Origin of the sequence: Nonomuraea phyllanthi, assembly GCF_006334985.2 — a bacterium.
GTDB lineage: Bacteria > Actinomycetota > Actinomycetes > Streptosporangiales > Streptosporangiaceae > Nonomuraea > Nonomuraea phyllanthi.
Genome location: NZ_VDLX02000002.1, coordinates 391,896 through 449,566 on the forward strand (window position 1 = coordinate 391,896; position 57,671 = coordinate 449,566).

Sequence of the window (57,671 nt, forward strand, 5' to 3'; positions counted from 1 at the left end):
GCGGGCGGTCGACCAGGTCCGCGGTGCCGGTGGCGTCGAGGGCCCGGCTGACGGCGTCGTCGTCGCGGTCGGTCCAGCGGCGGAACCAGCCCTGGTGCGGGTAGCGGCCGCGGGCCACCAGGTCGGCGACCGTGATGCCGTCGGGGGCGGTCGGGGTCTGCGGCAGCAGCCCGAGCGCCCTGGCCACGTCGTGGGTGCTCATCCCGTTCAGTGCCTTGCCGTCGAGGTAGACGGCGCCGTGGCTGGGCTTGAGCAGCCGGGCCAGGCCGCGCAGCAGCGTGGACTTGCCGCACGCGTTGGCGCCGACGATCGCCGTGACCCGGCCGTCCGGGATCTCGACGTCGAGGTTGGTCACGATGGCCTGGTCGTCGTAGCCGAGGGTCACGCCCTCGGCGCGTAGCCGGGTCATCCGCCCGCTCCTTGCCGGTTGGTGGTGGCCAGCAGCCACAGCAGGTAGGGTGCGCCGACCGCGCCGGTCACCACGCCGGTGGGCAGCGGCGTCGGCAGCAGGTGGACGGCGATGAGGTCGGCGGTCAGCAGCAGCGCGGCCCCGGCCAGCGCCGCCGGGACGATCCCGCCGGTGGCGGGGCCGAGCAGCCGGTTGGCGATCGGCCCCGCGACGAGCGCGACGAAGACGATGGGTCCCGCCACGGCGACGGCCAGGGCCGTCAGCGCCACCGCCGTGGCGAGGAGGCCGGCCCGTCCGAGCTCGGTACGGATGCCGAGCGCCCGCGCGGTGTCGTCGCCGAGTTCGAGCGCCCGCAACTGCCGCTGCAGGAGGACCGCGGTGGGCAGGAGGAGCAGCACGGCGCCGAGGAGCAGCCGCAGCTCGCCGTCACCGGCCTGCCCGACGGAGCCGGTCAGCCAGTGCATCGCCTGCCGGGCGTCGGACAGCTGGGCCCGGGTCAGCATGTAGCCGGTCAGGCCGTCGAAGAAGAGCGTGGTGCCGATGCCGATGAGGATGAACCGGTAGCCGGCCACGCCGTCGCGCCAGGCGAGCACGTACATGAGCAGGGCGGCGACGGCGGCCCCGGCCAGGGCGAGCCCGCTCACGACCAGCCCGCCGGCCTGCAGGAGGACGATCCCGGTGATGGCGGCGAGCCCGGCGCCGGAGTTGATGCCGACGAAGTCGGGGGAGGCGAGCGGGTTGCGCAGCAGCTGCTGGAAGATCGTGCCGGCGGCGCCGAGGGCGAGGCCGACCGCCAGCGCGGACGCCGCGGTGGGCAACCGCAGCCCCCGGACGACGAAGTCGACGCTGGGATCGTCGCGCAGGTGGAGCACCGAGGCCACGACCTCGTCCGCGCCGAGCCGGAAGCTGCCCACCATCATGGTGAGGACGAACAGCGCGACGACGGCGACGGCCAGCGAGACCGTCACCACCAGCGAGCGGGCGGCCCGGCGGCGCCGGGTGGCGCGGAACGCGCCGGCCGAGGGAGCGGTCGAGGTGGCTGCCATGGTCACGCCTCCGACAGCCGGCCGTAGCGGACGATGCCGACGAACGCCGGCGCCCCGAGCACCCCGAGGACCACGCCGACCTGCAGCTCGTCCGGCGCGGCCACCACCCGGCCGAGCACGTCGGCCAGCAGCAGCACGATGGGGGCCAGCAGCATGGAGTACGGCAGGATCCACCGGTAGTCGGGCCCGCAGATGAACCGGGCGAGATGCGGCACGACCAGCCCGACGAAGACGATCGGCCCGCAGGCGGCGGTGGCGGCGCCCGCGAGCACCGCGACCACGGCGAACGCGGCCGTCCTGGTCCGGGTGACCCGCTGGCCGAGGCCCCGGGCCATGTCGTCGCCGAGCGCGAGACCGTTGAGCGCGCGCCCGAAGCCCAGCGAGGCGATCAGGGCGATGACGAGGAACGGCGCGACCCCGGCCAGGATCGGGGCGTACCGTCCTGCCAGCGACCCCACCTGCCAGAACCGCAGCTCGTTGAGCGCGTCCACGTCGGTCATCACGATCCCGCTGGTCACCGAGACCAGTCCCGCGGTGACGGCCGCGCCGGCCAGGGCCAGCTTGACCGGGGTGGCCCCCTCCCGGCCGAGGGAGGCGATCGCGTACACCAGCACGAGGGCCGCGATCGCCCCGGCGAAGGCGAACCAGACGTAGACCTCCGCGCCGCGCACGCCGAGCACCGTGATGGCGATGACCACGAAGACGGCCGCGCCGGAGTTGACTCCCATGATCCCCGCGTCCGCCAGGGGGTTGCGGGTGACGCCCTGCAGGATGGCGCCGGCCACGCCGAGCGCGGCGCCCACCAGGACGCCGAGCAGCGTCCTGGGCACGCGCAGCTCCAGCGTCACCGTGCTGGTGATCGACCCGTCCTGGTCGAGGCCGCCCAGGGCGCGCAGCACCTCCGGCAGGCCGATCGAGCGGGAGCCCAGGGTGACGCTGAGGAAGGCGACCAGGGCCAGCAACACGCAGAGCGCGGCGAGCCCCGGCCCGAGGGCCGATGCTCTGCGCGCGACGGGCGCCGAACTGCTCATGAGCGGTGATCAGTCCCCGATGGCCGGGTCCGCGGCCTTGACCGCCGCCGTCAGCTTGTCCAGCTCGGTGGCGAAGTCGCCGTACGTGTGCAGCCAGTACGCCGGCCACGCCACGACCGCCCCCGCCTTGGCCGCCCTGACCTTGAACCAGGTCGGCTGCTTCCGGCCCCACTCGGCGTTGGAGGTGGGCTTGAAGCTGCGGCCGTCCCACAGGACCAGGTCGGGCTGGTACTTGTCGGCGCTCTCCCAGCTCAGGTTCTCCCAGTACGGGAAGCCGGGGTCGGGGGTGTCCGGATTGATGACCCTCATGCCCCAGCGCTGGAAGTCCAGCAGCTCCGGGGCGTACTCGGGGTTGGCCACGTACAGCTTGTCGTCGGCGGGCGACATCGCCGCCACCGTGAGATCCGGCTTGGCCTTCGTCGCCTCCTTGAACGCGGCGACCGCCTGCTCGAAGCGCTCCCTGTTGGCGGCGATCCCCGGCGAGTCGACCTCGGCGCCCAGGCTCCTGGCCAGGTCCTCGTACCCCTTGGCCAGGTCGACGATCGACTTGCCCTGGGAGACGCCCACCACCGGGGCGAGCTCGGCGAGCTTCTTGCTCTTCTCGTCGACCCCTTCCTCCAGGCCGCTGTGCGCCTTCTCCGCCGGCCACCAGTCGCCGACGATCAGGTCAGGCCGCAGGGCAGCCGCCTTCTCGACGTCGATCTTGCCCCACTCCTGGCCCAGGATCTCGATACCGGTCAGGTCGAGATCCTTCAGGTTCGCGTCGGTCTTGACCGACTCGTCGGCGTAGATGCCGACCGGCTTGATGCCGAAGGACATCAGCGCGGCCGCCTCGCCCGCGTGCGCGATGATCCGTGTCGGGGTCCTGTCCGCCGTGATGACCTTGCCGGACCCGTCGGTGAACGACCAGGGGCCGGCGGAGGGCGCGGTGGAGGCTGTGGTGGTCGTACCGGAGGTGCCGGAGCCGCAGGCCGCGAGCACGACGCTCAGGGCGGCGAGCACAAGGGCCGGACGCCATGCGCGCATGGTGGTGGTCCCGTTCTCGTGGTGGGTGGGAGACCCCCGGAAGGATCAAAGGTTAGGTAAGGCTAACCATAGTTCTGGCGTTTTGACCAGCCACCCGTGATCAGGATCACCCTCCGGTCCGTGAGATGACGCGCATGTGTCACATATCGCCCGGCCATCCGGTCGATGGCTGTGACAATGCAACCGAGCCGGGTGCGGGGTGACGATGAAGGTCGGCTCACTGGCCAGGGCGCTCGACGATCGCGTCGGCGGCGCCGGTTTCCTGAACAGGGCGATGCGCAAGGCGTTCGCCACCCACTGGTCGTTCCTGCTGGGGGAGATCGCCCTGTACGCCTTCGTGGTCGTCCTGATCACGGGCGTCTTCCTGACGTTCTTCTTCAAGCCGAGCATGGAGGAGGTCGTCTACAACGGCGCCTACGTGCCGCTGAAGGGCGTCACGATGAGCGAGGCGTACGCGTCCTCCCTGGAGATCACCTTCGAGGTGCGCGGCGGCCTGCTGATCCGGCAGATGCACCACTGGGGCACGCTGATCTTCCTCGGCGGGATGGTGGCGCACCTGCTGCGCAACTTCTTCACCGGCGCCTTCCGCAAGCCGCGCGAGCTGAACTGGCTGATCGGCGTGGCCCTGTTCGGGCTGGTCATGCTCAACGGGCTGTTCGGCTACTCGCTCCCCGACGACCTGCTGTCCGGCGCCGGGCTGCGCATCCTGCACGGGGTGACGGTGTCGATCCCGCTGGTGGGCACGTACCTGGCGGTGTTCCTGTTCGGCGGGGAGTTCCCCGGCGGCGACATCGTCCCCCGTCTCTACAGCCTGCACGTGCTGCTCGTTCCGGGCCTGCTGCTGGTGCTGGTGCCGCTGCACGCGGTGGTGCTGACGTGGCGGCAGACGCACACGCAGTTCAGGAAGCACGGGCTGAAGGAGCGCATGATCAGCGGCGACCCGTTCTTCCCCGTGTTCCTGGGCAAGACGACGGCGTGGCTGCTGTGGGTGGCCGGGACGATCGCGCTGCTGGCCACGGTGTTCCAGATCAACCCGGTCTGGCTGTACGGGCCGTACCTGCCCAGCCGGGTCAGCGCGGGCTCCCAGCCCGACTGGTACATGGGGTTCCTGGAGGGCGCGCTGCGGCTCATGCCGCCGTGGGAGTTCACCGCGTTCGGCTACACCGTGACGCTCAGCGTGCTGATCCCCGCGCTGGCGGCTCCCGGGCTGCTGTTCCTCGGGCTGGCGGTGTATCCGTTCGTGGAGCGGTGGATCACCGGTGACCGGGCCGTGCACCACCTGCTCGACCGGCCCCGCGACGTGCCGACGCGGACGGGGATCGGGATCGCGGGCATCGTGTACTACGGGGTGCTGTGGACGTCCGGTGGCAACGACGTGATCGCCACCAACTTCCACATCTCCCTGAACGCGACGACGTGGATCTTCCGGGTGGCGATCGTGGTGGGGCCGGTGCTGGCGTACGTGGTCACCCGGTGGATCTGCCTGGGGCTGCAGGCGCGCGATCGGCGGCTGGTCGAGCGCGGCGTGGAGACCGGCAGGATCGTCCGCGGCCCCGAGGGCGGCTTCACCGAGATCGAGCGGCCGGCGACCGAGGAGGAGAAGTCGAGCGTCACGCCGCCCGCCCCGCACCCCCGGCCCGCGTTGCCGCAGGTGAGCAACGGAGACGTCCCGCCGCCGGCCAAGCACCGGATCAGGGAGGCGCTCCACCGCGCCTGGGACATGCGCTGACCGGCGGGCCCGGCGGTGGCGCGACGATCCGCCCAGAAGCTGACGCCCGTCGGGAGCCCGCACGTCACAGCGGCGCCGTCCACCATTCCGACGCGATGGAGAGCCCGGCCGAGCGGAGCGCCGCGCGTTTCACCTCGTCGGCGTGGCCGCACACCACCACGACCTGGACCGCGCCCCGCTGACGTGCCTCGTCCGTGACCGCGCGAAGGAGATCGACGCCGACCGTGGCCCAGTCGCCGTCGTCCGCGACCGCGTAGTCGTCGAGCGTGCACGTCGGCCCGCCGGGGTCGTACACCGGGGGCGAGGGCACGAGCGAGCCGATGGCGAACCCGGCGAACCGGCCCTCTCGCTCGGCCACCCGGCAGATGGCCTTGGGGTTGTCCACGAGAGTGGCGAGGAAGGAGGCGTGGCGGGCCTGCGCGTCGGCCGCGGCCCGCCAGAAGACGGGCTGGTGCTGTTCGTAGGTCGCACGGCGACGGGCCATCAGCGCGGCGATCGCCGCCACGTCTTCGGATGTGGCATTCCGGATAGCAACCATGATCTCATGCTAAACGAGGCGAAATCTCCCGCACCGCTGGGCCTGGCGTCCGGCGTGATCCCCCGGGAGACGAAGGGCTGGAGCAGGCGGCACCTGGCCGTGCGGAGCCGTCCGGGCCGATGAGAAAGATCGGGTCCGGTGGTAATCGAGGGGCGGCCGGCGGGACTACTGGACGTGGACGATCCCCAAGAGCGATTCACCATGCTGTACGACCGGTACTACCGGAACGTGCTGGGCTACGTGCTGCTGCGCGTCGAGCTGGGCGTGGCCGAGGACGTGTGCAGCGAGACATTCCTCGTGGCCTGGCGGCGGCTCGACGAGCTGCCCGAGCAGGTGCTGCCGTGGCTGCTGGGTGTTGCCCGCAACAAGCTCGCCAAGCAGCGTGAGGTGCGGTATCGGCGCGAGAGCCTGGTCGAGCGGATCGCCGTCCTGACCAGCGAGCAGGAGCACGTCGCCTGGGATGTCGCCGAGCACGTGGTGGACCGGGAGCAGGCCATCTCCGCCCTGCGCGCCCTTCCTGAGAAGGACGTGGAGGCGATGATCCTGGCCACGTGGTACGGCCTGACGCCCGACCAGGCCGCGACGGTCATGGGCTGCTCGGCGCGAGCGTTCAACGTCCGGCTGCACCGGGCGCGCAAGCGGCTCAGCGGCAGGCTGCGCCACGAGGCGGGAGCCGCGCGGCAACCGGCGCGGCCGACCCGCAGCCGGTTCGCCGAGGAGAGCTGACGTCCGCAGGATCCACCCGTAGGGGGAAGACATGACCGATCGACTGTTCGCTCGGCTCAGGCCCGATGAGCTGGACGAACTCGCTGACGCGAGCTACCGGCGACGCCGCCGCGAGGACCTCGCCCGAACATTTCGCAGTCCCCGGCACCCGACACCCCGTTGGAGAGCTTTCATGGCTCGCCGTCCCGTATTCCTCCTGGCCACCGGCGCGGTCGCCGCCGTCGCCGCCGGAGCGGTCGTCGTCTCCGCAGGCATGCTGTCCGGCGCGCCCGCCGGAAAGACCCCGCCGGTCGCGGCGGGCTCTTCGAGTGCTCCGCAAACTACGGCCGGCGGCACCGGGGAGTCGCCGGCCACGCGGATCGACGCCCGATCCTTCCTGCTCGCCGCCGCGGACACCGCGCTGCGCGAGACCACCACGTCCGGCGACTACTGGTACGTCCGCCGGCGGACGACCCACCCCACCTTCGCCTGGCCCGAGAAGTTCTGGACCGGGGTGCGGAAACTCCAGAAGCAGGAGCAGGCGGAGATAGACAGGACCGGCGCGGAGGACGACGAGCTGGTGGCGATCAACGAGAAGTACAACGAGAAGCTGAAGCAGCTGCGGGAGAGCATCTACCCGGACGGGCCACCGTACAAGGCGTACATCGTCGAGTCCGAGGAGCGGTGGCGGCCGAAGCGGACGGGCGGCACCCACCGTGTGAAGCGCGAGGACCGCAAGGTCGTCTTCCCCTCGCCGCAGGACGAGGCAAGGTGGAAGGAGCTGGGCTCGCCGAAGCTGGTGGAGGACGAGCCCAAGAGCGTCGACGACAACCTTCCGCGGCCGCTGTCGATCCCCAACATGAACATCACCATGCGGAACGTCGGCGCATTGCCCACGTCGAAGAAGGCGCTGGCCGACCGCCTGCGCGCCCAGTTCGCGAAGCTGCCGGACCAGGACAAGGAGTTCGACCTCTATCTGTGGCAGACCACCGTCGACCTGATGACCGCCCCGACCACTCCCGGCACCAGGGCGGCCGTCTTCCGGATCCTCGCCGACCAGCCCGGCATCGTCTCCGACGGCGAGGTGGAGGACGCCACCGGGCGCAGGGGCGTCAGCCTGGTGGTCAAGAGCGACGACGGGTACGCGTTCCAGCTGATCGTCAACCGGGACACGGCCGAACTGCTGGAGTACTCGGTGGCGGAGAAGGGCGAGGACACGGCGCGTGTGACCTTCGAGGAGTTCGGCTGGACCGACAAGCTGGGCCGGCGCCCGTCACGTTAGCCGGCTCCGCCGGGGCGTTACGAAACGGCGCGCGTCCTCGCGGCGCTTGTCCCCCGTGCGAGCGACCGCCGAATGTCCACTGTGCGGTGACGCCTCCCGGGGCCTCGATTCCCTAGCGTTTCTGCATGCCGGAAAGCGGTTCGACCGCTTCCCCGCCGGACCACCGCGTGAATCACGCTCGGCGTCGATTCCCCAACTGGAGGACACCATGCTCCGCAAGATGAAGGCATCCGTCCTGGCCGCACTGTGCTGCACCGTCGTCGGTACGGGAATCGCCGCCGCCCAGCCCGCCTCGGCGGCGGACTGGGACCCCTTCGCCTCCAGCAACGCTTCGAAATGGGACCCCTTCGCCTCCGCCACGCGGCACGCTCCCGCCCACCCGATCTTCGGCACCAAGAAGATCAAGGTCGCGGGCCGGTCGGTGAACGTGTCCTGCTCAGGTCGCCCGGCCAAGGGCAGGCCGGTCGTCATCCTGCTGCACGGAGGCGGCGATTCACTGGAGAAGACGGCCGCCCTGCAGAAGACGCTGAGCAGGAAGAACCGGGTCTGCTCCTACGACCGGCTGGGCGCCGGCGCGAGCGACAAGCCCGAAGGCCCGCAGAGCTTCTCCAGCACCGGGAAGATCCTGTCCGGGGTGCTCGACCGTGTCGCGGGTGATGGTCCGGTGGTGCTGGCGGGGCATTCGCTGGGTGGGCTGATCGCGGCCAGGTACGCCCCCGACCACCGGGACAGGGTCAAGGGTCTGGTGCTGATGGATGCCACGCCGCCCACGATGTCCGGTGACATCTCCAAGACGATCCCCGAGTCGGCCAAGGGTCCGGCGGCGGACGTGCGCGCGCAGAACCTGGCGATCTTCCAGGGGCAGAATCCGGAGCAGCTCGTCATCAACGACGGGAAGGTGCGTTCCGCGGGGGACATCCCGGTGGAGGTGATCCGGCACGGGCAGCCGTACCTGGCGGCCATCCCGACGTACGGGCCGGAGCTGGAGAAGGCGTGGGCCGCCGGGCAGCGCAAGTGGCTGGCGCTGTCCAGCCGCAGCAGGCTGACCACCGCCGCGAAGAGCGGCCACTACATCTACGTCGACCAGCCCGAGATCGCCGTCCAGGCCATCGAGCGCGTCACCTCCCAGGCCGCCCGCCACGCGCACGGTGCATGACCGTCCGATCCGCCGAACCGGTGGCGTCGCCGGCTGGATTCCGCCGCTGCTGAATGCGTCCGTGCCCCCACTCTGCGGGTGGCATGAACCTGACTTTTTCGTCAGTGATGCGGGCGTGATGATGACATCGTGCGCGATATGGGCAAGCAGGGGAAATTATGGCTCCTCAGCACCATCGCCTTCCTGGTGGCGTTCGTAGTCCTGGGCAGCTCAGCGGGCTGGTGGCCGATTCTGGCCGATAAGTCCAACGTCGCCTGGGCGGAATCCGTGGGCTGGCTGGCCGGCATCGTGAGCGCCATCGTCAGCATCGTCGGCCTTTACATCAGCATCTACACCCTGGTGATCGACAGGAGGGAGCGGGCGCGCGGGACGTCCGCCGAGCGGGAACAGCAGCCGCCGCAGACCGACCAGCCCCCCGCGACCGGTGCCCCGCCCCTGGAGACAGCCGCCCGGATCACCGGCATCGTCGATCGGGAGGACGAGCTTCCCCTGCTCCGGACGCGGCTGACCAAGGGCCCATGGGGCATCGTCATCGTCACGGGAGCCCTGGGGGTCGGCAAGACGAGGCTCGTGAACCAGGTGCTGGACGAGCTCGGGAACGCGCCGGGCGGGCCGCGGATCTTCCGTCACGAGGCCGTCCCCGGCCTGGGCATCGATGTCCATGTGCTGGTCGCCGACATCGAGACGCTGCTGGACGACGAAGCGGTGAGATGGCCGGACGTCATCGACGGCGCGCCTGCCGAACGCCTGCGAGCGAGTCTGGACGAGCTGCCCGACACCCCGGCGGTGATCGTCATCGACCGCGCGGAGCACCTGCTGGATCCCGCCACCCACGAGCTCAACGACCCCGAACTCGGCGAGGTGTTCGAGGTGCTGGCGACCGAACAGCACCACATCGCCGTGGTGCTCGTGACGCGGGACATGCCGAAGTCCGCCGCGCGCGGCACCTGGGCGCAGGGACAGCCCGCGATCAGGGTCGGCGAGCTCACGCGTACGTTCTTCCGCGCCTTCGTCAAGAGCCTGACCACCCAGCCAGGCGTGGTCAGGAAACTCGTCCGGCATCACGCACTGTTCCGCGGCAACCTCCGCCTCGTTGAGCTGGCCTGCGTCCTGGCGCGGTCACCGCAGTTCGGCCTCCACAAGCTGTCCGACGGCTTGGAGCGTCTGAAGGGGCCACAGGAACTGCCCAGATTTCTCGTCGAGAACCTGACGGCGGGGCTGGACACCTGGGAGCGCTCGGCTCTCGCAGCACTCGACGCCTACGGCACGGCCGTCGACGCGGCCGCGGTGCGCGAGCTCCTTCCCGAGCCGGAGCCAGGGAAGAAGCCACGGCTCGACGAGGTGCGGGACATCCTGGCAGGGCTGGCGGACAAGCGCGTGGCCGACGAAACGCGCGACGGGCAGTACCGCATCGCCCTGTCCGAGGAGGAGCGCGCCTGGGCCGGCCTGCCGGGCGAGGACGGGCCCGTCGACGAGCAGACGAAGGACCTGCTGATCCGCGCCGCCAAAGAGCTGGCCCGCCGGCGGGTGACGCCACCGCGTACCGCCGGGGATCTGAGCCTCCACTTCGCCGGGCTGCGCGCGTTGACCCGCGCCGGGCGACCGCAGCTCGCCTACAACCGGATCGAGGACATCGACGGCGAGCTCCGCAAGCGGCACTGCGCGTTCCTGCTGCGCGAACCGCGCGAGAAGCTGAGGGGCAAGCTGGAGAAACACGACCCCGAACGCGAGATGGACAACGACAACGCGCTCGGCGAGATCTACGCCTCCAGCGGCGACTTCGCCAGGGCCGGCGCCGCGTACGGCAGGGCCCTCCATCTCGCGAACACCCGGCGCGACGTGCCGCGCCGCACGCTGATCCGCGCCAACTTCGCGGCGGCGTACTGGTGGAACAGGGACGCGCGGCATGCGTACGACTACTACGGGCTGGCCCGGGACGACCACGGCGAGCTGGCCGGGACCGACCGGCAGGCGTATCTCAGGCTGCTGCCGCTCCGGATGGGCACGCTGGAGGGGCTCGCGGACTGCCACCGGCACTGGGGCGAATACGACGAGGCCCTCCAGTGCGCCCGCGACGCCCTCGCCGTGCCCGCGTCGGACGATTACCCCGGCACTCCCGAGGCTCGCGAGTTCGCCCTGTCGAGGAGCGTCGTCATCGGGATGAAAACGGCCGGCTGGTACGCCGAGCTGGGTGATCGGGAGGCCGCCGAGCAAGCCGTCCAGGCCACGAAGGAGAGGCTGAACGGGCACGACGAGGACTGGTTGCGGAGCCGCTACGAGAACGGGCTCGCCTCCGTGCAGCTCGACCGGGACGTCGAGGAGGCCATGAGGTCGGCGCAGAAGGCGGTGGAGCTCGCGCGGAAATACACCGACCCGGTCATCCTGCTGCAGGCGCGCACCACCCTCTGCCAGGCCTACCTGGCGAAGGGCGACCTCGAGAACGCCGCGCGGCAGATCGAGAGCGCGGCCCGGTACCGTCACGTCGGCCGTCCGCTTCTCACGCCGGCGCTGCAGGCGCTGGTCTCGATGGCCGGCGCGGGGCGGGGCGGCGACGACGGCGGCAAGGCGGTCGCGCTGTTCCACTGGCTGTTCCACGAGACGACGAAACGGATACGGCGCGACGAACACGACGTCACCGCATGGGACTTCAAAGGGTTCGCCATCTGCGGCCTCCGCCTGAACGGCCAGGGCAGCCTCGACGAGGCCGTCACCGCGTTCCAGACGGCGCGCGCCACCACGCGAAGGCCCACGACGACGCGGAGGGCCACCCCGGGGCTGGTCGACCGCCTGCTGTTCCTGCTCGACCGGCTGGGCGCCTGCGCTCAGACGCCGGAACGGCTGCTGCCGGTCGTCGATGCCCTCTCCACCGCCAGGGCACGCGCCCATGAAGCGTGAGCCGCGCCCGCCGATGTAGCCCGCCCAGGCCTCACGGCCTCCGACGTCACGCCCGCCCGAGCCCCCGTCCCTCACGGCCTCCCGGAGTCCGTCCCTCACGATCTGCGGGGGTCCGTCCCTCACGATCTCCCGGAGTCCGTGCCGACCCCGAACCACCCCTGTTCCTGCGCCCGGACGATCGCCTGGATGCGGGTGGAGACGCCCATCTCCTGGTAGAGGCCCTGCAGGAGCCGGAACATCGCGCGCTCTGAATAGCCGGTACGCCGGGCCAGCTGCGCCACGGTCGCGCCCTCCGCGAGTTGCCGCAGCCATGACACCTGCCGCGGATCCGGCGGCTTCGCGTTCGCGCCGAGCGCGTGCGCCCCGGCGGCGAGCGCCGTGGCCACGACCGCCGGCAGCACCGCCTGCCCGTCGAAGGTCGCCTCCACCGTGCGCCTGAGCATGCCCGCCGCCACCCCCCGCGGCAGCACCGACTGGGCACCCGATCGCACCGCCCGCGCGCCCAGCACGACCGGATCCTCCTCGATCAGCGCGACCACGGCGTGCGTCGCGGCCATGTCGCGCAACCGCCCGAGCAGTTCCCAGTCCTGCTCGCGCTCCAAGGTCAGCAGCACCACGCCCCGCGGGACCTGCCGCGCCCACGCCAGCACCTCAGCCGGAGTCTCCACGCGATGACCTGCCGCGGACAGAACGGAAGCAACCCCCTCCCGGTACATGGGCAGGGGGTCCACAACCGCGACATGGAGGGTCACCGGTGGCAGGAATTCCCTTCTCGCCAGCGACCGCGCCCGCCGGCGGACGGCGGACGCGGGACAGCCGCGCACAAATGGGCTTCAGCCTGAATATCAGGCCTGTCAATGGCCCAGGATCAGCAGGCCGATCCGGCAGGTTCCCGCGGCCCGTCGTCAGGTTCGCGCCGGTAACCGTTCGTGGACCTGCGCCCCGGCCGTTCCTAGCGTCGGCGCCAGGCGAGGCTAGGAGGCCTTCATGAACGACGCCGGTGCGCCACCGTTCCATGTCATCCTGACCCACAGCCCGACCGCTCACCGTACGGTGCGCGTGACCTACACCAAGGGCCGGCTCCCGGCGCTTCCCAGGGGCGCTCTGCCGTCGATCCGGGAGATCGCGGAGGACCACCCGGACTGGGGCCCCGAACGCATCGCCAAAGAGCTCGGGGAGCTCGAGCGCGGAATGGTCCTCGCCATCGGCGCCAAGGTGCTGGTGCACATGATCGCGCTGGTGACCGGCCGGCCAGCCCGCGATGACTGATCCATCATCCTGACCGATCGGCTGAATCGTCGTAACGCGCAGGCACAATGGCGACCATGGACCTCCGGCCAGAGCTGCTGTTTCCGCCCGTCCCTCATGAACGCGTCGAACGGCTCGGTGCGGAGATCGACCGGATCGCGCGTCTTATAGAGGACGGCAGGGTGCCGGAAGCGCGCCTGTCTCTGGCCGCGTTCAACGAGCGGACCGGCCACGGCTACGAACTGTCGGATTTCGCCGCGTACTGGGAGTCGGAAAGTCTGCAAGACATCGCCAGGAACGCAGCCCGCCCGTACCCGCCGAGGGTGCCGGACATCACGCGGGAGGAACTGGCCGAGATCGTCCGCCGGATCATGGAAGCCGACCAGGAGACCGATTACTACCTGAAGCTGCTCGACGTGAACGTGCCGCATCCGCGGGTGAGCGACCTGATCTTCTGGCCACCGGAAGAGCTGCGTGACGCCACACCCGAGCAGATCGTCGACATCGCGCTCAGTTACCGACCGATATCTCCGTCCGAATCCCCCGATCGCCTGCGGGCCGGCATGGTCGCGAGGTTGAAGGAACAGGGCTGGATCCGCTCTCCCGAGGTCGCGGCGGCGTTCGCGAAGGCGCCACGGGAGAGGTTCGCCCCCGAAGCGCCGTCCCTGGCCGCCGCCTACTCCGCGGCGCTCATCGCCGAGCTCGTCGGCCCGGAAGGGCTGGTGGTGACCGTGGACATCGATCCGTTCGTCACCGAGCGAGCCACGCGCTTCCTGGCCGATACCGGTTACCCCCAGGTGAAGGTCGTCCTCGGAGACGCCGAGCACGTCGGCGACGAGGACGGTCCCTACGACGCCATCCTGGTGACGGCCGGGGCCTGGGACTGCCCGTGGGGGCGCCTGCTCGCCCCCGGCGGCCGGCTGGTCGTGCCGTTGCGGTTCTGCGGGATCACCCGGTCGATCACGTTCGTCCGGTACGGTGACCGGCTCGCGGGCCTGGATCCGGAGGTGTGCGGGTTCGTGCCGATGCAGGGCACCGGAGCGCACGAGGAGCAGGTGGCCGCCCTGGCCGGCGGGGCGGTGACGCTGACGCTGGACGGCGGCCCCGCCCTCGACACCGCGGCACTCGACCGGGCACTGACCGGCGACCCGGCCGAACTGTGGACCGGCGTCGTCGTCCGGCCCGACGAGCCCTTCGACACGGCCGCCCTGTGGCTCGCCACCCACGAGGACACCTTCGGGGTGATCTGGCAGAGCCCTGACCACGATCTCGTCAGACCCGTGCTGCGGTGGTTCTGCCCCGCCCTCATCACCCCTGACAGCTTCGCCTACCTCACCTACCGAGAGGACGAGACCGGTGAGCGCCGCATCGAGTTCGGCGTCCACGGTCATGGCCCTCTGGGTCCCGAACTAGCCCGGCGGCTCGCCGCTCACCTCCGGACATGGGACCGCGACTGGCGGCACCACCCGGGCCCGCGCTTCACCCTCCACCCGGCGGACGCGATGCCGCCCGCGCCCGCCACGGGTCGGATCTTCCCCAAGCGGCACACCCACCTGGTGATCGACTGGGCCTGATGTCTCGGGGATCCGTAGCAGACGTACAACATATTCTAGGACGCCCGTCTAAAGCATGCCGCTCATCATGATGGGTGGCAGCCTTACGGCGATCGTCCCCACCACCCTCGCCGGAGAGCGATGACCTTGAAGCGCCGTTCATCCTGAACGTCTCCGCCGCTTCAGAGGGCATCGCCCCAATCACAGCAGCCGCTCGGATGCTCCCGGCCACGTCACCCATGCGGTCCAGCTGGTAATCAGGGGATTGACATTGATGACATAAAGCTGAACGATCGCCTACGTTGGCGACGGACATATGCCTCACATCAGCTGCCAGACACCCGCCTGCCATTCACGGACCTCGCCGGGCTCCGAGCCAACCCCTGCCCGTCCATCAACCGTGGAGGAAACGCAACATGCTTGCCCGCTCCATGACCGCGCGGACCCTGCTGGTGGCGACCGTGGGGGCGCTCGTCCTCGCCGTCTCCGGCGCCGCCGCGGCGGCGCCCGCCCAGAATCCGCCACCGCCGAAGCCCGGCACGCCGACCGTGCTGCCCACGGTCCGGGAGGCCGCCGACGGGTTGCCCGGGTACACCGTCTACCGCCCGGCCGATCTCAAGGCACTGCGGAAGGGCAGCCTGCCCGTGATCGTGCACGGCAACGGCGCCTGCGCGACGAGCAACCTCGAAGGGATCACGTTCCTCACCGGACTGGCCTCCCAGGGGTACATCGTCGTGGCCAACGGCGGGGTGGACGAGTTCCCCGTCCCGAGCACCCCGGACAAGACGACGGCGCACCCCGAGGCGCTCCTCCTGGCCGCCCACTGGGCCACCGAGTCGAGGCAGGCCCGCAAGCAGTTCGACGGGCGGGTGGACACGACGCGGGTCGGCGTGCTCGGCCACAGCTGCGGCGGCATCGAGGCCCTCGCCGCCGGGACCGACCCCATGATCGACGCGGTCGCCGGATTCAACACCGGATACTTCGCGGAGCCGAGCTTCGGCGGCTACGGGCGCGACCGTCTCGCCGACCTGCACACTCCGACGCTCCTGGTCAACGGCGGTCCGGACGACGTCGCGTACCAGAACAGCATCGAGAACTACGCCCTGCTCGACGTCCCCGCCGTCCTGGCCGGTGACGCGGCGGCCGGGCACGTCGGCCTGATCGCGGGTCTCGAGGCGACCGAGGGCTGGCAGGTGGCCGCCGACTGGTTCGACTACGTATTGCGCGGGGACCGTACCGCCGGGGCGCGCTTCATCGGCCCCGACTGCGGGCTGTGCACCGCGGACGGCTGGACGGTCGAGTCGAAGGGACTGCCGCTGTGACCCGCCGCGGAGCGACCGCGTGCCTCGCCGTCGCGCTGGCCGTCGCGTCCGCGACCGCCCTCGGGAGCGGAACCGCCGCCGCCTCCGTCGGCCCCTCCTCCGGCGGCACACCGTGTCTGCCGGACTCTCCCGCCCACCCCAGCTGCGTCAGCGGCACCCTCGCTGACGGCACGCCGTACGAGTTCGTCGTCCCGGCCCGCTGGAACGGCACCGTGGTGGTCGCCCTCGACTTCGCCGGTACGGGCCGGAACGAGCCCCTGACCGCGCGGTTGCTGGCCGACGGCGTGGCCCGCGGCGGGACGAGCCGGGCGATCACCGGCTGGGACATCCGGTCCGCCATCGACAACCAGGCCGAAGCGCTTGCCCGCTTCGAGCAGGCCTACGGCCGGGCCCGCAAGGCGATCGCCTCGGGTACCTCGATGGGGGGCTTCGTCGCCGCCGGCGTCGCCCAGGTCCACCCCCACGCCTTCGACGCGGCCGTCCCGATGTGCGGCGGGCTGGGCGGGTCCGTCGCCCAGTGGAACCAGAAGCTCGACACGGTCTTCGTGCTCGAACGCCTGGTCGCACCGGGGCTGCCGGTCATCGACATCCCGGAGGACGTCGAGTCGGCCCGTAAGGCGTGGATCGACGCCCTCGCCGCGGCGCAGCAGACCCCCGAGGGCCGGGCCAGGATCGCCCTGGCCGCCGCGATCGGCCAGCTGCCGGCCTGGGGCCGGAACCCCGACGGGTCCACGCCGCCGCCTCCGGACAGCCGGGACGCCGACGCGCTGGAGCAGGGCGCCTACCTCGCCCTCTCCGGTGGGCCGCTGCCCTACATCGGGCAGGCCATGAGCAGCCGCCGCCAGATCATGGCGGTCGTCGGCGGAAACCCGTCCTGGAACACCGGCGTGGACTACGCGAAGCAGCTTCGCCTGGCCGATCCCGCCCTCCGGCGTGCCGTCGGCGACCTGTACAGGGCGGCGGGTCTGGAACTCGCGGACGACCTGCGCAACCTGTCCGCCGCACCGCGCATCGCGGCGGACCCGGGCGCCGTCGAACGGTTCGCCCGCGGCATCGTCCTGGACGGCGAACTGCGGATACCCGTGCTGACCCTGTCCGGCACCGGTGACCAGATCTCCACGGTCGCCCAGCAGCAGTCGTACGGGGAGAAGGTGCGCCGGGCGGGAGCGAACTCCCTGCTGCGCCAGACGTACACCGAGACCGTCGGCCACTGCGACTTCTCACCGGCGGAGCAGCAGGCGGCGCTGGCGACGATGCTCGAACGGCTGCGGACCGGCCACTGGCCCGCGACGTCCGCCCCGGCGATGAACGCCCGCGCGGCGGCGCTGGCAGCCGACCCCGCCCCCCGCTATGTCCCCTTCACCCCACCTCGCTTCAACCGGCCCTACCCCGGCTGACCCGCACGGACCGCTGCCGTGACCGCGCCCCCGGCAGCCGACAGGACGGCGTGGTATCGGACCGCGTCCCGCCTCCGGCATGGTCAGCCGGAGCGGGCGACGCGGTCCAGCAGGACCATGAGCTGCCGCAGTTCGTCGCGGTTCAGCGCCGCCAGCGGGGTCTTCTCCAGCGCCGTCTGGACCAGTTCGTCGCGAACCTCACGGCCCTTGTCGGTCAGGACCAGGACGCGAGAGCGGCGGTCGGCGGGGTCCACGGCGCGTTCCACAAGCCCCCGGTCGGTGAGCTGATTGGTGATGAAGGTCAGGTTGGGGGCGTTGCAGTACAGGCGCTCGGCCATCACCTTCATCGAGGGCGGCGGCTCGGCCGGGTCGATGGCCCACAGCGCCTGGAACGTCGCCGGTGTCAGGGCGTGCTTGGCCAGCGCCTGCCCGATCAGGTCGTTGGTCCGCATCCAGATGTCGTGGGTCGCGGCGACCACCGCGGTGAGCTCGGGCGTGGTCATGCCCCCATCCTACCGATGTTTCGAGCCTCGAAGGATCGTGCTACTGTCAATGCTTCGAGACTTGAAGCAATGGAGGATGTGTTGTGACCGACGACTATCGCGGCGTCACCGCGCTCGTCACGGGCGCGTCCAAGGGGCTGGGGCGGGCGTACGCGCTGGAGCTGGCGCGCCGGGGAGCACGGGTGATCCTGCTGGCCCGTACGGACGGGACCCTGCGGGAGCTGGCCGCACTCGTTCGGGAACGGCACGGCGGGCCGGACGCCGAGGTCATCACCGGCGACCTCGCCGCTCCGGACGGCCCGGAACGGGTCCTGCGCGAACTGAGTGACCGCGGCCTGACCGTCGATTTGCTGCTCAACAACGCCGGCGCGGGCAGTGCGGGCCCGTTCCTCGGCCGCCCGCTCGAGCCGCAACTCCGCTCCGTCGGGCTCAACGTCGTCGGCCTGATCGCGCTGACCCACGCGATCGGTGCCGAACTGGTCGCCCGCGGCTCCGGCGGCATCATCAACGTCTCGTCCACCGCGGCCTTCCAGCCCATGCCGTACCAGGCCAGCTACGCCGCCACCAAGGCCTTCGTACTTTCCTTCACCGAGGCCCTGGCCGAGGAACTGCGCGGCACCGGCGTCCACGTCATGGCCGCCCACCCCGGCGCCATCGCGACCGGCTTCTTCGACGGCACCTCGGCCACGATCGACCCCCGATTCGCCGACGCGCCGGCCACGGTCGCGGCCCGTACGCTCGACGACTACGCCCGGCGACGCGCGGTGTCCTACCCGGGCCGCGCCGTGAACCGGGCCATGACCTGGCCCGCCCGCCTGCTGCCGCGCACCGCCGTCGCGCGGATCGCCGGCCGGTTCAACCGCCGGCTTCGCATGCACGAAGTCGTCGACCTCGCCTAGCACTCCGGTGACACGTTGCCGATCATGGTCGGGGTCCTCTGGCGGGGCACCCGAACCCCCACATATGCGATCGGTGTGTCCGAGGGAGACACACGCGATACGTGCGCCGGCGACAGCGGCGGGAGGCGCACCGCCTGCTCCAATCGGGCGATACCCCAGGACGGGGCGGGGCAGTCCGTCTGACTGCCCCGCCCCGGGCGCCGGTGAGACCGAGCGGACGGCGGAACTAGCCGCTACCCGGCGTAGGTCTCGAATTCGGCGACCTTCGGCGTACCCGTCGAGCTGGTGATCTTGAAGGTGATCTTCCTCAGGGAGGTCGGGGTGAAGGCGATGGTGCCCGCCCCGCTGCCGGACTTCAGGACGGCGCCGGTGTCGTGGTTGAGGAGCTGCCAGGCACCGATGGTGCCCGCTGAGCCGGACGCCTCACGGATGACGATCTGGGAGACCGTCGTGGCGGAGTCCCACTTGATCGAGATTTCGCCGGTCGTGCCGGTCGGCGACCAGTAGGTGCTCATGTCTCCGTCGCGGACGTTGCCGTAGCTCGTCCCGCTGGCCTTGCTGGAGCCGTCGGAGCCGGCCCCGATGCTGAGGTTCTGGCCGCTGGGCGGAGGGGTGGGAGTCGGCGTGGGGGTGGGAGTGGGGGTCGGCGTGGGGGTCGGCGTGGGGGTGGGGGTGGGGGTCGGGTCGGGGTTCTGCGGGGTGCAGTTGCCGTTCGACACCTGCAGGCCCTTGTTGGCGCCGGCCGTCTGGCGGACGATGTCCGGCACGCAACTGGCGCCGTCGAGGCTGTAGGAGTACGGGACACTGATGCTGGTGTTGGACTGCGGGTCAGGCCCGGCCGGGTTGTTGTCGCTGCCGGGCTCCGACCAGGTCACGTTGTCGAAGATGTTGCCGCTGACCTGCCAGTAGCCGGCCTCGTCGGTGTAGAAGGTGCCGAGGACGTCCTTGGAGTCCTCGAAGTAGTTGTTGTCGACCTTGGCGCGCCCGCCGGCCCGGGAGTTGATGCCGGACTTCACCAGGTTGACGTAGTGGTTGTTGTAGATGTGGGCGATGCCGCCGCGCAGGAGGGGCGTGCGGGAGTCGATGTTCTCGTACAGGTTGTGGTGGAAGGTGACGTAGCCGTTCGAGCGGTCGCTCTCGCTGGACCCGATGAGCCCGCCGCGGCCGGAGTTGCGGAGGGTGCTGTAGGACAGGGTGACGTACTGGACGTCGTCCTTCATGTCGAAGAGGCCGTCGAAGCCCTCCGACTCCCCGCCCGACGCCTCCAGGTTGACGTGATCGACCCACACGTTGCGGACGCCGCTCTCCATGCCGATGGCGTCACCGCCGTTGGACGTGGGCGAGCCCGACTTCTTGACGTTCCGGACGGTGACGTTCTGGATGATGATGTTGCTGGAGTCGCGGATGTGGATGCCTAACTGGTCGAAGACGGCTCCGTTGCCGACCCCGATGATCGTGACGTTGCTGATCTCCTTGAGCTCGATCTTGTCGTCGGCGGTGTTGCAGCTGTCGCCGGACACCTTGCTGGTGTTGCCGTGGTTGATGGTCCCCTCGACCTGGATGGTGATCGGGGTGCTGCTGCTGGCCCGGTTGCACAGGGCCGCATGGATCGCGGTCCCCGTGGTGGCCCTGACCGTCTGCCCGCCGGCGCCGCCGGTGGTCCCGCCGTTGGCGGTCGCGTAGCCGGTGGCGCCGCCGGCTGCCGCCGACGCCTGGAACATCGGCAAGGCCACACCGACCGTGGCCGCGGTGGCCGCCGCGGCCAGAGCCGCCACGAGTCGCGGTGCGACTGCTCGTCTCATCTCGTCCACCTTCGTCTCGAAAACCGGATGCGTTCTTCTCCGCGCGGCCGCTGCCGCTGTCGGGACCCACACCGTAGGAAAGCGCTTTCCGCCTGTCAATGAAGCGTGAAACTTTCATGTCGGCCCAGACAACACGGCAGGGGCGCGGTCGGATCCGCGTCGAGTGAAGGTCGGTTCCGCCAGGTGCCCGGCGAGATCGTACGCGTCCGCGCTGCTCAGGCCGGTCGAGCGCCCATGACAGGGCCGCGCACAGGTCGTCGGCCACCAGGCCGAACCAGCCCCGCCAGTCCTCCCCTTCTTGGAGTGTGGCGATGCTCCCAGGCCAGGAACGCTGGCGAGCCCATCTCCGAGACGATGTCGTCGATCACGTGGCCCGAGCAGTTCTGCGCGGTCCTCGCGACCAGGTTCTTCAGCCCTGGCATCGCCACCCCGCCGCACCAGAGCACCCATGCCGGGCCGTCGGATCGCGAACGTCGTACGAGATGCGTCCAGACGGCGTTCGTCAATGCGTCGCCGGGCTGTGGAGTGAGCAGTAGCTCCTTCAGCTCACCGAGATCGATCGGCCGCCGAGGGAGCCCCATCCGATGGAACGGCCCTCTACCGACAGCGGGTGTGGTGGGCTGCTCGGCGCACGTCGTCGTCGGTGACCATCAGGCGATCCGGTAGGCGGCGGCGCCGTTGTGCAGGAAGCGGGCGCGGCCGTGCCCGTCGGAGCCGACCAGGGACAGGACCTGGTGGCCGCCGGACTTCGGTTGGGTGGTGATGACCGAGCTGTCGTTGAGGCGGACGACCTCGACGCGGTTCACGGACCCGCCGAGGAAGGACTCCGCGATCTCATTGCGTGGGCGGTAGGTGAGGAACGCGCGGTTGTGCTCGCTGCTCAGGGTGATGTCGTACAGGGTCGAGCGGTAGGTGCCGCACATGCGGTCCGCGTCGATCCAGGCCGGGTGCAAGGGCGGTACGGGTAGTGGTGCCGTCTCGACGCCGGCAAGCTCTTCGAGCACCGCACCGAAGATTTCGTAGGCCAGCGGCTCACTGCCCGTGCTGTTGGTCAGCACGGCCACCGCCACACCCGCCGATGGGACGACGCGAAGGAATGCCTTCTGCCCCTTGGAGACACCGGTGTGGCCGACGACGCCGTCCTGGTAGAGCATCCAGCCAAGTCCCCAGCCGATGACGCCGCCGCCGAAGTCCGGGACGGATTCGACCTGGGGTTCGCGTAGTGCCGCCAGCGCAGGGTCGGTGAGGTGCAGGCGGACGAACTCCAGCAGGTCGCGTGCGCTGATCGCGAAGTGCGAGCCGCTGGGCGCGGAGTAATAGGAAACCGCCCACGCTTTGGCCGGAACGACCTCTCCGCCGGTCTGGATGTGGCCGACCGCGGCGCGGCGCAGGATCGCCTCGTAGGTGTCGGTGGCGGCGGTGTGCAGGCCGAGCGGCGTCACCAGGCGTTCGCGGAGCACGTCGTGGAAGGGTTTGTCGCGTAACACCTCCACCAGCCTGCCGAGCACCACGTATCCGCTGTTGGAGTAGGAGAAGACGGTGTCAGGCGGGAGGAGTTGGTCCGCCTCGGCGAGGGTGGCGACGAACTTCTCGATCGCGTCGTTGTTGCGTCCGGTGTCGGTGAAGTGGTTGCCGTCGATACCGCCTGTGTGGGTGAGCAGGTGGCGGGCGGTCAAGGACGCGGTGGCGGCTGGGTCGCTCAGCCGAAAGCCGGGCAGGTAGTCGCGAACGGGACGGTCGAGAACCAGCACACCGTCGTCGACCAGTTGCTGGATCAGCGTGGCTGTCCAGATCTTGGTGATCGAGCCGATCTTGAACACGGAGTCGGTCGTGGCCTCGACCTGGGTGCGCAGACTCAGCACGCCCGCAGCCTCGTCCCGGATCTCCCCATCGGCCAGCACGGCGACCTGTGCGCCCGGTACGTCGTACTTCGCGACAAGCTCGCCCAGATCCCATCCCATGCCGCCAGGCTAGTGGCCTGGCTTCGCTGGGCTCAGTCCGCGGAGCTGCCGCCGGTGGCGTCGGTGCATGCGGGATGTCTGCCTGTTCGCTCGTCCCGGTGGAGGCGCTCCGATCGTCCAGCACGCCCGCTCTCAAGGCGCTACAGGCCTCGCCGGGGCGGCCTGTGGGGACGCGCGGAATATAGCGACCGTGTTAGCGGACTTGCGAGGATCCGAATGACAAGGCGGAGCTCTACACGCAGCTTGGGGCTGAAGCTCACCAGAAAAGCAATATGTGGAGGCCCGGGTTGAATCCGAACCCCCACACGTGCGATGGATGTGTGTCCGAGGGGGGACTTGAACCCCCATGCCCATCACTGGGCACTAGCACCTCAAGCTAGCGCGTCTGCCTATTCCGCCACCCGGACGTGGTGCCTGCACGCGAGACCGTCATCCCGCGTCGGCTCAGTAAGGTTAGCAAACTCTGAGGACTGCGTCATACCAAGAATCCCCGTGGCTCAGAAGCGGGTCGTGGAGTGGGGGTCATGGGGCTTCGGAGGGGGTCTGGTGGGGCGTGGGTGACGGAGGGGAGAGGGTGTTGGGGCAGTTGGGGGTGGTTTGGGGTGGGGGGAGTTGGTGATTTTCTGGGTCTCCGATGAAAAGGGCTTGCGGCAACCTTGGGTGCTGCTACGGTTACGGACCGTTGAGGGGTGAGTCCACGGGCCGGCCTCACGACAACATGAGGCCGGTTCTTGGAGTGTGGGAGGTCACGTGGCGCGCGCAGTGGTGCTGCAGCCGGGGGCGATGCCCCTTGTTGCGCATCGCTTGCCCGTGACCTCCTCGGCTCAGGACGCGACCACCGACGGGATTCACCGGATGGCGCGGTTCGCGGCCGGTGCCCGTCGGCTCGTTGTGCGGACGGTCACGGTCGGCGCCCTGGTGGCGGCCGGCTGGCTGCTCGCTGTCCTGTTCGGCATGCTCACCGCCGCCCCGGCGGCTGCCGAGGCGACGACCGCCGAGGCCACGACCGCTGAGGCCACGACTGCTGAGGCGGTGAACGCTGAGGCGGTGAACGTCGAGGCGACCACTGCCGGTGACGCGGCGGCGGCGATCTCCGTGAGTGATGCCCTGGGGTCTCAGTCCCTCACCCGTCCCGGCCGCCTCTCGCGGTCCGACAACGCCGAGGCCATGGCCGGGCGTACTGTGGACGGGCTCAACAGCCAGCAGGATCCTGGCCTGCCATCACCGTCCACCGCCGGAAAGATCCTGGACACCAATGGATTGGTGCCCAACGGCGGTGGCAGCGGCCCGTTCGGGGCCGCCGCGGGGGATGTCGCGAGGTCCGTGTTCGACCCGCGGCTCCAGGCGCGCCGCGCCCTCCAGGCGCCCGTGTCGCCCCCCGTCGTCCGCACAGCGGCGGACGACCCTTCTTTCTCACCTGACTGACCCCCGCCCCGGACGCCGGTCCCCTTCTTCGGCACCGGTCCTTTCCCGAATCGCGAAGTAACGCGGCGGAGCGTGGTCTGACACCCCTTCGCCGGCGGGTGAAACACGTCAGTTCAGCTGGTTCGCGATGCGAACCCGGGGTCTCCGCTGTGCGCGAAACACGGCCTCGGCTGCCCGCGAACCGTTCAGGTATCCCCCCAGAAGAACCACTAGGAGCATTCATCATGCGTACGTGGGCAAAGGCATCTACTCCCGCGGCCCTGCTCGCGGTGGCCGTCATGTCGTTCACCGGCAGCGGCACCGCGCTGGCCGACACCTCGGGCGACGGGTCCGTCGGCGGCGGCAACCAGGTCAACCTGCCGATCTCTCTTCCCATCGACATCAGCGGCAACTCGGTCGCCGCGGTCGGCTCGTCCGAGGCGTCCTCGCACGGCGGGGCCACGGTCGTCAACAAGGGCGGCATCCCGGACAACAGGACGTCGGGCGACGGGAGCGTGCTCGGCGGTAACCAGGTGAACGCGCCGATCAGCGCCCCGGTCAACGCCTGTGGCAACGCCGTCTCGCTGATCGGCAGGTCCGACGCCGGCTGCAAGGGCGGCTCCACGGTCGTCAACAAGGGCAAGGGCGGCGCCGGCGGCAACCGTACGTCGGGCAACGGCAGCGTGCTCGGCGGCAACCAGATCACCGCGCCGATCTCCGCCCCGATCAACGCCTGCGGCAACGCCGTGGCGATCTTCGGCGACGCCACGGCCGGGTGCGAGGGCGGCGCCAAGGTGCGCAACACCGGAACGGGCGCAGGCGGCAACCGTACGTCTGGGCGTGGCAGCGTGCTGGGCGGCAACCAGGTCATCGCGCCGATCTCCGCGCCGGTCAACATCTGCGGCAACAGCGTGGCGGTGGTCGGCCACGCGTTCTCGGGCTGCAAGGGCGGCTCCAGCGTCACCAACGACGGCGGCCGCCACGGCTACCACCGGGCCAAGGGCTCGACGGGCAACGACACCGACGGGCGCTTCGGCGTCGGCAGCGGAAACCAGATCGTCGCCCCGATCAGCCTGCCCGTCAACGTCTGCGGCAACGCGGTCGGCAACGCCGCGGCCGGATGCGAGGGCGGCACGAAGGTCGTCAACAGCGGCGGCGGCTCGGGCGCGGGCGGCAACCGTACGTCGGGCAACGGCAGCGTGCTGGGCGGCAACCAGATCGTCGCGCCGATCACCGCGCCGATCAACGTCTGCGGCAACGCGGTGGCCGTGCTCGGGCACGCGTTCGCCGGCTGCAAGGGCGGCGCCAAGGTGACCAACGGCGGCTCGGGCGCGGGCGGCAACCGTACGTCGGGCAACGGCAGCGTGCTGGGCGGCAACCAGATCATCGCGCCGATCACCGCGCCGATCAACGTCTGCGGCAACGCCGCGGCCGTGATCGGCAGATCCGAGGCGCACTGCAAGGGCGGGGCCAAGGCCGGCAAGACCGGTGGCGGCGGCAACCGTACGTCGGGCAACGGCAGCGTGCTGGGCGGCAACCAGATCGTCGCGCCGATCACCGCGCCGATCAACGTCTGCGGCAACGCGGTGGCCGTCCTCGGCGACGCCGCCGCCGGGTGCCTCGGCGGGGCCAACGTCGGGCGTCCCGGGCACGGCGGCCCCGGCGGGTACGGGCACTTCGCCGCGTCGATGAAGCAGACCAAGCAGGCCAAGCGCGGCGCGCTCCCCATGCTGCCGAGCGTTCCGGCCCTGGGCGGCCTGCAGAACGTCGCCGGGAGCGCGCAGCAGGCGCACGGCGTGCCGCAGCAGCTCCAGGACGTCACGGGCTCGCTCCCGCTGGTCGGGGACGCCTCCAGGACGCTGGGCCTGCCGAGCCTGCCCGAGCTGCCCGGCCTGCCCGCCCAGGCGCAGACCCCGGCCCAGCCGAAGCACGTTCCCGCCAAGCCCAAGCACGTCCCGGCCAAGCCGAAGAAGAACCGCGTCTCCAGCCACGCCGCGCGCCCGTCCGCCTCGGGCGGCGCCGTGTCGGTGCTGGAGCCGGCGACCGGCCTGGTCTCCTCCACCCCGGTCGGCGGGGCGGTCACCTCGGCCGCCCGCGGCCTGCCGGTCGGCGGCCTGGGCCTGATGAGCGCCGAGCAGCCCGCCGGCGTCACCGGTCTCAACTCCGGCTCGCTGCTCGCCCTCGCGCTGGGCGCGATGTTCGCCGCGTCGGCCGCACTGTTCGGGGCCACCCGCCGGTTCCGGTTCGGCCGGAAGTAGGGGACGCCAAGCGGCGCCGTAAAGGCGGACGTAAAGGGATGTAAAGGACGGCTGACTGGTCACAGTCCGTGACCAGTCAGCGATAGATGCTTTGCCCGTTCCGGGGGCGCGGCCCGGGACGGGCAAAGCCATGTCCAGGATCAGAAGCCATGTCAGGGAATCAGGCGACAGGTACGTACCTCAGAGTGTGCTGCGGACGCGTAGCACCTTGCGGCGCAGCCGTACGTGACGGCTTCCGTCGGGATGGACGCGGACGCGGGCCAGCTCCCAGCGGCCGTACTCTGCGTGCTCGGTCAGCAGCTGACGTGCTGCTTCGCGAGTGAGGTCGCGCGGAATGTAGATATCCATGTAGGAGTAGTCCAGCACAACGATTAGTCTCCAGGGTGAGTCAGGGCGCCATGCCGCTCGCTTGGCCTTATTCTGCGTGCTTGTGGGTGGACCCGGAAGCTAGTGGGTAGCCCGCGGGGGAAGGAAATTTCCGCGAGTCGGGTTACCTTTCAGTCTGTGCCGGCTCCCGGCAGGGGGATTTGCGAAGCGAACAGTGAGGTAGGAAGCAGCGTGCCAGCCAAGAACGGCAGCACCGGCGGAACACGCCTGGTGATCGTCGAGTCGCCGGCCAAGGCGAAGACGATCAAGGAATACCTCGGTGCTGGCTACATGGTCGAGTCCAGCATCGGACATATCCGCGACCTGCCGGAGAAGGCCGATGACATCCCCGAGAAGTACAAGGGCGCGCCGTGGGCGCGGCTCGGGGTCAACGTCGAGCACGAGTTCGAACCACTGTACGTCGTCAATCCCGACAAGCGATCCCAGGTCAACAAGCTGCGGCAGCTGCTGAAGGACGCCGACGAGCTCTACCTCGCCACTGACGAGGACCGCGAGGGCGAGGCCATCGCCTGGCACCTGCGGGAGGTGCTCAAGCCCAAGGTGCCGGTGCACCGCATGGTGTTCCACGAGATCACCCCGCAGGCCATCAGGGACGCCGTGGCCAACCCGCGCGACCTCAACCTCCGGCTCGTGGACGCCCAGGAGACGCGGCGCATCCTCGACCGGCTCTACGGCTACGAGGTCAGCCCGGTCCTGTGGAAGAAGGTCAAGCCGCGCCTGTCGGCCGGCCGCGTGCAGTCGGTGGCGACCAGGCTGGTGGTGGAGCGCGAGCGGGAGCGCATGGCGTTCACGGCCGCCCACTACTGGGACCTGCAGGCGCTGTTCGACACGGGCAAGTCCGAGGAGCGGCCGCGCGACTTCACCGCCACGCTGACGGGAGTCGACGGCAAGCGGGTGGCGCAGGGCCGCGACTTCGCCTCCACGGGGCGGCTCAAGAACGCCGACGTGCTCCACCTGACCGAGGCCGCCGCGGGCGAGCTGGCCGGGCGGCTGAGGGGGTCGTCGTTCGCGGTCAGGTCCGTCGAGCGCAAGCCGTACACCCGCAAGCCGTACGCGCCGTTCCGGACGACCACGCTGCAGCAGGAGGCCAGCAGGAAGCTGGGGTTCTCCGCGAAGTACACGATGCAGGTGGCGCAGCGCCTCTACGAGAACGGCTTCATCACCTACATGCGTACCGACAGCATCACGCTGTCGGAGACCGCCGTGGCGGCCGCGCGGTCGCAGGCGATCAAGCTGTACGGCGCCGCGTACGTGCCCGACAAGCCGCGCGTCTACAGCAGCAAGGTCAAGAGCGCGCAGGAGGCGCACGAAGCCATCCGGCCGTCGGGCGAGGAGTTCCGCACGCCGGGCGAGACCGGGCTGTCGGGCGACATGTTCCGGCTGTACGAGCTGATCTGGCAGCGCACGGTGTCCTCGCAGATGAAGGACGCGGTCGGCGAGTCGATCACGGTCAAGGTGGCCGGCCGGTCCTCCGCGGGCGAGAACGTCGAGTTCAGCGCCTCCGGGCGGACGATCACGTTCTACGGGTTCCTCAAGGCGTACGTGGAGGGCTCCGACGATCCGGCGACCGACCGCGACGACTCCGAGAAGCGACTGCCCACCCTGGAGGAGGGCGACGCCCTCAGCCTGGGCAGGCTCGACGTGGCGGGCCACTCGACCAAGCCGCCCGCGCGTTACACCGAGGCGTCGCTGGTCAAGGAGCTGGAGGACCGCGAGATCGGGCGGCCCTCGACGTACGCCTCGATCATCGGGACCATCCTCGACCGCGGCTACGTGTTCAAGAAGGGCACGGCGCTGGTGCCGTCGTTCCTGGCCTTCGCCGTGGTCAACCTGCTGGAGCAGCATTTCGGCAACCTGGTCGACTACGACTTCACGGCCGAGATGGAGAAGGTGCTCGACGACATCGCCAACGACCGGGCGGAGCGGGTGCCGGAGCTGCAGCGCTTCTACTACGGCGCCGACGGCGACGAGGGGCTGAAGGAGATGGTCACCGACCTCGGTGACATCGACGCCAAGGAGATCAGCTCGTTCCCGGTCAAGGGCTCGGACATCGTGCTGCGGGTCGGTCGATACGGCCCCTACCTCGACAGGGACGGCTCCCGGGTCAACGTGCCCGAGGACATGACGCCCGACGAGCTGACCGCCGAGAAGGCCGAGGAGCTGTTCTCGCGGCCGACGGGCGACCGGGAGCTCGGGCACGACCCGGTGTCCGGGCACATGATCGTGGCCAAGGACGGCCGTTACGGGCCTTATGTGACGGAGGTCCTGCCGGAGGCGTCAGAGGAGGAGGCGCCGAAGAAGCGTACGAAGAAGGCCGACGCCCCCAAGCCGCGCACGAGCTCGCTGTTCAAGTCGATGTCGCTGGACACCATCACGCTGGAGGACGCCCTCAAGCTGCTGGCCATCCCGCGGGTCGTGGGAGAGCTGGAGGGCGAGGAGGTCGTGGCGTACAACGGGAAGTTCGGCCCGTATCTGAAGAAGGGCACCGACTCCCGCTCGCTGACCTCCGAGGAGGACCTGTTGACGGTCACGATCGAGCAGGCCAAGGAGCTGTTCGCGCAGCCCAAGCAGCGCGGGCGGCGGGCCGCCGCCGCGGCGCCGCTGCGGGAGCTGGGCGACGACCCCAACTCCAAGAAGCCCGTGGTGGTGAAGGAGGGGCGGTTCGGCCCGTACGTGACGGACGGCGAGACCAACGCGTCGCTGCGCAAGGGCGACACGGTCGAGGACATCACGATCGAGCGGGCCGCCGAGCTGCTGGCGGAGCGGCGCGAGCGGGCTCCGGCGCCCAAGAAGACCACGCGGAAGGCGCCCGCGAAGAAGGCCACGACGAAGAAACCGGCGGCCAAGTCGTAGCGTGCGCTCGAGGCGGTCGCCGGAAGTAGCATCGATGGCGTGATCGTCTTGGCCTTCGCGGGCTTGATTCTGCTTGCGCACCTTTACCTGTGGCATCGGATGGTGCGCTCCACCACGCTGCCAGGGCGCCTGCGCAAGGCGCTGACCTGGGTGCTGGTGGGCCTGGCAGCGGTGCTCGTGGCGACGTTCGCGGGTGCGCGGCTGGAGCTCGGCCACTGGCTGGCGTGGCCGGGTTACGTCTGGCTGGCCGTGATGTTCTACCTGCTCATCTTCCTGGTGGTGCTGGAGGTGCCGCGGGCGGTCGCCGCGATCTTCGTACGCAGGGGCGAGCGGGCGGCGGCCCTCGAGCCGGTTCCGGCCATGGTGGGCGGTCCTGCGCCCTCCGAGCCCGCCCCCTCCGCACCCCCGATGAGCAGGAGGCTCTTCCTCGGGCGGGCCACCGCCGCCGTCGCGGGCGCGGGAGCGCTGGGCACGGTCGGCTACGGCATGGCGAGCGCTCTTGGCGACCCCGTGATCGAACGCGTGAAGGTGGCGCTGCCGAAGCTGGATCCGCGGCTCAGCGGCCTGCGGTTCGCCGTGGTGAGCGACATCCACCTGGGGCCGCTGACGGGTCTGGGGCACACCGAGCGCATCGTCCGCATGATCAACGGGCTCGAGGCCGATGTGGTGGCGATCGTGGGGGACCTGGTGGACGGGTCGGTCGCCCAGCTGGGGGCGCTGGCGCAGCCGTTGAAGAACCTTGAGTCCCGTTACGGGGCATATTTCGTGACCGGTAACCACGAGTACTTCACCGCCGCAGGGCCCCAGGAGTGGATCGAGGAGCTCGACCAGCTCGGCGTACGCTCGCTGCGGAACGAGCGCGTGGAGATCAGGCACCAGGGCGCCGTGCTCGACCTCGCCGGGGTGAACGACCTCAACGGCGAGTCCAGCGGCGACGGCCCCGACTTCGCCAAGGCGCTGGGCGGCCGGGACGCCGGGCGGTCCACCGTACTGCTCGCCCATCAGCCCGTGCAGGTCGAGGAGGCCGCTCGCCACGGCGTCGACCTGCAGCTGTCCGGGCACACGCACGGCGGGCAGATCGTGCCGTTCAACCTGGTGGTGGGGCTGCAGCAGCCCGTGGTGTCCGGGCTGGCCACGGTCGACGGGGTGCAGGTGTACGTCACCAGGGGAGCGGGGTTCTGGGGCCCGCCCGTACGCGTGGGGGCGCCGCCGGAGATCACGATGCTGGAGTTGGGCACCTGACTTTCCGCGATTCGGTAGCCACATAGTGTCATCGTGGCGTAGAGTATCCAGCCGGATACTGATCGGAGGTGGCGATGGTCTCTTCGCCGATGGAAGTGGCGCACACCGCGTTCTGGGCCGAGCGGGGCGGGCTGCTGTTCCGGCAGGCCAGGCTCGCGGCCGACATGAACCAGCGGGTCCTGGCCAGCGTGAGCGGCACGTCGCGGACCACGCTGTCGGCCTACGAGCACGGCAGGAAGTCGCCGACGCTCGGCACGGCCGGGCGCATCCTCGACGCGGCGGGCTTCCGGCTGGCGCTGGAGGCGAAGGTCGAGGTCGAGACGTGCGAGAGCGAGGGCCGCACCTTCCACGTGCCGACCCGGCTGCGGCGGCTGCCGGTCGGGGCCGCGCTGGGCGTCGTGCGGCTGCGGGGCAGGGAGTTCGACCTGGCCGACCGCGACGCGCGCCGCGACGCCTACACGCTGCTGCTGTGCGAGGGCAGGCCCGGTGAGCTGCTCGAGCACGTCGACGGGGTGCTGCTCGTGGACCTGTGGCACGAGCTGGCGCTGCCGGCCGGCATCCGCGCCGCGTGGGAGCCGCTGGTGCGGGAGGCGCGACTCGATGAGGGGGTTCTGATCTGATGCGGTTTTCCGGGGCCCATTCCACGCCGGTAACCTGCGCGCGAGCCCGCCGGCGTAATACCCTCAGCCACGAGTCGGCCCGGAATATCCGGCTCGTCCGTTGTCCCCCTGCTTCCTGGATACGCTGAAATCATGAGCGCCCTCGGCCGAAGCCGCTCGGCCCACGTGCTGGCCAACGCGCCGTTCCGACGGCTCTGGACGGCCATGTCGGTGTGCAGTCTGGGTGACTGGCTCAACATCCTGGCCGTGACCGCCCTGGCCGGTAACCTGACGCAGGGTGACTACCGCGTGCAGTCGCTGGCCATCGGTGGCGTGTTCATCGCCAAGATGCTGCCGGCCGTGCTGCTCGGGCCGCTCGCGGGCGTCTTCGCCGACCGGTTCGACCGGCGGCTGACGATGTTCACGGCCGATCTGGCCAGGTTCGCCGTGGTGCTGTCGATCCCCCTGATCAACAGCTACCAGTGGCTGATCATCGCGACCGTCCTGATCGAGTGCGTCAACCTGTTCTGGGTCCCCGCCAAGGACGCCACCGTGCCCAACCTGGTGCCCAAGGAGCAGCTCGAGTCGGCCAACCGGCTCAACCTGCTGGTCACGTACGGCACCGCGCCCGTCGCGGCCATGCTCTTCGCGGCGCTGTCGGTGGCGGGCGGCGTGATCGCGTCCATGGTGCCCGGCTTCACCAGCGTGCAGTCCACGGCGCTGGCCCTGATCGTCAACGCCTGCGCCTACCTCGTCTCGGCCTTCCTGATCTTCACGTTGCGCGGCATCCCCCGGCGCGACGGCGCCATCTCCACGCCCTCCGTGCTCAGGCAGATCGTCGAGGGCTGGCGTTACGTCGGCCGCAACCGGCTGGTGCGCGGGCTGATCATCGGCATGCTGGGGGCCTTCGCGGCGGGCGGGGCCGTGATCGGGGTCGCGAAGATCTACGTGGAGGCGCTGGGCGGCGGCGACGCGGCCTACGGCGTGGTCTTCTGCGCCGTCTTCACCGGCATGGCGCTCGGCATCTTCTTCGGGCTCAGGCTGCTGCGCGAGCTGTCGCGGCGGCGGCTGTTCGGCCTGGCCATCACCGTCGCGGGCCTGGTGCTCGTGGCCACCGCGCTCGTGCACAACCTGGTGATCGTGGTCATGCTGACCGTGGCGCTGGGGGCGTGCGCCGGCATCGCCTGGATCATCGGCTACACGCTGATCGGGCTGGAGGTCGAGGACGGGCTGCGTGGCCGTACGTTCGCGTTCCTGCAGTCCACGGCCCGGGTGACGCTGCTGGTCGTGCTCGCCGTGGCCAACCCCATCGCGGCGGTCTTCGGCGTGCACTGGCTGCGGTTCGGCGCGTTCGCCTACCGGTTCGACGGTTCCAACCTGGTGCTGGTCCTGGGCGGGGCGCTCGCCACGGTCGTGGGCATCCTGGCGCTGCTGCACATGGACGACAGGAAGGGCGTTCCCCTGGCCGCCGATGTGATCGCGGCGGTGCGGGGCGAGCGGTTCCCCGCCGAGACGGCCGAGCAGGTGCCGGGGCTGTTCGTGGCTTTCGAGGGTGGCGAGGGGTCCGGCAAGACGACCCAGTCCCGGCTGCTCGCCATCTGGCTGCGCGACCAGGGCTACGACGTGGTGCAGACCCGTGAGCCCGGCTCCACCAAGGTCGGCATGCGGCTGCGGGCGATCCTGCTCGACGCGGCCGAGCGCGGGCTCTCAGCACGCTCCGAGGCGCTGCTCTACGCCGCCGACCGGGCCGAGCACGTCGAGAAGGTGATCCGGCCCGCGCTCTACCGCGGCTCGCTCGTGGTCACCGACCGTTACGTCGACTCCTCGCTCGCCTACCAGGGGGCGGGGCGATCGCTCGACCCGGAGGACGTGTCCAAGATCAACGCTTGGGCCACCAGCGGGCTGGTGCCGCACCTGACCGTGCTCATCGACACGCCGCCCGAGGTGGGGCTGACCCGGCTGGGCGGGGCCGCCGACCGGATCGAGTCGGAGCCGCTGGAGTTCCACCAGCGGGTGCGCAAGGAGTTCCGCACGCTGGCGGCGGCGGCGCCGGAGCGCTACCTCGTGGTCGACGGCACGCTGCCGCCCGAGGTGATCACCCGCCAGATCCAGGACCGCGTCCACGAGCTCCTGCCCGACCCGGTGCCCCGGGAGTCGGAGGACGCCACGGGCACCATGCCGGCCATCCGCGACTGACGGCCCCCGCCCGCCTTCTCCGGGGACATCGGGTCACCTGGGGCCGCGGGCTCCAGTGGTGCGGCGGGTTGCGATGGGGTAGGGGCTCCCGCGGGGCCGGGGCGGGCTCTGGTGGGGTGCTGGGCTCCGGTGGGCGGTGAGCTCGCCAGGAGCGGCGGGTTCGTGGGGCCGCAGGCGCTCGTGGGCGGCGGGCCCCTCTGCGGAGGAGGCCTCTCGTGTGGTGGAGAGGGGGCGTGGGGGAAGCCGGGGGCGGCTAGCCTTACGTCGTGGCAGTTTTCGATGACCTCGTCGGGCAGGAGCAGGCGGTAGCCGTGCTAGCGCGGGCCGCGGCGGCGGCCCGGGAGGTCGTCGAGGGCGGGCGCGGCGCGGGCATGACACACGCGTGGCTGTTCACCGGGCCGCCCGGCGCCGGCCGGGAGGAGGCCGCCCGGGCCTTCGCGGCGGCGCTGCTGTGCCCCGACGGCGGTTGCGGCCACTGCGACCAGTGCCACCAGGTGTTCATCGGCTCGCATCCCGACCTCGAGTCCGTACGCCCCGAAGGCCTGTCCTACAGCGTGAAGCAGACCCGGGAGCTCATCCTGCGGGCGGCCGGGGCGCCGACGCAGGGGCGGTGGCGGGTCATCCTGTTCGAGGACGCCGACCGGGCCACGGAGTCCGCCGCGAACGCCCTGCTCAAAGCCATCGAGGAGCCGCCGCCCCGTACGGTGTGGCTGCTGTGCGCCCCGGCGCCGGACGACATGATGATCACGATCAGGTCGCGTTGCCGGGTGGTCAACCTGGTCACCCCGGCGCCAAAGGCGGTCGCCCACGTGCTGGCCACGCGCGACAGCGTGCCCCCGGACATCGCCAGGTTCGCCGCGCGGGCCGCGCAGGGGCACATCAGCCGGGCACGGGCGCTGGCGCTCGACGAGGGGGTCAGGCGGCGTCGTGAGGCGGTGCTGAGCATCCCGCGCTCGCTGACCGGGGTGGGGGAGTGCGTCTCGGCCGCCGAGCGGCTGGTGAAGACGTCGGAGGAGGAGGCCGCCGCCGCCACGGCCGCGCTCAACGAGAACGAGACCGCCGAGCTGCGCAAGCTCTACGGGGAGGGGTCCACGGGCAAGGGGCTCAACCGGGGGCTCGTACGCGGCGGGGCCGGGGCGCTGAAGGAGCTGGAGGACCGGCAGAAGTCGCGGGCCACCCGGATCAAGCGCGACTCGCTGGACGCGGCGCTGCTGGAGCTGGTGTCGTTTTACCGGGACGTGCTGGCCATGCAGTTCGGGGCCGGGGTGGAGCTGGCCAACGACGATCTGCGCTTCGATCTCGACCAGCTGGCCAAGGCGTCCACGCCGGAGGAGACGCTGCGGCGGGTCGACGCCATCATGCGGTGCAGGGAGCGGCTGGCGGCGAACGTCAACCCGCAGATGGCCGTCGAGGCGATGATGCTGTCCCTGCGACCCTGAGCGCCGGCGACCTCGCGGTCCCGAGCGGCCGGCAAGTGATCGGGATCCGCCTCCAAATTTCGGCCTGGACCCACGTAATGTGGCAGGGAAGGCCGTACGACCCCTAGGCCGTCAGGAGGCGAGCTCGAGCCCATGGGAATGATCATGGCCGTGAGCTTCACCCGCTACGGGAGGCTCTACTACCTCGACCCCGGCGAGCACAGCCCGAAGGTGGGCGACAAGGTGCTCGTGCCGACCGACGCGGGGCCGGAGGTGGCGGAGTGCGTGTGGGCGCCGCAGTACACGAGCGAGGACATCGACGGCCTGCCGGTCTGCGCCGGCATCGCGGGGGAGGAGCACCTGACCCGCGACGAGTCCAACAAACGGCGCAGGGCCGAGGCGCGCAGCGTGTCGAAGCGGCTGATCAAGCGCCACGAGCTGCCGATGAAGGTGGTCGGGATCGACTACCTCGACCAGGACAACGTCTACACGGTCTACTTCTCGGCCCCGCACCGGGTGGATTTCCGCGCCCTGGTGCGCGATCTCGCCCGCAACCTGCGGGCGCGGGTCGAGCTGCGGCAGATCGGGCCGAGGGACGAGGCGCGGCTGCAGGGCGGCATCGGTCCGTGCGGCCGTGACCTGTGCTGTGCCACATTCCTGAAGGACTTCGAGCCGGTCTCGGTGCGGATGGCCAAGGACCAGGATCTTCCGGTCAATCCGCTGCGGATCGCGGGGGCGTGCGGGCGGCTCATGTGCTGCCTGAAGTACGAGCACCCGCTGTACATGGAGACCCGTTACCGGATGCCGCGCAACGGGAGCCGGGTCAGCACGCCCCAGGGCGACGGGACAGTGGTGGGGCACAACGTGCCCTCCGACACGGTGACGGTGCGGCTGGACGACGGCGGGCGGCGCTGCGCGTGCCCGTCGGCGTCGGTGTGCTCGCCCCGCATCCAGCACGAGACGATGTACGGCACGGCGCGGGACGCCCCCGACCAGTCCCGATCAGCCCCCGACCAGCCACCCGCCTAGCGGGGAGGGCAGGACCCGGCGCGTCGAAGGCCGGGTTGGGCGCGTACGCACTGGCATGATGCCGAAAAGGGGGAGATGTGATGGACGCACCAGCGGTGAAGGTCGTGCCGCCCGGCGGCGGCGACTCCGTCGCCATCCCGGGGTTCGGGGCGGTCTTCAAGATCTACGGCAGCGACAACAACGGCGAGGTGGCCATCGTGGAGCACCCGTTCGCCGTGGGCATGATCAGCGCGCCGCACCGCCACACCCGGGAGGACGAGCACTCGCTCGTGCTCGAAGGCGAGATCGGCTTCCGGTCCGACGCGGACGAGGTCGTCCTGGGGCCGGGCGGCTACATCACGAAACCGCGCGGGCAAATGCACGCCATGTGGAACGCGGGCACGACGCCCGGCCGCATCGTCGAGGTCATCACCCCGGGCGGATTCGAGCACTACTTCCGCGAGCTCAGCGAGCTGCTCGCCGGAGCGGAGCACAGCGCGAACCTTCACGAGACGCCCGAATTCACCGAACTCGCATCGAGGTACGGCCTGACCTACGGCAACCCCGACTGGCTGGACGACGTCGTGGCACGCTACGGGCTGACGTCGCCGACCCACTAGACGTAGGCGAGAGCTGACGGCTCGTCGCCTGTGCGGTGCCCCGGGGCCCGGCGCCTGGCGGCCTGGGGGACGTCTGCGCCGCCATGACAGGATCGGCTCCGGCGGCTCGCTGACCACGGCTCGGGCTAGGGATGGCATGGCTTTGATTCGTGCGCCCAGGACCGCCGGTTTTCATGTCACAATTGCTCTGCTCAGTAACCGGTATGTGGCAGGAACGGTGCACAAATGATCACGGTTGAGGTTGCGGATGGGGAGCTGATCTCCGAGGTCAGAGATCTCCGTGATATTCCGTTCGTGAATCTGGCGACGCCGGGCAGCCATATGCTCGACGAGATTTTGCGGCGTGTTGTGCCCGTTTCTGGGGAAATGTCTGTCGTGCCGGTTGCGGTCGCGGCGTTCCAGAACTCCATTTAGCCACGGAACGCGGCGGGCGGCTGAGTGCGGTGATCACTCCTTTCCGGCAGTTCGTGCTCAAAGTGCACAGCCGATGTGATCTCGCCTGCGACCACTGCTACGTGTACGAACACGCCGACCAGAGCTGGCGCGGCCGTCCCAAGGTCATCGCTCCGCACACCGTCGACCGGGTCGCGGCGCGCATCGCCGAGCACGTGACGCGGCACGGCCTGGAGCGGGTCGACGTCGTGCTGCACGGCGGTGAGCCGCTGCTGGCCGGGCACGAGCGCCTGTCCGCGATCGCGACCACGCTGCGCGCCGCGCTCGACGGTCACTGCCGCCTCGGCCTGCACGTCCAGACCAACGGCGTACGCCTCGACGACCGGTTCTGCGAGATCTTCGCCGAGCACGGGATCCGGGTCGGCATCTCGCTCGACGGCGACCGGGCGGCCAACGACCGCCATCGCCGCTACGCCTCGGGCCGCAGCAGCTATGACCAGGTGATCCGGGCGGTCGAGCGGCTGCGGGGGCGACGCGAGCTCTATGCCGGCCTGCTCTGCACGGTCGACGTCGCCAACGACCCGATCGCGGTCTACGAGGCGCTGGCCGCGCTGCGCCCGCCGAGGATCGACTTCCTGCTGCCGTACGCCACGTGGGACGCGCCGCCCGAGCGCCACTCCGAGACGGCCTACGCCGACTGGCTGATCACGATCTTCGAGCGCTGGGAGGCCGACGGGCGGCCCGCGTCGGTGCGGCTGTTCGAGTCGATCGTCCGCACGACCCGGGGCGAGCCCAGCCTCACGGAGGCGGTCGGGCTGGAGCCGAGCACGATGATCGTGATCGACACCGATGGCGCGTACGAGCTGGTCGACTCGCTCAAGGTGGCCTACGACGGCGCTCCGGCCACCGGCCATGACGTGTTCCGGCACGCCCTCGACGAGGTGGCGGCGCATCCGGGCGTGCTCGCCCGGCAGCGCGGCCTGGAGGGCCTGTCGGCGACCTGCCGGGAATGTCCCGTCGTCGGGAGTTGCGGGGGCGGGCTCTACACGCACAGGTTCAGGGCCGGCTCGTTCGACCATCCGAGCGTCTACTGCGCCGACCTGTTCAAGCTGGTGTCCCACATCCAGGATCGGACGAAGATGTCCTCACACGCGATTCCGTACGCCTGCCTCGACTCCCTGGCCACCGGCCTGGGAAGCGCCGACGACGTCAGGCTCCTCGCGCAGGCGCAGCGCAGCGTGCGCCGGGCGCTCATCGCGGCGCTGCGCCCGCGGGCGGCCGGCGAGGTGTGGGAGCTGTTCGCCCGGATGGACCAGGACCACCGCGACGAGCTGGAGCAGGTGCTCGCCCACCCGTACGTCCGGGTGTGGGCGGTCGGCTGTCTACGCGGCGAGCACCCGGTGACCTACCTCGCGAACATCGCCGCCGCCGCGATGATCCGCACGGGCCAGGACGTGGAGCTGCCGGTGGCGGTCATCGGCGGCGCCGTGCACCTGCCGACCGTCGGCACGCTGCACGGCGTCGGGGGCGACACGGTGACGCTGGTCGCACGGTCAGGCCGGATCACGGTGGCGGGGCATCCGGCGCCCGAGTGGCACGCGGTCCGTACGGTCAGCAGCGGCGACTACTCGATCGTCCTGGAGGACGCCGACCCCCACCGCGACTGCCACCAGTGGCCGACGGCCGGCAGGCTGGCCCAGCACGAGGCCGCGGCGTGGCAGGAGGCGTTCGAGCCGGCCTGGCGGCTCATCGAGAAGGAATACCCGCAGTACGCGCAGGGCCTGCGGGCCGGCCTCACCACGCTGACCCCGCTGGCGCCGGCCTCCGGGGGGCGCGACGTGAGCTCGACCGCCCGCCAGGCCTTCGGCGCTGTCGCGGCGGCCCTGCCGGCCGATCCTGCGACGCTGGCGCTGCTGCTCATCCACGAGTTCCAGCACGTCAAGCTGGGCGCGGTGATCGACCTCCTCGACCTGTTCGACCGGTCGCACACCGGGCTCTACCACGCGCCGTGGCGCGAGGACCTCCGGCCGCTGGAGGGGCTGCTGCAGGGCACGTACGCGCACATCGGGGTGACGGACTTCTGGCGCGCCCGCCGCCACGCCGTGCACGGCGCCGACCGCGACACGGCGGAGCGGGAGTTCGCGCGCTGGTGCGGGCACACGGTCGCGGCGACCGAGACGCTGGCGGCGTCCGGGGCGCTGACCCCGGTGGGGGAGAGGTTCGTCGCGCGGATGCGGGAGACGGTCGTGGCCTGGCAGCGGGAGCTTCCCGGGCTTGCGGACCGGCCGAATACCGCTATTTAGGAAAAGTCCGGAATCGGCCATACCGAACACCGATTATGTACGGCCAGGTGCGGAAATAGTGTGAAGTAGGCAGCCTTCGGGGTGGCTGACCGAGAGTATAGTGACTGATTACCTAATGAGGGTGGTCGGTGTCGGGAATGTCGGCTTCCGGGGGTTCGGGCCAAGTGCCCTATTTCTTCCTCAGTTACGCGCGCACGCCCATGGACGAGGACACAAGCGGCGACCCCAACCGATGGGTATACCGGCTATTCGACCATTTATGCGAAGAGATCTTTCAGATGACGACTTTGCGGAAGAGGTCGGATGCCGGCTTCTTGGACCGCAAGATGCGTCTCGGCGAGCAGTGGCCTGACGAGGTGTCGAAGGCGCTGGCCACCTGCCGGGTGTTCGTCCCGCTCTACTCCCCTCGCTACTTCGACAGCGAGCACTGCGGCCGCGAATGGTCGGCCATCCAGATGCGGCTCAGGGCGCACACGTCGGAGCCGCCCCCGGTCATCATCCCCATCATGTGGGTCGCCGTCGACCAGCGGTCGATGCCGGAGTGCGCCCGGCTCATCCAGTTCTCGCAGGAGGGGTTCTGGCCCGACTACCTCCGCCACGGGCTCTACAGCGTGGCCAAGGCGTCCTCGCAGCGCAACAAGCTGCTCCAGGCCACGTTCGCGCTCGCCCGCCGGATCAGCCAGGTCGCCGAGCTGTCGCCGCTGCGGGAGGCGCAGGACATGCCGCGATACACCACGCTGCCCAACGCCTTCGCCGGTTACCGGGGGAAGCGGCGGATAAGGGTCAGCGTGGTGGCGCCGCATCTCGGCAATCTGCCCAACGGCCGTAATCCGTACTACTACGGAATGAGGCCCCACGAGTGGAACCCGTACCGGCATGAGGACAACCACCAGCCGCTCGCCCACCACGTGACCGAGTTCGCCCGCGAGCGGGGCATCGGCGCGGAGATCGGCCCGCTCGATCTCCCCGACGGCGAGGACGGCATCCCCGACCAGCCGGGGATGATGCTGGTGGACCCGTGGATCGCCGACATGCCGGACACGTACGAGAACCTGCGGCGGTTCGGCGGCGAGATCACGCGAAGCTACCCGGTCGTGGTGCCGTGGAACCGCAAGGACAAGGAGACCAGCGCCGCCGAGCCCAGGCTGCGGCGCGCGCTCGGCGAGGCCATCCCGGGCGGCCAGGGCGAGCCGGCCGTCCACGAGATCGGCTCCCTCGACGATCTGCGGCGCGAGATGCCGAGGATGCTGGAACGCGCGTTCAACCGGTACCTGCGTACGGCCCCGGTGTATCCGCCACCGGGCGGCTCAGGAAAGAGACCCCGAATGATCGAGCCAGGGGATGGTGACGATGAACGACAAGACTGAGGGCCGGATCGTCACGTTCTACTCGTACAAGGGCGGAACGGGCCGCACGATGGCGGTGGCCAACGTCGCCTGGGTGCTGGCGGCCAACGGCCGGCGCGTTCTGGCCATGGACTGGGACCTGGAATCGCCCGGACTGCACCGCTTCTTCAGCCCCTTCCTCGACGACGGCGTGATCAGCGCGACGACCGGCGTCATCGACATCGTCAACGAGTACCGCTGGGCGGCCACCAGCCCGCGCGAGCGCGGCGTCGACTGGCACCTGGAGTACGCGACGGTGCTGCCGCACGCGGTCTCGCTGGACTGGCAGTTCCCCGGAGGCGGCACGCTGGACTTCGTCTCGGCGGGCCAGCAGAACCGCGACTACTCCTCGCTCGTGTCCGCCTTCGACTGGGACACCTTCTACGAGCGGCTCGCCGGAGGCCGTTTCCTCGACGCGTTACGCGCCGACATCAAGCGCAACTACGACTACTGCCTCATCGACAGCAGGACAGGCTTCAGCGACATCGCCGACATCTGCACGATCGACATGCCGGACGTGCTCGTGGACTGCTTCACCATGAGCGACCAGGGCATCGACGGCGCCGCCCGGGTGGCCCGCGCCATCGGCGAGCGCCACGACCGCGAGCGGCGGATCCTGCCCGTGCCGATGCGCGTGGACGACGGAGAGAAGAAGAAGGCGGACGCGGGGCGCGCCTACGCCCGCTCCAAGTTCGAGCGGTTCCTGCTGCACCTGTCGCCCGAGGAGCGCGAGCGCTACTGGGGGGCGGTGGAGATCCCGTACAAGCGGTTCTACGCGTTCGAGGAGACGCTGGCGATCTTCGGCGACGCGCCGGGGTCGCCCGGCTCGCTGCTCGCCTCCTTCGAGCGGCTGACGAGCATGATCACGTCGGAGGAGGTCAGCGGGCTGCCCCCCATGGAGGAGCCGATCCGGCTGCGCTGGCTGGAGGCGTTCACCCGCAAGGAGCCGCTGCTGCACCAGCAGATCCTGCTCAGCTACGCCCCCGAGGACCGCATGTGGGCCGACTGGATCGCCGTCATTCTCCGTCACGCGAACTTCCGCGTCGTGCCGCAGGCGCTCTCGGCGGTCGGCGAGGCCGAGTCGGAGCGTACCGGGGAGATCACCGGGGTCGTGGCCGTGCTGACGGCCGCGTACCTCCAGGGCTTCAACACCGCCGACTGGACGGCGTCCGGCGCCGACGACTTCAGCCTGTGGCCGATGGTGACGGCGCTGCGGGTGTCGGGCGACCTGCAACTCGTCCCGCCGTTCTCGGAGCGGCCGACCGTCGACCTGTTCAGGCTCCCGCCCGTACAGGCCGCCGAGGCGGTCCTGCGCGCGGTCGGCAAGCCGGGGCTCGCCCTCCAGGACACGGCGCTGCTGGAGGCGCGCTTCCCCGGCTCCGAGCCGACGATCTGGAACGTCCCCGGGCGCAACGCCAGCTTCACCGGCCGTGACAAGATGCTCGAGAAGCTGCGCGACCAGCTCGTCGGCGGCAACCAGGCGGTCGTGCTCCCCCAGACGCTGTACGGCCTGGGCGGCGTCGGCAAGACGGCGGTGGCCCTGGAGTACGCCTACCGGTTCAGGGCCGACTACGACGTGGTCTGGTGGGTCTCCGCGGAGCAGCCCGACCTGATCAACCCCTCGCTGGCCGAGCTCGCCAGGCGCCTCGGCCTGCCCGTCGGCGACAGCGTCGTCGAGGCGGCGGAGGCGGCCCGCGAGGCGCTGCGCCGCGGCACCCCGCACGCCCGCTGGCTGCTGATCTTCGACAACGCCGGCGAGCCGGACGACCTGCGCGAATACCTCCCCAGCGGTTCCGGCCACGTCATCGTCACCTCGCGCAACCCGACCTGGGGCAACATGGCGGCGCCCCTGGAGGTGGACGTGTTCAGCCGGGAGGAGAGCCTGCAGCACCTGCGGCGTACCGTGCCGCGCCTCGCCCCCGACGACGCGCTGCGCGTCGCCGAGGCGCTGGGCTACCTCCCGCTCGCCATCACGCAGGCAGCCGCGTGGCTGAGCGAGACCGGCCAGCCCGCCTCCGACTACCTGGACCTGCTGCAGGACCAGACCTCCATGGTCCTGTCCGCCAACCAGCCCGGCGACTACCCCGACCCGGTGGCCCGCGCCTGGAACGTCTCGCTGGAGCAGCTGCGCCGCCGCTCTCCGGCGGCCGAGCGGCTGCTGCAGCTCTGCGCGTTCTTCTCGCCCGACCCCATCTCGCAGTCGCTCATCTACGGCGACGAGATGATGAAGGCGCTGGTGCCGTACGACGACGCGCTGCGCGGCGAGAAGCTCGTGCTCGGCCAGGTCATCAGGGAGATCAGCCGCTTCGCCCTGGCCAGGATCGACCAGGGCAGCAACACGCTCCAGGTGCACCGGCTGGTCCAGGCCGTGATCCGCGGCCAGATGACCGGCGACGAGCGCAACGCCGCCACCCACCAGGTGCACCGCATCCTCGTGGGCGCCCGGCCGCGGCAGGGCGAGGTGGACGACCCCGAGAACTGGTCCCGGTACGACCTGATCTGGCCGCACCTGCTCCCCTCGAACGCCGAGAACTGCGAGGAGGACGACACCAGGCAGCTCCTCACCGAACGCGTGCGGTACTGGTGGAAGCGCGGCGAATACCTCAACGCCCTGCGGCTCGGGCAGCGCCTGGCCGACTACTGGGAAGAGGTGTTCGGCCAGATGGAGCGGCAGCGCCTGCACCTGCTGACCAACATCGCCAACGTCCAGCGCTCCCTCGGCCGGGCGCAGGAGGCGTACGAGCTCGAACAGTGGGTGTGGGCGCAGCAGCGCAAGGTGCTCGGCGACTACCACCCGCACACCCTGACCACCGCCGGCGGCATCGCCGCCGACCTGCGAGCGCTCGGCGCCTTCTCCAAGGCGCTCGAACAGGACAAATGGGTGTACGAGCAGTGGCGCGAGAACTACGGCGACGACCACCCGCGCACGCTGCGCTCGGCCAACAACCTGGCCGTCTCCTACCGCCTGGTCGGCGACTGGCGCAACGCCGGCCGGCTCGACGGCGACATCTACCGCCGGATGCTCGGCGTCCTCGGGCCGCTGCACCTCAACACACTCGCCATGGCGCAGAACCTGGCCAGGGACATGCGGGAGGCCGGCGACTTCGACCCCTCCATCGAACTGCTGCGGCAGACCCTCAAGCGGTACGCGGACCTGGCCTTCGACGACTATCCCGAGGCGCTGTGGGCGACCAAGAGCCTGGCGGTGTCGCTGCGCAGGGCGGGACAGCGTACGGAGGCCACGCAGCTCGCCAGGGACGTCTACGGCCGCTACAGCCGGCTCTACCCGTCCAACCCCGAGGCCAGGGCCGCCGCGCTGGAGCTGGCCTGCTGCATGTCGTCCACCGGTGACAAGGCCGCCGCCAGGGACCTGGCCCGTACCGTCATGAAGGACTACAGCGAGCTGCTCGGCGCCGGGCACCCGTACACCCTGGCCGCCGCCAACAACCTGAGCACCTACCTGCGCGGCCTCGGCGCCCTCGACGAGGCCCGTGACCTGGGCGAACGGACCTTCGTCGCGCTCCGCGACCACCTCGGCGACACCCACCCCTTCACGCTGTCGTGCGCCATCAACGTGGCCAACTGCGCCGCTGACCTGGGGGACGTCGAGGCGGCCGAGGACATGGAGCGCCGCACCCTGGAGACCCTGGACGCGACGCTGGGCACCGACCACCCCGACACGCTGGCCTGCCAGGCGAACCTCGTGATCACGCTGCGGGAGCGCGGCAAGGCCACCGAGGCGGAGGAGCTGCGCGCCCGTACCCTCACCAAGGTGACCGCCAAGCTGGGCGAGGCGCATCCGTGCACGGTGGCGCTCCGGGAGTGGCGCCGCGTCAACAGAGACCTCGAACCCCAGCCGACCTGACCCTCAGGAGCTCACCGGCCAGCCGACCTGACCCTCAGGAGCTCACCCGGTCTGCCGGCCGAGCTCCCGGGTGAGCCACGGCAACACCCTGGGCAGCACGCTCAGCGCGTCCAGATGAGCCACACCGTGCTGGATGCGCACCGTGGCGTTCGGGATGCGCTTGGCCAGCCAGCGGGAGTGCCCCACCGGGGAGTACACGTCGTTGTCGCCGTGCCACACCAGCGTCGGCACCGTGATGTCGGCCGGGTCGAACCCCCACTCCGAGCTGAACGCCAGCACGTCGTCCACCCACCCGTCCGCCGAGTGCCGCAGCGCCTCCGTGAAGTTCCGGATCATCATCCGGCGCAGCCCATGATCAGAGATGACCCGTCGATCCGAGTCGGACCCCTCCCGGCCGAGCGAGAGCACCTTGCTCTCCGGATCAGCCCGGATCTCCTCGGCGAGCGAGGCCAGCCGCGAAGCCGCCAGATGCGGACCTGCCCGCGCCACCAGATACTCGAAGACGTTCGACTCCGTCATGCCCGCGAACCAGTCGAGCCCCTCGGCGCCGTGCGGAGCGATGCTGACCAGCGCGGCCACCCTCGTCGTACGCTCCGGCAGCAGCGCCCCACAAGCGAGCGCGTGCGGCGCGCCGCCGGAACGCCCCACGACCGCGAACCTGTCGACCTCCAGCTCGTCCGCGATGCACGCCACATCCGCCGCGATGCTGGCCACCGACCGGTTCGGCATTCGATCCGACAGCCCGTATCCGGGCCGATCGAACGTGATCAGCCGCACGCCCAGCCGATAGAGCACCTGCGCCCGAGGAGCCGGACCGAGCCTGCTCCCAGGAGTGCCGTGCAGGAGGAAAATAGGGGTGCCATCAGCCTTCCCCCGCTCCTCGACCGCCAGTCTCCTGCCATCCGGTGCGACCACGATACGGGGCAAGACATTCTCCGTCTGATCTAGGGGGAAACCCGCCGCAGAGTCTTCTGGCGATCGTCTTCACTTGGAACCCCGAGCAGCCGGACGTGCGCGTGCCCGGACATCACGATCGACAGTACTACGGCGGGGCGGGGCGGTGAATACCCGCCGGGGGGAGGCGGGTGAGAAGGCGGGAGCGAGAACCCCTCGGGCTCCTGTAGACTCTTGCACGCTACAGAGCACGCCGCCTTAGCTCAGTCGGCCAGAGCACTTCACTCGTAATGAAGGGGTCTGGGGTTCGAATCCCCAAGGCGGCTCCCAGGTCAAAGGCCCTCCCGGTTCATCCGAGAGGGCCTTTTGCATGGGCGTACAGCAGCGAAGTGCAGCTACGTCGCGTGGTCATCAGGCTGCTTCCTCTGCTTCCCTCTCCAGGAGGGCGATGTAGGCACGGATGCCGTTGGCGGTAATCAGGCGGGCTCGGCCCTGCTTGACCGAGCGCAGGCGGCCGTTGCGGATCTGTTCGTAGATGACGGTTCGGCTCAGAGGCAGCAAGCGTATGGCGTCGGTCACGCGGTAGAGCTGAGCGTCGTCGAGAGTGGCGGGCGTCATGATGGGCGGTTCCTCCTCCCCGGGGACAGCAGGGACACGCAGCGTGGTGAGGTGTCCCTCAAATGCGGTCGTGTTTGTGCTGGTCAGGCTGCACGCCCCAAAGGCTCCGCGCGCCCATGTCGTGAGCCAGATGTGGTCAGCTCGCCGAACCGCGATCTGGCGGCCGCGCCGGAACGGTCGCTGGACGAGGGCTGGAGCGATATGATCGTCCTCTGCGAATTCGTCACCGAGGAACTGCCCACGATCGGAGATCCGGGGGTATTTGGTCTCACGCCGCGCCGCGCCGTACTTCGGGAGATCCGGCATGGGAGGAAGCTCCTGGGGTGATCGGCTGATCGCCACGGTTCGCGGTCGAGGCAAGACGCTCGCACTCTCTCCGAAGCGGCGATATCCCGGCCGACCGTTCTGTCGATGCCATCTGGCTGCGGACTTCTTGATCCACACTGCTATGTGACTCTGGAGGAGATCATCGATGACCCAGGGTGAGGGTTATGCGGCGAGCACTTCGCATCTGAAAGAAGGAAGGATCGCCTTTCTCGATGTGGTGTCGCTGATCGACGATCGCATCTTGAGGCCGTACCCGTTTCCTTTCGGCGCGCTGAGTCTTGCCGGCGAGGAGGCGCGCACGCGGCACGACCGGTTGCTGGCCGATTTCGAACGAGAGATCACTTGGGGGATCGCCGAAGCCAAGGCGATCGGTGAGGCATTCGGGAAGACGGAGCTCAACTATGTCCAGGCGGAGAACTCAAGCCTGCGCGCTCTGATGGGCGATACGACCACGGGCCGGTACTCGCTCAAGAGCAGCCCCAATGACTACGGGAGTTGGCTGTACTTCCCCGACTACGACGACCTGCAAGCCGGGGAGGGCGGCGGTCGCTATGAGTGGAAGGGAAAGAGTTACAGCTGGCGGGAACTTCCGGGAAACGTCACGGTCGACGGCGACCGCAGCAGCTTTCTGCGCGACAACGTGGAAATTTCGGGGACCTTGGGCGTCGGTTTGCGTTCGTTGATGGGTGCCATCTTCAAGATGGACGACATGACGACCGCCCGAAATCACGTCCTTCACCGCAACACGTTCAGGATGACCCAGCTCGCGGTGAAGAGCGACGCCACCTGGCAGGCCGCGCGGCGGGGAAGGAACTATTCGTTCGCGTTGATGGCGGGGACTGCGATCTGGGCGACGATGATCGTTCCATTTGATGAATGGGTTGATGAGCGGATCGAAAAATGGATGGGCTGGGGGTATCGGCTCTCGCATGTGTTCGGCACGAACCCTGCCGAGGTCCGCGAAGCGCTGAAGTCGGCCTGGTCTGGAGAGGCGATGAACGCCGCGGACCGGCGGATCGCTGAGTTCTACGCGGCCGGAACGCATTTCGTCGAGCGGACCATCCGCATGGCCGTGGCCCTGCACGAGCTGGTCAGGCGGCTGGACGACCTGCACACCAAGGTGCTGATCACGACGCTCAGTTATGTCGGAACCATCACCGCACTGGGGGTGACGGCCGAAGTGGTGCCACCGCCGTACAAGGCATGGGTGAAAGGCATGCTTGAGGTGCTGGGCGGCAACCTCGGCACCATCCTGGCCGTCGCGGCCGCGGTCGGCGCCACGATCTACGCGAGCGCACGGCTGGACAACCTCTTCGACCACGTCAACGACCCTGCCGAGATCGCCGGCCACACGATCACCGGGTTCCGGCGCCCAGAGCAGTAGCCGGCCCCCGCCAGCGGAGTCCGGAGCGCTCTTCGACCGGCCAAATCGAGATGGGTGTGGATCCTTTCCAGGGAGCGGAACCATCCCGGTGGCTCCGCGAGCAAATGCGGCCTTGACGTCATGACCGTCCTGCGCGACGCGCTCCTCGGCAGATTCTGGATGCCCCGTCCACGGCCTGACACGCCGGCAGCGGCCGTAGTCTCGCACGCCTAAAGACGATCACTCAGCGCGATCACCGGAACGTGAAACGCGCAGGACGTCAATGCTTTGACGAACAGCGCCCCAGTCGGCCGGTGGCCTCAGCGGTCAGGCAGCGTTGGATGGGGAGCATCCGGAACGATGCCGTGCATGTCGTTGGTGAGTGCCCATCGGTCATGACCTCGCCACGCACCATCGATGAACAGGAGATCAGGAGAGTAACCCTCGTAACGGAAGCCGTGGCGTTGGACCAGTTTGATGGACGCCTTGTTCTCGGGGCTGATCTGCGCTTCCAGTCGATGCAGCCGTAGCTCGTCGAACGCGTGGCGCAGCACCAGGCCAAGACCTTCCGACATGTACCCGCGACCGGCATAGGGCGCGAAGGCGGCGTAGCCCAGCGAGCCGTTCTGGAAGCGTCCGCGAATGATGCTGTTGATGTTGATATTGCCTGCGATGGCGCCGGTGTCGCGCAGGCAGATCAGTAAGCCTTCGGCAGATCGTCCCTCGTCGAATCGACCAAGAAACGTCTGGAACGCCTCCGGGGTCGCGGGGAGGTTCAGGCCGGCGGTGGCACGGACCCGTTCAAGAAACTCGTCCTGGTCGTGGCTGGTGATACGACGCAGGACCACGCGAGGAGAGCGTCCCAGGTCAACGCCGGGCGCCCCATTCGTTTGCCTGCTTTTCTCGGTCCCGCTGTTCTCCATCACGGACGGAACGGTATCGCGCGACGGCACTCCGCCTGTGGGGATTTGTCTGCTGGTGGGGCATGACTCGATGTCCGCAGCAGTCTTCCGCCGAGCGGATCACGTGGGCGGAGAGGCACAAGGTGATGAGCGGCCACATGCATCTCCTTGTGCTTTCGATGATCAGAGATCGGAGACTGAGGCAGGAAAGTCAGCGAACCACGGCACAGGTTCACTGATCGCCGAATAATCGATCCATCGCCACTGCGCCCTCCTGCAGGACTGGATGGGTCTCTTCGCCGACGTCGGTGAGCACCTCGCTCCAGCATCGCTGTTACACCCCGGCGAACTCAGCCGATGCCCCGCGCCGCGCCGGTCGGCTCCCGGAAAGGGTTGTAGAAGAGGGATGAGGGCTCTTCGTGAGGGGCCGTCGATCACCAGTCGTCGGTGATGAGGTGCTTGGGCGGGGGCGTGATCTTGACGGGGGTTCCCCATTCTCGATAGATGATGCTCATCGTCATGGTTTCGGTGTCACCGCCCCCCGACTCGTTGAACCTCATGATGGCGTGGAAACGCCTCGGCAGGTTGTCCGGGCCCACCCAGAGTTTCCAGGCGATCGGTCCGCTCCATGAGCCACCCTCGTCCTCGGTTCCGAAGGTCATCCCGGCCTGTCTCTCGCCCAGCTCGGGAACCGTCACCGTGCCGCTGTGGAGGGTCGTCTTCACTCCTTCGAAGGTTCCGCCGTCGGCGCTCGTCGCACCGTTGGAGGCGCCCAGTTCGAGGAAGCCCGGGTTGATTCCGTTGATCAGGTCCTCGCCCCAAATGACCCCGGCGAAATTTCGCCCGTAGGACCATTTCCCTACCGTTGACGGCGACTTCCAGACGTACTCGCCGTGCTTGGAACGCACGTAGGCCTGTGAGTAGAACTCCCGGCCGATGCTGATCTCCCGGGACCGGCCTGTCCCCTGCGTCTCCTGGGAGATCGTTGTGGTGTCGGCGGCGTATACGCCTGAAGTGCTGAAGCGATACGCGCCGTACGCCTTGATGTCCCAGGCGGGTGGGGGGCCGCCGCGTTGTTTGACGGAGAAGCGCACGCTGCTCTTCTTCGCGAACTGCTTTTTGATCGCTGTGATGACGGCGTCGAGCGAGTCGGATTCGGGGGCCGCGTGAGCGGTGCCGGCGGGAAACGCGACGCTCAGCAGGCCAGCCACCATCAGCACGACGCTCATGCGTTTCATGCGCCGATCATCACGGATGGTGATCTCGATCCCGTCACGGTAGGTGCGCTGTTCGGCTTGGTCGGCAAGGTCAGGGAGAGCCGGTGATGGCCTGTTCGGCTCCGGGAGCCAGGGAGACCGGGAGCGCGGATGACCGGTGCTGGGTAGGCGTCTCTACTCGAAGAGGTCCTGGCCCTCGCGGCCGGAGGGGTCCATGCCGAGCAGGTCCTCGTGGAGAGAGGGGATCGCGCGGCCGGTGAGGTCGCCCGCCGTTGTGGTTTCCATCAGCCGCCAGCCGGGAGAGCCCTCTGGTGCTTCGTCATCCTGACCGTAGGCGGTGAGCCGAAACAGCAGGCCGAAGAGCGCTTCATAGGCTGAGGCGCGCGCGAGGCGTGCCAGGTCGTCGCGGTTCGCGCCGTTGGAGAGCAGGCGGTTCGCCGCCGGGATGCTCTCCAACGTTCCAGGGGCGGCCCATTCGTCGATCAGTTCTGGCCAGATCCTTCTCAGGGGCGAGGAAGCGAGCGAGTTGAGGGATGTTCTCGGTGATCTCCGAGAGCGCCCAGCGTTCGGGGTCGTCTGCTCCGAGGGCTTCGAAACGGGCTCGCAGTGCCGCCACCGCGTCGCGATCCGAGTTGTCCATTCGGACACCTCACCACACGGGTCATCATGGTGCGATGAGTGTGCGGTACGACGATCTGATCGGCCCTCTGCGAGCGGCGTACGACGGTGGTGCGCAGCGGCGCGACTCCCGCGGCAAGGCCCCGTGGAAGGTGGCGGAGCGCGCGACGTTTCTGAATCGGCTGAAGAAGCGCGGGCGGCTGTTGGAGATCGGGGCGGGGACGGGGCAGGACAGCGTGTACTTCCAGCAGAACGGACTGGAGGTCGTGGCCGTCGATCTGTCGCCTGCCATGGTGGCGCTCTGCCGGGAGAAAGGCGTCGAAGCCCATGCCATGGACTTCCTGCACCTCGATTTCGCGCCCGGTTCGTTCGACGCGGTGTACGCGTTCAACTGCCTCCTGCACGTGCCCAACACTGACCTTCCGGCGGTCATGGATGTGATCCGGGGACTGCTGCGGCCCGGGGGTCTGTTCTTTCTCGGTGTGTACGGCGGCGGCAGCCTGACGGGGGAAGGGCCCTTCGAGGAGGACGATCACGATCCTCCTCGGTTCTTCTCCTTCCGCAGTGATGAAGAGCTTCAGGAGTACGCGCGCGGGTCTTTTGAGATCGTTGACTTCCACGTCGTGGGGGCCGACGAAAACCGGTTTCAGGCGCTTACTCTGCGGCGGTCTGTATGACGGTGCGGTGCGGGCGGGCGTGAGCGATTACGGCCGCCCGTTTGGATTGTCAGGGTGAGCCCTCTGTTTCCTGACTGTTCAGGTCGGTCATCGGCGTGCCCGGACCCGGTAGCGCAGGTGGAGCACGCGGTTGCCCTGGATCACCACGTCAGGGTCCTCCAGCAGGTGCTGTACGTCGACCGACCCGAAATAGCGCTTGCCGGACCCGAACACCACCGGCACCATGTCCATGGCCACCTCGTCCACGAGGCCTGCGGCCAGCATCTGGCCGCCGACGTCGCCGGCGGCGACCTCGACTGTGCGGTCGCCTGCGAGTTGTTGCGCCCTGGCCATGGCGGCCTCGATGCCGTCGACGAAGTGGAACGGCGCCTCCGGGTCCCAGCCGTCGGGCATGGGGCGGTGCGTCACGACGACCATGTGGTCGATCCCGCTCGGCGGCTTGCCGCCCCAGCCGTCCGTCATGTCGAAGGCGTGGCGGCCGACGACTGTTACGCCGATCTCGTCCCAGTAGGGGCGGGTGTAGTCGTAGGACGCCTGCGTCACCTTCACCTGCCCGGTCTCGCCCAACGGGACGTCACCGCCGGACATCCAGTCGAACAGCGGCCCGACCTGGTCGTTGTCGTCCGCGATGAAGCCGTCCACCGACACCGAGCTGTACATGACCACCTTGCCCATGGGGCCCTCTCCTCCTGTACTCGGGGAGTGCCCATACTGGCGTGCGGAGTGTCTTCGGCTCTTGTAAGAAATCAATCGGCCGGCAGTGGCCCGGCGTCGAGGGCGTGGCCGGGATGCTCGCGCAGGAACCGCCGTCGGACGTCGATGTACCGGGTGGGCGTGAGGCCCGTGAAGGCCCGGAACTCGTGCGCGAAGTGGGCCTGGTCGAAGTAGCCGGCGCGAGCGGCGAGCTCGACCCAGTCGACCGGTTCGGCGGGGTCGATCGCGAGGACGGCGGAGGCGAAGCGGTAGGTGCGGGCCAGCCGCTTCGGCGTGACGCCGACGATCTCCTTGAAGCGCTGGGCCAGGTGGGTGCTGCTGACGCCGGCCGTCGCGCTGAGGTCGCTGATCGCCACCGCTCCGTCGGCGGCCGCGATGACGCTGCTCGCGTGCTGCACCAGACCGAGACCCGGCCCCGGGCTCGCGTGCCGGGCCGGTCCCAGGCCGGTGGTCTCGCGGAGGCGTCCTGTCAGCTCTTCCTCCAGCAGTGCCAGCATCTCGTACGGCCCGGCCGCCGTGGCGAGCCGGTCCCGCAGCGAGGCGACGGCGGGACGCCCCCAGACTTGCTCCACCGTCACCGGCCGGTCGCACAGCTCGGCCGCGGGCATCCGCAGGAACGGCGCGAGCCCCCACGGCTTGAAGTGGACGCCGACCGACCGGGTCCCCGGCGGGTAGCCGAACTCGATGGCGCGGGTGGGCGTGGTGACCACGCAGCCGTCGGCGTACCCGGCCGTCTCGGTGTCGGCGCCGGCGCGGATACGGAACGGCGGCCCGAGGTTGAGGATGAGCAGCGCCGACGGCATCGGCGGCAGCGTCAGCCGGGGGTACGGCGGGGTGCCCTCCAGGTAGTAGAGGTCGTCGATCAGCCCGTCCAGCGGCGGTCGCGGCACTGCGGACACGTACTCCACGCGTCACAGCATCGCCGATGGGCGGGCGGGCCGCCAGGTCGTCGCAGGCACGCCGTCGGTCGCGGAAAAATGCCGCGGCGTGGCGGGGGCGGCTGTGGAACGATGGCGGGCCGCCGCGATCGCGGGGGTTTGTGGTGTTCGGGAGGGTGTGGATGGACAGCCGGCGGTTCGCTGAGATCGCGCGGAAGGTCAGCGGGCGGCCGTTGGCCGGGGTGGAGCGGCTCAGGGGCGGGAGCAAGAAGGGGGTGTACCGGCTCTCCTTCGAGGGGGGATCGAGCGCCATCCTGTACGTCTGGTCCGAGGAGGAGAACTACTGGCCCGCCGGGTCCGGCGACGGTGGGGGGTCCGTGCTGGGCCATGCCTCCGGCGTGCGGCTCTTCGCGGCGAGCCAGGCCCGCCTGCGCGGCATCGGCGTGCGGGTGCCCGAGATCGTCCTGCTGGACGACGGCAAGGAGTGCTTTCCGGCCGACGTCGCGGTGGTCGAGGACGTACGGGGCGGCACGCTGGAAGCCTTGCTGCGTGACGATCCCGTACGGGCCGGGCGGGTGATGGATCGGCTGGCGGCCGGGCTCGGCGCGATGGCGGCGGATCGGAGCCCGCAGGTGAGGAGAGTCGCCGTGGACGAGCGCGCGCCCGGGGCCGCCGGCGACGAGGGCGGGCCCGCGCCCGGCGGCGACGAGGCCGGCGTAGGCGATCGAGCGCCCCGGGCCGCGGTGGACGTCGTGATGGCGTGGGCGCTCAAGGATCTGGGCGAGGCGGCGGCGCGCGTCGAGCGCATCGGCGCGGTGCGCGAGCCGCTGGAGGCCCGGCTGCGGGAGCTGGCCGCCCTGGTGGAGCCGCGCGACGACTACGCGCTGATCCATGGCGAGCTGGGACCCGATCATGTGCTGGTGGACGAGCGGGACGAACCCGTGCTCATCGACATCGAGGGGGCGATGTTCTTCGACGTCGAGTGGGAGCACGTCTTCCTGCGCATCCGGTTCGGCGACCACTACGAGCGGCTGCGGGTCCCCGGGCTGGACGAGCGCAGGATGCGGCTGTACGCGCTGGCCCAGCACCTGTCGCTCGTCGCGGGCCCGCTGCGCCTGCTCGATGGCGATTTCCCCGACCGCGAGGCCATGATGGGGATCGCCAGGTTCCACTCCGAGGAGGCGCTGCGCTTCGCCGGGCGCCGATGAGTCGGGCGGCGATGAGTCGAACGGCGATGAGTCGAACGGCGACGAGTCAAACAGCGACCGAGTCAAGCGGCGATGAGTTTCGCGGCGCAGGGGAGTCCACATGGGCATGCGCAAAGTCATCTACTCGATGCTGATCTCCCTCGACGGCTACGTGGAGTCACCCAGCGGCGACATCGGCTGGTCCGCCCCCGACGAGGAGGTGCACGCCTTCATCAACGACCTGTCCCGAGACATGGGCGGCTCCCTGTACGGCCGGCGCCTCTACGAGAACATGGCCGCCTTCTGGCCCACCGCCGACCAGAACCCGGACGCTCCGGCGGTCGAGGTGGAGTACGCCAGGCTCTGGCGGGCCATGCCCAAGTACGTCTTCTCCAAGACGCTCGACAAGGTCGACTGGAACAGCACGCTCATGACCGGCGACCTGGAGGAGGAGGTCACCCGGCTGAAGCGGCAGGAGGGCGGTGACCTGGAGGTGGGCGGGGCCACGCTGGCGTGGAGCGTGCTGCGGCTCGGGCTGGTGGACGAGTTCCGGATCTTCCTTCAGCCGTACGTGCTCGGCTCGGGCAAGCCGTTCTTCCCCCGGCTCGACACGGCGTTCAAGACCCGGCTCCTGGAGACGAAGGCGTTTCCGTCCGGGATCGTTTACCTCCGCTACGAGGTCGGGTAAAACTATTAGGAAGCTTTCCTAAAAATAAGGGGGGTGAGCCCGGTGCGCGCCTTGTCCGCACTCCTGGCGCTGCTGCTCCTCGCGGCCTGCGGTCGGGGCGCGTCCCCCGAGGTCCCGGTCAACGCCGAGGACGTGATGTTCGTGCAGATGATGGTCCCGCACCACCGGCAGGGCATCGAGATCGCCAAGGTGGGCGCCGACCGGGCCACCACGCCGGAGCTCAGGACGCTGGCCGCGGCCATCGCCACCACGCAGCAGGACGAGGTCGAGATGATGCTGCGCTGGCTGCACTCCTGGGAGCAGCCGCTCACGCCCCCGACCGGCGCGCACGACCACCACGGCGGCATGCCGGAGACCGACGTCAAGCGCATCCAGGCGCTGAGGAGGTCGGAGAACTTCGAGTACGACCTGCTCAACCTCCTCATCACCCATCAGGGCGACGCCGTGCGGATGGCCGCCGACGAGGTGGCGGGCGGGGCCAACCCGGCCGCCCAGCAGTGGGCCGGCCAGGTGCAGGAGTCGCGCAGGAGCCAGGTCGAGATCATGACGAGGCTCCTGGAGCAGTGACCCGCGTCAGCCGTACCCGCGGAGCGCCCCCCAGACGCAGTACGCGAAGCCGGCGACCAGCGAGCCGGAGGTCGGCTGCGGTGCCTGCGCTGCGAAGGCGGCGAGCGCGTGCCGGTAGACGCCGGTGTTCCACTCGGCCATCGGGATCCAGCGCGGCAGCTGCACCAGGTTGCTCGCGGTCGCGGTGCCCGTGCCGTCCACCCGGAGATGCGCGCCGGTCGTGCCGACGGCGATGTTCTTGGTGTACGTCCGGGACAGCCGCTGCAGGTCCACGAGCGTGAACGTGGCGAGCCCGGTGCGGTACGCGGCGGTCGCGAACTCGACGCTCAGCGCGCCGTGGCTGAGGTCGTCGATCCCGTGCGCTCCGGTGTACGACTGGGTGAAGTGCGAGACGTCCCGGGCGATGTAGCCGGTCTCCTCGTAGCCGGCGTAGGCCGCCGAGAGAATCGGCCAGTACGGCCACGTGTACGTGTCGTTGACATAGGCCATGCTGTAGCGCATCCCGGCCTTGATCTGCTTGACCCGGTCGCCCCACGTGGCCGACCCCGTCGCCCGGTAGAGCTCGGCCGCGGTCGCGCCCAGCATGTTGATCTGGTTGTGCGGCTGGTTGCTGCCGTCGAACGGCACGTACGAGCCCTTGACCCACAGGTACGCGCCGAACCCCCGGCTGTTGATCCAGTACTCGCGCTCGTGGAAGGCCAGCGCGTCCTCGACCGCGGCGAGATAGGTGTCGGCCTTCGCCTTGTAGGTCGCGTTCGCCGAGAGCGCGGGGTCGAGGTACACGAGCCGGACGAACGAGGCGATCGGGTACGCCAGCTGCCCCGTGTGCACGCCGAACACGAACGCCGCGGGCTGCAGCCGGGTCGTGCCCGCCACCGGCAGGCCGATCGCGTTGCCGTGGTCCGGCCGGACGTCCCGCACGCTCCACCGCGTGGTCTGGTCGTAGACGTTGCGGTAGACGACCCTGAACACGTACCTGGAGCTGTTGACGTCGAAGTTGACGTCGCTGACGGTCACCGCGGAGCCGCTGGCCGGCCGCAGGACGAGCGTGAACGGCGAGGTCGGGCTGGTGCCGCCGGTGTGCCGCACCTCGACCGTCGCCTTGGTGCCGACCGACGACTGCGCGGAGCGCACCTGGAGCAGCGGCTCGCCCGCCGCGCCTTTCAGGGTCGCCGTGGCGGCGGTGTAGTTGCCCATGGCCCGCCAGACGGGGCCGGAGACGCCGCGATGGTCGGTGACGTGGCGCTCGGAGTCCCGCTGGGCGAGCACGAGGTCGATGTTGCGGATCAGGTGGTCGAGGTACTTGCGGTCCTTGGTCGCCTCGTACATCCGCACCAGGCCGAGCAGGACGTACGCCTGCCCCCAGGCCAGGGCGCCGCCCTCGTTGTGGTCGGTGGGCTGGCCGCTCGCCCCGGACGCCTCGAACGCGGCCAGGAAGCGGTCGAAGTCCGCCGGCGACCGGTAGTCGAACGTGTCGGCCCGCGCCGGCCCGGCCGCGGCCGTCCCGAGCCCGAGGCTGAGGCCCACGCCGGCCGCGCCGGCGAGTAAACCGCGCCGGGTGAACGGGACGGACGGCTGTCCGTTCATGTCGGAACCTCGCCCTTGAGCAGCTCGTTCATGTCGGAACCTCGCCCTTGAGCAGCTCGTTCATGTCGGATCCCCGCCCTTGAACAGCTCGTTCATGCCGAATCTCCGCCCTGAAGCAGCTTTTTCGGTCTACACCGGAAAGAGTCCGCCTTGATCGCTTCGCCGTCAAGGACGAAATCGGCCACCCCGTAGACGCCGCCGCGAATAAGTGATTAGATCACTTGATATGTCCGAGGTGACGCGGCCCACACTGTCCGACGCTCTGACCGAGCGCATGCTGGAGCTCATCCGCACGGGCGGGCACCGGCCGGGTGACAGGCTCCCTTCGACCAGGGAGCTCTCCCAGCGGTTCGCCGTCACCACCCCGACCCTGCGCGAGGCGCTGCGCAGGCTGGAGGCCACCGGCGCGATCGAGCTGCGGCACGGCTCCGGCATCTACGTCGGAGCCGACATCGAGCGGGTGGTCCTGCCCAACCCCAACATGCGCGAGCTGCACGCGGCCCAGCTGCTTGAGCTGCTCGGCGCCCGCATCGTGATCGAGCCGCCGCTGGCCGCGCTGGCCGCCCGGCACGCGGACGCCGAGGAACTGGCGGCGCTGCGGCAGCTGCTCGACCAGGCGGGCCGGCACCTGCGCGGCGAGGACGCCATCCTGCACGACGCGAACATGTCCTTCCACCGGGCGACGGCCCGGCTGGCGGGCAACAGCGTGCTGCACGAGGTGGTCGACTCGCTGCTCACCGTCCACGGGCCCGAGCAGCGCGAGATCCTGCAGATCTTCGACGATCGGTCCCGGGACTACGAGGAGCACCTGGCGATCCTGGAGGCCATCGAGACACGCGACGCGGCGCAGGCCGAGGCGCGGATGCGGAGCCATCTCATGGACGTGAAGACGGTCATCGAACAGCGACTGATCAAGATGTGAACCCCACTGATAGAACCCCCCTGATGAAACAAGGAGGCCGGTCCATGTTCCGGTCACGTGTGGTCACGCTCGGCGTGGC

The 57,671-nt window shown here is 69.8% G+C and carries 48 protein-coding genes and 2 tRNA genes (2 of these 50 cut by a window edge); 31 read left to right on the plus strand and 19 right to left on the minus strand.

Features of this window, described 5'->3' with window-relative positions; genetic code table 11:
• The 4 genes in view from FH608_RS07350 to FH608_RS07365 are tightly spaced (at most 9 nt apart) and all read right to left on the minus strand, a layout consistent with a single transcriptional unit that may run on beyond the window.
• A protein-coding gene (locus FH608_RS07350) for an ABC transporter ATP-binding protein (RefSeq protein ID WP_139629599.1) crosses the window boundary here: on the minus strand, positions 1-409 show its 5' portion. Its footprint begins 365 nt before the window's first position; the window shows 409 of its 774 coding nt (coding positions 1-409); it begins with the start codon at positions 407-409; its stop codon lies beyond the left edge, outside the window.
• Positions 406-1,455: a FecCD family ABC transporter permease gene (locus tag FH608_RS07355; protein ID WP_139629600.1), complete on the minus strand. Its 1,050-nt coding sequence runs from the start codon at positions 1,453-1,455 to the stop codon at positions 406-408. The genes FH608_RS07350 and FH608_RS07355 overlap by 4 nt, the downstream gene beginning before the upstream one ends.
• Positions 1,456-1,457: 2 nt before the next feature.
• Positions 1,458-2,486, minus strand: a complete 1,029-nt coding sequence (locus tag FH608_RS07360; RefSeq protein ID WP_139629601.1) for a FecCD family ABC transporter permease — start codon at positions 2,484-2,486, stop codon at positions 1,458-1,460.
• A 9-nt stretch (positions 2,487-2,495) separates the two neighbouring features.
• Complete coding sequence (locus tag FH608_RS07365) at positions 2,496-3,512, minus strand: ABC transporter substrate-binding protein (RefSeq protein WP_153265530.1); 1,017 nt, start codon at positions 3,510-3,512, stop codon at positions 2,496-2,498.
• Between the two features lie 205 nt (positions 3,513-3,717).
• Here FH608_RS07365 and qcrB point away from each other — a divergent pair, with 205 nt between their 5' ends.
• The gene (gene qcrB / locus FH608_RS07375; RefSeq protein ID WP_139629603.1) at positions 3,718-5,241 is read left to right on the plus strand and encodes a cytochrome bc1 complex cytochrome b subunit; all 1,524 of its coding nucleotides are present in this window, start codon (positions 3,718-3,720) and stop codon (positions 5,239-5,241) included.
• Between the two features lie 64 nt (positions 5,242-5,305).
• Here qcrB and FH608_RS07380 read toward each other — a convergent pair whose 3' ends face one another.
• Complete coding sequence (locus FH608_RS07380; RefSeq protein WP_139629604.1) at positions 5,306-5,779, minus strand: GNAT family N-acetyltransferase; 474 nt, start codon at positions 5,777-5,779, stop codon at positions 5,306-5,308.
• A gap of 174 nt (positions 5,780-5,953) precedes the next feature.
• Between FH608_RS07380 and FH608_RS07385 the strand changes: the two genes are divergently transcribed.
• The 4 genes from FH608_RS07385 (at position 5,954) to FH608_RS07400 (ending at position 11,817) form a co-directional block, all read left to right on the plus strand.
• Entirely contained in the window at positions 5,954-6,505 is a 552-nt protein-coding gene (locus tag FH608_RS07385) for an RNA polymerase sigma factor (RefSeq protein WP_139629605.1), read from the plus strand.
• Between the two features lie 172 nt (positions 6,506-6,677).
• Positions 6,678-7,766, plus strand: a complete 1,089-nt coding sequence (locus FH608_RS07390) for a hypothetical protein (RefSeq protein ID WP_139629606.1) — start codon at positions 6,678-6,680, stop codon at positions 7,764-7,766.
• Between the two features lie 220 nt (positions 7,767-7,986).
• Positions 7,987-8,922: an alpha/beta fold hydrolase gene (locus FH608_RS07395; RefSeq protein ID WP_226899107.1), complete on the plus strand. Its 936-nt coding sequence runs from the start codon at positions 7,987-7,989 to the stop codon at positions 8,920-8,922.
• A 138-nt stretch (positions 8,923-9,060) separates the two neighbouring features.
• A complete protein-coding gene (locus FH608_RS07400) occupies positions 9,061-11,817 on the plus strand; it encodes a tetratricopeptide repeat protein (RefSeq protein ID WP_139629608.1) in 2,757 nt (918 codons plus the stop codon).
• Between the two features lie 119 nt (positions 11,818-11,936).
• Here FH608_RS07400 and FH608_RS07405 read toward each other — a convergent pair whose 3' ends face one another.
• Positions 11,937-12,485: a helix-turn-helix transcriptional regulator gene (locus FH608_RS07405; RefSeq protein WP_226899108.1), complete on the minus strand. Its 549-nt coding sequence runs from the start codon at positions 12,483-12,485 to the stop codon at positions 11,937-11,939.
• A gap of 319 nt (positions 12,486-12,804) precedes the next feature.
• On the opposite strand from FH608_RS07405, the gene FH608_RS07410 reads away from it, so the two are divergent.
• From FH608_RS07410 to FH608_RS07425, 4 genes are all read left to right on the plus strand, one after another.
• Positions 12,805-13,086: a hypothetical protein gene (locus tag FH608_RS07410; protein WP_139629609.1), complete on the plus strand. Its 282-nt coding sequence runs from the start codon at positions 12,805-12,807 to the stop codon at positions 13,084-13,086.
• 56 nt (positions 13,087-13,142) lie between these two features.
• Positions 13,143-14,639 (plus strand): bacteriocin immunity protein, encoded by a 1,497-nt coding sequence (locus tag FH608_RS07415; RefSeq protein ID WP_193318282.1) that lies wholly within the window; start codon positions 13,143-13,145, stop codon positions 14,637-14,639.
• A 410-nt stretch (positions 14,640-15,049) separates the two neighbouring features.
• The gene (locus FH608_RS07420; protein ID WP_139629611.1) at positions 15,050-15,940 is read left to right on the plus strand and encodes a poly(ethylene terephthalate) hydrolase family protein; all 891 of its coding nucleotides are present in this window, start codon (positions 15,050-15,052) and stop codon (positions 15,938-15,940) included.
• Entirely contained in the window at positions 15,937-17,337 is a 1,401-nt protein-coding gene (locus FH608_RS07425) for an alpha/beta hydrolase family protein (protein WP_226899109.1), read from the plus strand. The genes FH608_RS07420 and FH608_RS07425 overlap by 4 nt, the downstream gene beginning before the upstream one ends.
• Positions 17,338-17,420: 83 nt before the next feature.
• Here FH608_RS07425 and FH608_RS07430 read toward each other — a convergent pair whose 3' ends face one another.
• Positions 17,421-17,840 (minus strand): MarR family winged helix-turn-helix transcriptional regulator, encoded by a 420-nt coding sequence (locus tag FH608_RS07430; RefSeq protein ID WP_139629612.1) that lies wholly within the window; start codon positions 17,838-17,840, stop codon positions 17,421-17,423.
• 83 nt (positions 17,841-17,923) lie between these two features.
• Between FH608_RS07430 and FH608_RS07435 the strand changes: the two genes are divergently transcribed.
• A complete protein-coding gene (locus FH608_RS07435) occupies positions 17,924-18,739 on the plus strand; it encodes an SDR family NAD(P)-dependent oxidoreductase (protein WP_139629613.1) in 816 nt (271 codons plus the stop codon).
• Between the two features lie 233 nt (positions 18,740-18,972).
• On the opposite strand, the gene FH608_RS07440 is transcribed toward FH608_RS07435, so the two are convergent.
• The 3 genes from FH608_RS07440 to FH608_RS07450 all read right to left on the minus strand — a co-directional run bounded on the left by FH608_RS07440 (position 18,973) and on the right by FH608_RS07450 (position 22,909).
• Positions 18,973-20,541, minus strand: a complete 1,569-nt coding sequence (locus FH608_RS07440; RefSeq protein WP_139629614.1) for a pectate lyase family protein — start codon at positions 20,539-20,541, stop codon at positions 18,973-18,975.
• 650 nt (positions 20,542-21,191) lie between these two features.
• The gene (locus tag FH608_RS07445; RefSeq protein WP_139629615.1) at positions 21,192-22,502 is read right to left on the minus strand and encodes a serine hydrolase domain-containing protein; all 1,311 of its coding nucleotides are present in this window, start codon (positions 22,500-22,502) and stop codon (positions 21,192-21,194) included.
• 321 nt (positions 22,503-22,823) lie between these two features.
• Positions 22,824-22,909 (minus strand) — tRNA-Leu (locus tag FH608_RS07450).
• Positions 22,910-23,252: 343 nt separating this feature from the next.
• Between FH608_RS07450 and FH608_RS07455 the strand changes: the two genes are divergently transcribed.
• Positions 23,253-23,927: a hypothetical protein gene (locus FH608_RS07455; protein WP_226899110.1), complete on the plus strand. Its 675-nt coding sequence runs from the start codon at positions 23,253-23,255 to the stop codon at positions 23,925-23,927.
• Positions 23,928-24,151: 224 nt separating this feature from the next.
• Positions 24,152-26,164 (plus strand): chaplin family protein, encoded by a 2,013-nt coding sequence (locus tag FH608_RS07460; RefSeq protein WP_139629616.1) that lies wholly within the window; start codon positions 24,152-24,154, stop codon positions 26,162-26,164.
• A gap of 180 nt (positions 26,165-26,344) precedes the next feature.
• Here the strand turns inward: FH608_RS07460 and FH608_RS07465 are convergent, their stop codons facing one another.
• Positions 26,345-26,530, minus strand: a complete 186-nt coding sequence (locus tag FH608_RS07465; RefSeq protein WP_139629617.1) for a DUF5703 family protein — start codon at positions 26,528-26,530, stop codon at positions 26,345-26,347.
• A 192-nt stretch (positions 26,531-26,722) separates the two neighbouring features.
• On the opposite strand from FH608_RS07465, the gene topA reads away from it, so the two are divergent.
• The 11 genes from topA (at position 26,723) to fxsT (ending at position 44,433) form a co-directional block, all read left to right on the plus strand.
• Positions 26,723-29,404, plus strand: a complete 2,682-nt coding sequence (gene topA, locus FH608_RS07470) for a type I DNA topoisomerase (protein ID WP_139629618.1) — start codon at positions 26,723-26,725, stop codon at positions 29,402-29,404.
• 39 nt (positions 29,405-29,443) lie between these two features.
• On the plus strand, positions 29,444-30,646 hold the full coding sequence (locus FH608_RS07475) for a metallophosphoesterase (RefSeq protein WP_226899111.1): 1,203 nt from the start codon (positions 29,444-29,446) through the stop codon (positions 30,644-30,646).
• 74 nt (positions 30,647-30,720) lie between these two features.
• Positions 30,721-31,266: a helix-turn-helix transcriptional regulator gene (locus FH608_RS07480; RefSeq protein ID WP_226899189.1), complete on the plus strand. Its 546-nt coding sequence runs from the start codon at positions 30,721-30,723 to the stop codon at positions 31,264-31,266.
• Between the two features lie 132 nt (positions 31,267-31,398).
• Positions 31,399-33,441, plus strand: coding sequence for a dTMP kinase (tmk, locus tag FH608_RS07485; protein WP_139629619.1), 2,043 nt, complete (start codon positions 31,399-31,401; stop codon positions 33,439-33,441).
• A 266-nt stretch (positions 33,442-33,707) separates the two neighbouring features.
• Positions 33,708-34,880 (plus strand): DNA polymerase III subunit delta', encoded by a 1,173-nt coding sequence (locus FH608_RS07490; protein ID WP_139629620.1) that lies wholly within the window; start codon positions 33,708-33,710, stop codon positions 34,878-34,880.
• Between the two features lie 132 nt (positions 34,881-35,012).
• The gene (locus tag FH608_RS07495; protein WP_394367656.1) at positions 35,013-35,888 is read left to right on the plus strand and encodes a PSP1 domain-containing protein; all 876 of its coding nucleotides are present in this window, start codon (positions 35,013-35,015) and stop codon (positions 35,886-35,888) included.
• 80 nt (positions 35,889-35,968) lie between these two features.
• Positions 35,969-36,487 (plus strand): cupin domain-containing protein, encoded by a 519-nt coding sequence (locus tag FH608_RS07500; RefSeq protein ID WP_139629621.1) that lies wholly within the window; start codon positions 35,969-35,971, stop codon positions 36,485-36,487.
• Between the two features lie 225 nt (positions 36,488-36,712).
• Complete coding sequence (locus FH608_RS07505; RefSeq protein WP_139629622.1) at positions 36,713-36,901, plus strand: hypothetical protein; 189 nt, start codon at positions 36,713-36,715, stop codon at positions 36,899-36,901.
• Positions 36,902-36,930: 29 nt separating this feature from the next.
• A complete protein-coding gene (locus FH608_RS07510) occupies positions 36,931-39,183 on the plus strand; it encodes an FxsB family cyclophane-forming radical SAM/SPASM peptide maturase (RefSeq protein ID WP_226899112.1) in 2,253 nt (750 codons plus the stop codon).
• Positions 39,184-39,320: 137 nt separating this feature from the next.
• On the plus strand, positions 39,321-40,550 hold the full coding sequence (locus FH608_RS07515; RefSeq protein WP_139629624.1) for a TIR-like protein FxsC: 1,230 nt from the start codon (positions 39,321-39,323) through the stop codon (positions 40,548-40,550).
• A complete protein-coding gene (gene fxsT / locus FH608_RS07520; protein WP_139629625.1) occupies positions 40,534-44,433 on the plus strand; it encodes an FxSxx-COOH system tetratricopeptide repeat protein in 3,900 nt (1,299 codons plus the stop codon). Before FH608_RS07515 ends, fxsT begins: the two co-directional genes overlap by 17 nt.
• Before the next feature lie 42 nt (positions 44,434-44,475).
• On the opposite strand, the gene FH608_RS07525 is transcribed toward fxsT, so the two are convergent.
• On the minus strand, positions 44,476-45,360 hold the full coding sequence (locus tag FH608_RS07525) for an alpha/beta fold hydrolase (protein WP_139629626.1): 885 nt from the start codon (positions 45,358-45,360) through the stop codon (positions 44,476-44,478).
• Positions 45,361-45,579: 219 nt separating this feature from the next.
• On the opposite strand from FH608_RS07525, the gene FH608_RS07530 reads away from it, so the two are divergent.
• A tRNA-Thr gene (locus FH608_RS07530) sits at positions 45,580-45,653 on the plus strand.
• Positions 45,654-45,738: 85 nt separating this feature from the next.
• On the opposite strand, the gene FH608_RS52480 is transcribed toward FH608_RS07530, so the two are convergent.
• Positions 45,739-46,251: a helix-turn-helix domain-containing protein gene (locus tag FH608_RS52480; RefSeq protein ID WP_226899113.1), complete on the minus strand. Its 513-nt coding sequence runs from the start codon at positions 46,249-46,251 to the stop codon at positions 45,739-45,741.
• A 166-nt stretch (positions 46,252-46,417) separates the two neighbouring features.
• Between FH608_RS52480 and FH608_RS07540 the strand changes: the two genes are divergently transcribed.
• Positions 46,418-47,656: a hypothetical protein gene (locus tag FH608_RS07540; protein ID WP_139629627.1), complete on the plus strand. Its 1,239-nt coding sequence runs from the start codon at positions 46,418-46,420 to the stop codon at positions 47,654-47,656.
• Between the two features lie 299 nt (positions 47,657-47,955).
• Here the strand turns inward: FH608_RS07540 and FH608_RS07545 are convergent, their stop codons facing one another.
• From FH608_RS07545 to FH608_RS07555, 3 genes are all read right to left on the minus strand, one after another.
• Positions 47,956-48,558, minus strand: a complete 603-nt coding sequence (locus FH608_RS07545; RefSeq protein ID WP_139629928.1) for a GNAT family N-acetyltransferase — start codon at positions 48,556-48,558, stop codon at positions 47,956-47,958.
• 413 nt (positions 48,559-48,971) lie between these two features.
• Complete coding sequence (locus FH608_RS07550) at positions 48,972-49,775, minus strand: hypothetical protein (protein WP_139629628.1); 804 nt, start codon at positions 49,773-49,775, stop codon at positions 48,972-48,974.
• 153 nt (positions 49,776-49,928) lie between these two features.
• Positions 49,929-50,210 (minus strand): hypothetical protein, encoded by a 282-nt coding sequence (locus tag FH608_RS07555; RefSeq protein WP_226899115.1) that lies wholly within the window; start codon positions 50,208-50,210, stop codon positions 49,929-49,931.
• A gap of 218 nt (positions 50,211-50,428) precedes the next feature.
• Between FH608_RS07555 and FH608_RS07560 the strand changes: the two genes are divergently transcribed.
• Positions 50,429-51,049 (plus strand): class I SAM-dependent methyltransferase, encoded by a 621-nt coding sequence (locus tag FH608_RS07560; protein WP_139629629.1) that lies wholly within the window; start codon positions 50,429-50,431, stop codon positions 51,047-51,049.
• Between the two features lie 87 nt (positions 51,050-51,136).
• Here FH608_RS07560 and FH608_RS07565 read toward each other — a convergent pair whose 3' ends face one another.
• Both FH608_RS07565 and FH608_RS07570 read right to left on the minus strand, forming a co-directional pair.
• On the minus strand, positions 51,137-51,724 hold the full coding sequence (locus FH608_RS07565) for a dihydrofolate reductase family protein (RefSeq protein ID WP_139629630.1): 588 nt from the start codon (positions 51,722-51,724) through the stop codon (positions 51,137-51,139).
• Positions 51,725-51,795: 71 nt separating this feature from the next.
• A complete protein-coding gene (locus tag FH608_RS07570) occupies positions 51,796-52,671 on the minus strand; it encodes a helix-turn-helix domain-containing protein (RefSeq protein WP_226899117.1) in 876 nt (291 codons plus the stop codon).
• Between the two features lie 152 nt (positions 52,672-52,823).
• Here FH608_RS07570 and FH608_RS07575 point away from each other — a divergent pair, with 152 nt between their 5' ends.
• The 3 genes from FH608_RS07575 to FH608_RS07585 all read left to right on the plus strand — a co-directional run bounded on the left by FH608_RS07575 (position 52,824) and on the right by FH608_RS07585 (position 55,083).
• On the plus strand, positions 52,824-53,849 hold the full coding sequence (locus FH608_RS07575; protein WP_139629631.1) for a phosphotransferase: 1,026 nt from the start codon (positions 52,824-52,826) through the stop codon (positions 53,847-53,849).
• Between the two features lie 100 nt (positions 53,850-53,949).
• A complete protein-coding gene (locus tag FH608_RS07580; RefSeq protein WP_226899119.1) occupies positions 53,950-54,516 on the plus strand; it encodes a dihydrofolate reductase family protein in 567 nt (188 codons plus the stop codon).
• 42 nt (positions 54,517-54,558) lie between these two features.
• Positions 54,559-55,083 carry a DUF305 domain-containing protein gene (locus FH608_RS07585; RefSeq protein WP_139629632.1) on the plus strand — a complete coding sequence of 175 codons (525 nt, stop codon included), beginning with the start codon at positions 54,559-54,561 and terminating at the stop codon, positions 55,081-55,083.
• 6 nt (positions 55,084-55,089) lie between these two features.
• Here the strand turns inward: FH608_RS07585 and FH608_RS07590 are convergent, their stop codons facing one another.
• Positions 55,090-56,670, minus strand: coding sequence for a glycoside hydrolase family protein (locus FH608_RS07590; protein ID WP_139629633.1), 1,581 nt, complete (start codon positions 56,668-56,670; stop codon positions 55,090-55,092).
• 226 nt (positions 56,671-56,896) lie between these two features.
• Between FH608_RS07590 and FH608_RS07595 the strand changes: the two genes are divergently transcribed.
• Positions 56,897-57,592 carry a FadR/GntR family transcriptional regulator gene (locus FH608_RS07595; protein WP_139629634.1) on the plus strand — a complete coding sequence of 232 codons (696 nt, stop codon included), beginning with the start codon at positions 56,897-56,899 and terminating at the stop codon, positions 57,590-57,592.
• A gap of 44 nt (positions 57,593-57,636) precedes the next feature.
• Positions 57,637-57,671: the 5' portion of an ABC transporter substrate-binding protein gene (locus FH608_RS07600; protein WP_139629635.1), read on the plus strand. Its footprint extends 1,216 nt past the window's final position; the window shows 35 of its 1,251 coding nt (coding positions 1-35); its start codon is at positions 57,637-57,639; the stop codon falls past the right edge of the window.

Excerpts from the sequence above, each read along its gene's own strand:
- FH608_RS07355 (WP_139629600.1), bottom strand. The coding sequence starts at position 1,455 with ATGGCAGCCACCTCGACCGCTCCCTCGGCCGGCGCGTTCCGCGCCACC.
- FH608_RS07360 (WP_139629601.1), bottom strand. The coding sequence starts at position 2,486 with ATGAGCAGTTCGGCGCCCGTCGCGCGCAGAGCATCGGCCCTCGGGCCG.
- FH608_RS07365 (WP_153265530.1), bottom strand. The coding sequence starts at position 3,512 with ATGCGCGCATGGCGTCCGGCCCTTGTGCTCGCCGCCCTGAGCGTCGTG.
- qcrB (WP_139629603.1), top strand. The coding sequence starts at position 3,718 with ATGAAGGTCGGCTCACTGGCCAGGGCGCTCGACGATCGCGTCGGCGGC.
- FH608_RS07380 (WP_139629604.1), bottom strand. The coding sequence starts at position 5,779 with ATGGTTGCTATCCGGAATGCCACATCCGAAGACGTGGCGGCGATCGCC.
- FH608_RS07390 (WP_139629606.1), top strand. The coding sequence starts at position 6,678 with ATGGCTCGCCGTCCCGTATTCCTCCTGGCCACCGGCGCGGTCGCCGCC.
- FH608_RS07395 (WP_226899107.1), top strand. The coding sequence starts at position 7,987 with ATGAAGGCATCCGTCCTGGCCGCACTGTGCTGCACCGTCGTCGGTACG.
- FH608_RS07400 (WP_139629608.1), top strand. The coding sequence starts at position 9,061 with ATGGGCAAGCAGGGGAAATTATGGCTCCTCAGCACCATCGCCTTCCTG.
- FH608_RS07410 (WP_139629609.1), top strand. The coding sequence starts at position 12,805 with ATGAACGACGCCGGTGCGCCACCGTTCCATGTCATCCTGACCCACAGC.
- FH608_RS07415 (WP_193318282.1), top strand. The coding sequence starts at position 13,143 with ATGGACCTCCGGCCAGAGCTGCTGTTTCCGCCCGTCCCTCATGAACGC.
- FH608_RS07420 (WP_139629611.1), top strand. The coding sequence starts at position 15,050 with ATGACCGCGCGGACCCTGCTGGTGGCGACCGTGGGGGCGCTCGTCCTC.
- FH608_RS07430 (WP_139629612.1), bottom strand. The coding sequence starts at position 17,840 with ATGACCACGCCCGAGCTCACCGCGGTGGTCGCCGCGACCCACGACATC.
- FH608_RS07440 (WP_139629614.1), bottom strand. The coding sequence starts at position 20,541 with ATGAGACGAGCAGTCGCACCGCGACTCGTGGCGGCTCTGGCCGCGGCG.
- FH608_RS07445 (WP_139629615.1), bottom strand. The coding sequence starts at position 22,502 with ATGGGATGGGATCTGGGCGAGCTTGTCGCGAAGTACGACGTACCGGGC.
- FH608_RS07460 (WP_139629616.1), top strand. The coding sequence starts at position 24,152 with ATGCGTACGTGGGCAAAGGCATCTACTCCCGCGGCCCTGCTCGCGGTG.
- FH608_RS07480 (WP_226899189.1), top strand. The coding sequence starts at position 30,721 with ATGGTCTCTTCGCCGATGGAAGTGGCGCACACCGCGTTCTGGGCCGAG.
- tmk (WP_139629619.1), top strand. The coding sequence starts at position 31,399 with ATGAGCGCCCTCGGCCGAAGCCGCTCGGCCCACGTGCTGGCCAACGCG.
- FH608_RS07495 (WP_394367656.1), top strand. The coding sequence starts at position 35,013 with ATGGGAATGATCATGGCCGTGAGCTTCACCCGCTACGGGAGGCTCTAC.
- FH608_RS07500 (WP_139629621.1), top strand. The coding sequence starts at position 35,969 with ATGGACGCACCAGCGGTGAAGGTCGTGCCGCCCGGCGGCGGCGACTCC.
- FH608_RS07505 (WP_139629622.1), top strand. The coding sequence starts at position 36,713 with ATGATCACGGTTGAGGTTGCGGATGGGGAGCTGATCTCCGAGGTCAGA.
- FH608_RS07515 (WP_139629624.1), top strand. The coding sequence starts at position 39,321 with ATGTCGGCTTCCGGGGGTTCGGGCCAAGTGCCCTATTTCTTCCTCAGT.
- fxsT (WP_139629625.1), top strand. The coding sequence starts at position 40,534 with ATGAACGACAAGACTGAGGGCCGGATCGTCACGTTCTACTCGTACAAG.
- FH608_RS52480 (WP_226899113.1), bottom strand. The coding sequence starts at position 46,251 with ATGCCGGATCTCCCGAAGTACGGCGCGGCGCGGCGTGAGACCAAATAC.
- FH608_RS07540 (WP_139629627.1), top strand. The coding sequence starts at position 46,418 with ATGACCCAGGGTGAGGGTTATGCGGCGAGCACTTCGCATCTGAAAGAA.
- FH608_RS07545 (WP_139629928.1), bottom strand. The coding sequence starts at position 48,558 with ATGGAGAACAGCGGGACCGAGAAAAGCAGGCAAACGAATGGGGCGCCC.
- FH608_RS07550 (WP_139629628.1), bottom strand. The coding sequence starts at position 49,775 with ATGAAACGCATGAGCGTCGTGCTGATGGTGGCTGGCCTGCTGAGCGTC.
- FH608_RS07560 (WP_139629629.1), top strand. The coding sequence starts at position 50,429 with ATGAGTGTGCGGTACGACGATCTGATCGGCCCTCTGCGAGCGGCGTAC.
- FH608_RS07565 (WP_139629630.1), bottom strand. The coding sequence starts at position 51,724 with ATGGGCAAGGTGGTCATGTACAGCTCGGTGTCGGTGGACGGCTTCATC.
- FH608_RS07575 (WP_139629631.1), top strand. The coding sequence starts at position 52,824 with ATGGACAGCCGGCGGTTCGCTGAGATCGCGCGGAAGGTCAGCGGGCGG.
- FH608_RS07580 (WP_226899119.1), top strand. The coding sequence starts at position 53,950 with ATGGGCATGCGCAAAGTCATCTACTCGATGCTGATCTCCCTCGACGGC.
- FH608_RS07590 (WP_139629633.1), bottom strand. The coding sequence starts at position 56,670 with ATGAACGGACAGCCGTCCGTCCCGTTCACCCGGCGCGGTTTACTCGCC.
- FH608_RS07595 (WP_139629634.1), top strand. The coding sequence starts at position 56,897 with ATGTCCGAGGTGACGCGGCCCACACTGTCCGACGCTCTGACCGAGCGC.